The following is a 57,671-nucleotide window of genomic DNA, read 5'->3' as shown; positions in this document are numbered from 1 at the left end:
GTCGTGCAGCTCCCGGTATACACCGGTAATGCGCTGGGCCAGGGGCGAGTCGAGGATGATGGGCAACTGCGACCAGTCGAGCGGGTCGCCATCGGGGGCCGGGCCGGCTTTGTTCAGCAAGGCCTTGCGATGAAGAATGCTTTCGAGTTCGTACAGCAACTCCTGGGTGCGGCCGAGGCTGAACGCCGGAATGAGCAGCGTGCCCTGGTCAGCCAGGGCGCGGTCGATGGCCGCTTCCAGTCGCTCCTGACGGTCACCTGCAGGCGGGTGCAGGCGGTCGCCGTAGGTGCTTTCCAGTACCAGTACATCGGCCCGTTCCGGGGGTTGCACTGGGCGCAGCAAGGGGTTGCCACAGGCGCCGAGGTCGCCGGAGAACACGTAGCGGGTGCTGGCTTGCGCGTACTGCACATCGCATTCGACATAGGCCGAACCCAGCAGATGCCCGGCGCGTTGCAGGCGAATGCGACAGGTGAGCCCTGGTTGCTCGATCAGGGTGTGCCACTGCTCGAAAGGCAGGGGCACGATCAGGTCGCGGATGAACTCCAGGTACCTCGCCACATGGGCGGGCTCACTGCTAATGCTCAGTTTGTAGGCATCTTCCAACACCAGTGGCAGCAGCCGGGCGGACGGCTCGCTGCACAGGATCGGGCCACGATAGCCCGCAGCCAGCAGTGCCGGAATGCGACCTACGTGGTCGAGATGCACATGGGTGATCACCAGGGCCTGGATACCCTGCACGTCGAAGCCCAGCGGTGCCGATGCTGCGCCTGGCGCGGCATCCGCGCCCTGCTCCAGGCCGCAGTCGATCAGCAGGCTGGTGGACGGATCGAGGTGCAGTTGATGGCAGGAGCCAGTGACGCCGCGGGTGCCACCATGATGGGAAAGGACGGGATATTCCATGCTGCGCACACTCGCCTGGGCCGAAAATGAAGTGCGTTATTACTCCATGATGGCCGGCGCAGGCATAGGTGAGACTTTCCCAAACGGATGTAAGAAATGCCCTTAGTTACCGCTCAATGCTGCCTGGCGGGCAGAAGCCTTGATCTTGCGCTTGCTGCGCTGCACGCCGTAGGCACCCAGCAACGGCCCGACTGCCAGGCCAATGACCAGGGCGGCCAGAACCAGCACTGCGACCGGCATGGCCGGGGCAGCCCAACCGAACAGGACCAACGAGACGGTTTGCTGGTTCTCCAGCACGAAGAACAGCACCACAGCCGCCAACAGCAGCACGAACACCGCCGCCAGGGCGCGCTTGAGGTTACGCATCAGATTGCTCCTTGTGGAATCAGGTGTGGGCCTCATGTTCTTCTTCATTGACCCGATCGCGCAACTCTTTGCCGGGCTTGAAGTGCGGCACGAACTTGCCTTCGAGGCTGACCGACTGGCCGGTCTTCGGGTTACGACCTACGCGAGGGGCACGATAGTGCAGCGAGAAGCTGCCAAAACCGCGGATCTCGATGCGATCGCCGGTGGCAAGGCATTGTGACATCTGCTCAAGCATGGTCTTGATGGCCAGCTCCACGTCCTTGGACGAGAGCAGCCCCTGATGGGTGACAATACGTTCGATCAGCTCCGACTTCGTCATATTTTTCCCTTCGTTATCAAGCAGCTAGATCATTGCTTAACCAGTTTGTAGCACGCTGGGAGGGATTTGAACAGGGTGGTTCTTGACTTAATAAAAAAATTCAAGATTGAAGTTTTACAGGAATGGTCTAGCTGGCGGCGCCTGGCAGGCCCGGCCTCATCGCCGGCAAGCCAGCTCCCACAGGGATAGTGCAGGCTTTTGGAAATCGGGCTTGAGTCGCTGGCCCTGCAGAGATGCTGCCTGCTTCGAAGCCAGGTACCAGCCTGTTGAGAGCAGGCTTTTCGCGACACAGGGCTGCTTCACAAGGGGATCGTGCAAGTACTGGGAACATGGGCCAGACCACTACCCCCCCCCCCGCATGGACATCACCTGCCTAGAGGCCAGCACAGCCCATGTGGGAGCGGCCCGCTCTCCAGCAGATGACCCATGGCTGCAGTGGGGTTCTGTAGGAGCAGCCTTGCGCTGCGAAGAGGCCGGTGCTGACAAAGCCTTTCTATCGGTTGTACCTGCCTCTTCGCAGCACAAGGCTGCTCCTACAAGGAACGCGTCAGACGAGCGATAATTGTTCTCTGTGCGACAGCGCAACCCGAAAGGGCTGGGCAATCTCCCACAGGGATAGTGCAGGCTTTTGGAAATCGGGCTTGGGTCACTGGCCCTACTGAGATGCTGCCTGCTTCGAAGCCAGGTACCGGCCTGTTGAGAGCAGACTTTTCGCGACACAGGGCCACTTCACAAGGGGATCGTGCAAGTAATGGGAACATGGGCCAGACCACTGCCCTCCCCGCATGGACATCACCTGCCTAGAGGCCAGCACAGCCCATGTGGGAGCGGCCCGCTCTCCAGCAGATGACCCATGGCTGCAGTGGGGTTCTGTAGGAGCAGCCTTGCGCTGCGAAGAGGCCGGTGCTGACAAAGCCTTTCTATCGGTTGTACCTGCCTCTTCGCAGCACAAGGCTGCTCCTACAAGGAACGCGTCAGACGAGCGATAATTGTTCTCTGCGCGACAGCACAACCCGAAAGGGCTGGGCAATCTCCCACAGGGATAGTGCAGGCTTTTGGAAATCGGGCTTGGGTCGCTGGCCCTGCAGAGATGCTACCTGCTTCGAAGCCAGGTACCGGCCCGTTGAGAGCAGACTTTTCGCGACACAGGGCCGCTTCACAAGGGGATCGTGCAAGTAATGGGAACATGGGCCAGACCACTGCCCTCCCCGCATGGACATCACCTGCCTAGAGGCCAGCACAGCCCATGTGGGAGCGGGCGCGCCCGCGAACACCGGCGTAGCCGGTGCCATCCATCGCGTCGCCTGCTTCGCGGGCCGCTCTCATAGAACAACACATGACTCATTGGTTCGGCGAGGTTCTGTAGGAGCAGCCTTGTGCTGCGAAGAGGCCGGTACTGACAAAGCCTGTCTGTTGCTTGTACCGGCCTCTTCGCAGCACAAGGCTGCTCCTACAAAGGACGCGTCAGACGAGCGATATTTGTTCTCTGCGCGACAGCGCAGCCCAAAAGGGCTGGGTAATCTCCCACAGGGGAATGCGCCCGTTTCTGGAGAGTTGGGCACACCGTTATACCACTGAGGCAGCACATGCATTGAAGGCTACACCACCTTCTGTGGGAGCAGGTGATGCCATGGATGGCACCGGCTACGCCGGTGTTCGCGGGTGAACCCGCTCCCACAGAGGGATCGCGCCGGTTTCCGGAGAATTGGCACAACGTTATCAGACGCCTATGCCAATTGCTGCCGGGAGCCCGCTCGGGAAAAGCGTTTGCGCATCGCCAAGGCAGGCTTCTCTACCAACCCCCACGACATATACCCCGCCAACCAGGACGCCGGCACGGCCGCCAACATCAGCCAGTAAGGCCCGGCCCATGGCATCGCCCACGCCAACACTTGCTGGATCGGAAATGCATACAGGTAGATACCGTACGAGTAATCCTCCACAAACGAAGGAAGCTTCAACTGCGGGCAATAAGCTACGTACAACGTGCCGTACATCGTCAGAACGGCAAACGCAAAAACCTCAAGGCGCCCACCCTTAGCCAACACGAACAACGCAACAAAGGCAAACAACAGCCAGCCGGTATACGGGATCACCGCCCGGTACGAATAGAACACCGCCCCTGCCAGGAAGCACACCACCAGCTTGAACGGGTACTCCGCAAAGGCTGGATGCAGGGCATGCAACCCCAGTGCAACCACCAACGCGGCAAGCGTCAAACCTGTCATCGGCCACCGGCAAACCTTGGCCACCAGCACCAATAGCCACAGCACCACGTACATGCGCATTTCCAATGGGATGGTCCACAGGCTGCCATTGACCGAAGCGCCATAGGGGCGCGGGGTAAAGCTCACCCCAGGCAAGAGGAACTGGGCATCCTTGAAAACCAGCAATGGGCTATAGACGTACCTGTAAACCTGGCGCTGGGAAAGATACTCATCAAGCGGCAGCGAGGTAATGACAGGCCCTAGCACAAAGGCCATGAGCAGCAGGCACACAAGCAAGCCAGGCAAGATCCGCAATGCGCGGGCCAGGTAGAAATCCCGGGTGCTATTTTTTTCACCACTGGCCGCGATCAGGAAACCGCTGACCATGAAGAATACTTCCACGCCCAGGCTATGTACCGGCACCGGCATACCCAGCAGCAGCCCAGGGTCGGTGCAACCCAGGCACTCCAGATAGGAGAGCGCAAAGGAATGCCCCACTACTACGGCAGTTGCCGCCAGCAGCCTGATGATCAGGAAATTGTTATCGCGCCCGCGACCTTCCATGACGTCGCCAAACATCAACATCGCACAATCCCCCGACATGGCCTTCTTTCAGCATAAAAAAAAGGCGACCCGAAGGTCGCCTTTTTTTACCGATCAAACAGAACTCAGTTCTGCTTGGCCATTGCTTCGCGCAGCAGCGCAGCCATGGTGGTGTCGGCAGCCGCTTCCGGAGCGTTTTTCAGGCTCTGGATGGCTTCGCGCTCTTCAGCATCGTCCTTCGACTTGATGGACAGGCTGATAACGCGGGACTTGCGGTCAACGCTGATGATCTTGGCTTCGATCTCTTCGCCTTCCTTCAGGACGTTACGCGCGTCTTCAACGCGGTCACGGCTGATTTCGGAAGCTTTCAGAGTAGCTTCGATGTCGTCGGCCAGGGTGACGATGGCGCCTTTGGCGTCAACTTCTTTCACGATGCCCTTGACGATAGCGCCCTTGTCATTGACAGCAACGAAGTTGGAGAACGGATCGTCTTCCAGCTGCTTGATGCCCAGGGAGATGCGCTCGCGCTCTGGGTCGACCGACAGGATGACGGTTTCCAGCTCGTCGCCCTTCTTGAAACGACGTACAGCTTCTTCGCCGGTTTCGTTCCAGGAGATGTCGGACAGGTGAACCAGACCGTCGATGCCGCCGTCCAGGCCGATGAAGATACCGAAGTCGGTGATCGACTTGATGGTACCGGTGATCTTGTCACCCTTGTTGAACTGGCCGGAGAAGTCTTCCCATGGGTTGGACTTGCACTGCTTGATGCCCAGGGAGATACGACGACGCTCTTCGTCGATGTCCAGAACCATGACTTCCACTTCGTCGCCAACCTGAACGACTTTCGACGGGTGGATGTTCTTGTTGGTCCAGTCCATTTCGGAAACGTGTACCAGACCTTCAACGCCTTCTTCCAGCTCAGCGAAGCAGCCGTAGTCGGTCAGGTTGGTAACGCGAGCCTGTACGCGAGTACCTTCTGGGTAACGGGCAGTGATAGCTACCCACGGATCTTCGCCCATCTGCTTCAGACCCAGCGAAACGCGGTTGCGCTCACGGTCGAACTTCAGAACGCGTACGTCGACTTCGTCGCCAACGTTAACGATTTCCGATGGGTGCTTGATGCGCTTCCAAGCCATGTCGGTGATGTGCAGCAGGCCGTCGATACCGCCCAGGTCCACGAAGGCGCCGTAGTCGGTGAGGTTCTTGACGATACCCTTGACCTGTTGGCCTTCCTGCAGGGTTTCCAGCAGGGCTTCGCGCTCGGCGCTGTTCTCGGCTTCCAGCACGCTGCGACGGGAAACGACAACGTTGTTGCGCTTCTGGTCCAGCTTGATGACCTTGAATTCCAGCTCTTTGCCTTCCAGGTGGGTGGTGTCGCGCACAGGGCGGACATCAACCAGGGAGCCCGGCAGGAACGCACGGATGCCGTTAACGTCGACAGTGAAGCCGCCCTTAACCTTACCGTTGATAACGCCCTTGACCACTTCTTCGGCGGCGAAAGCTGCTTCCAGAACAATCCAGCACTCGGCGCGCTTGGCTTTTTCACGGGACAGTTTGGTTTCGCCAAAGCCGTCTTCGACCGCGTCCAGCGCAACGTGAACTTCGTCACCGACCTTGATGGTCAGCTCGCCAGCTTCGTTGTAGAACTGCTCGAGCGGGATGACGCCCTCGGACTTCAGGCCAGCGTGTACGGTAACCCAGTCGCCGTCGATGTCGACAACGATACCGGTGATGATGGCACCCGGCTGAAGATTGAGGGTTTTCAGGCTTTCTTCAAAGAGTTCTGCAAAGCTTTCGCTCATTTTAATTCCTGTAGATTCGGGCGAAACAGACGCCCATAGCCACATTCCAGACAATGTGGGTTTGTTTTAAGTAAAGGAAAGCCGGCAGGACGTTGACTGGTGCCCCTGCCTGCTTTCCTGGCTATCAGAGAAGGTCGCGCAGTGCGATCTCGCTCCTGATACGTTGCAACACCTGCTCGATGGACAACTCGGTAGAGTCCAACTGAATGGCATCGACCGCTGGCTTCAGCGGGGCCACTGCACGTTGGGTGTCGCGCTCATCACGCGCACGAATCTCATCCAGCAGACTCGACAGACTAACATCTTCACCCTTGCCCTTCAACTGCAGGTAGCGGCGACGCGCCCGCTCCTCCGCGCTGGCGGTGAGGAAGACTTTCAACGGCGCGTCCGGGAACACCACGGTGCCCATGTCGCGGCCGTCGGCGATCAGGCCCGGCGCCTCGCGGAATTCGCGCTGGCGCACCAGCAGCGCATCGCGCACGGCCGGCAGCGAAGCAACCATCGAGGCACCGGCACCGACGGTTTCGGTGCGGATGACGTTGCTGACATCCTCGCCCTCGAGGATGATCTGTTGCAGCTTACCGGGCTCGGCGGCGATGAACTGCACATCCAGATGGGCGGCAAGCTTGGTCAGCAACTCTTCGTTGGTCAGGTCGACGCCGTGGTTGCTGGCGTTGAACGCCAGCAGACGGTACAGCGCGCCAGAGTCCAGCAACCTCCAGCCCAGCTCGCGGGCCAGCAGCCCGGCGACCGTACCCTTGCCCGAACCGCTTGGCCCGTCGATGGTGATGACCGGCGCCAGGGCACTCACGACTTGCCCTCTTCCGCCACGCGGATGCCCACCTCGGCGCACAGCGCCAGGAAGTTGGGGAACGAGGTGGCGACGTTGGCGCAATCGTGGATGCGGATCGGCGCGCTGGCGCGTAGCGAGGCAACGCTGAAGGCCATGGCGATACGGTGGTCACCGTGGCCATGCACTTCGCCGCCACCCAACTGGCCGCCGTCGATGATGATGCCGTCCGGGGTAGGCTCGCACTTGATGCCCAGGGTGATCAGGCCGTCGGCCATGACCTGGATACGGTCGGATTCCTTCACCCGCAGCTCTTCGGCACCACGCAGCACGGTACGCCCTTCGGCACAGGCAGCGGCGACGAACAACACCGGGAACTCGTCGATGGCCAGTGGCACCAGCTCTTCAGGGATGTCGATACCCTTCAGCTTGGCACCACGCACACGCAGGTCGGCCACCGGCTCGCCGCCGACTTCACGCTGGTTTTCCAGGGTGATGTCGCCGCCCATCAGGCGCAGGATGTCGATCACGCCGGTACGGGTCGGGTTGATGCCAACGTGCTCCAGCACCAGTTCGGAGCCTTCGGCGATGGACGCCGCCACCAGGAAGAACGCCGCCGAGGAAATGTCGGCCGGCACTTCGATACGGGTGGCAGTGAGCTTGCCGCCGGACTGCAGCGAGGCCACCGGGCCGTTGCTGTCGACGCTGTAGCCGAAGCCGCGCAGCATGCGCTCGGTGTGGTCACGGGTTGGCGCAGGCTCGGTGACGGTGGTCTTGCCTTCGGCGTACAGGCCGGCCAGCAGCAGGCAGGATTTAACCTGGGCACTGGCCATCGGCAGCGTGTAGGTCAGCGCCTTGAGCTTGTGGCCACCGCGGATGGTCAGCGGCGGGCGGCCCTCAGGGCCGGTCTCGACCACGGCACCCATTTCGCGCAGCGGGTTGGCCACACGGTTCATCGGGCGCTTGGACAGCGAAGCGTCGCCGGTCATGGTCACGTCGAACGGCTGGCCGGCCAGCAGGCCCGACAGCAGGCGCATCGAGGTACCCGAGTTGCCCACGTAAAGCGGCCCGGGTGGCGGCTTGAGGCCGTGCAGGCCGACGCCGTGAATGGTCACGCGACCGTGGTTGGGGCCTTCGATGACCACACCCATGTCACGGAATGCCTGCAGGGTCGCCAGCGCGTCCTCACCCTCGAGGAAGCCTTCGACCTCGGTGGTGCCTTCGGCCAGCGAGCCGAGCATGATCGAGCGGTGGGAAATCGACTTGTCGCCCGGTACGCGGATTCGCCCGGACAGGCGGCCACCCGGTTGGGTCAGGAAAATCAGATCGTTGGCGTTCATAGCGTCCACATAGGCCCGGCGGGCCAGGATTTTACTGAAATGCTCGCGGGCAACGCGTGCGCGGGTGAATACACCCAGCAGCTGGTGCCCGTCCCCTTCAGCGATCGCGTCGCGCAAGGCGTCGAGATCGCTGCGATATGTATCAAGCGTGCGCAGGACAGCGTCGCGGTTGGCGAGAAAGATGTCGTGCCACATGGTCGGGTCGCTGCCGGCGATTCTCGTGAAATCGCGGAAGCCTCCCGCAGCGTACCGGAAGATTTCGAGGTTTTCATTGCGCTTGGCCAGTGAATCGACCAGGCCGAAGGCCAGCAGATGCGGCAGGTGGCTGGTGGCGGCAAGCACTTCGTCGTGGCGTTCGACCGACATGTGCTCCACATCGGCGCCCAGCTCGCGCCACAGGCGGTCGACCAGGGCCAGGGCGGCCGGGTCGGTTTCGGCCAGCGGCGTGAGGATGACCTTGTGCCGACGGAACAGGGTGGCGTTGGAGGCCTCTACCCCGCTCTGCTCGGAGCCGGCGATGGGGTGGCCGGGGACGAAGCGCGGCAGGCGTTCCCCAAAGACGGCCCGCGCCTCACGCACGACATTGCCCTTGGCGCTGCCGACGTCGGTGATGACGGCATCGCCAAGGTCAAGCCTGGCCAAGCGGGCCAGTACCTTTTCCATGGCCAGGATCGGCACGGCCAACTGGATGACATCGGCACCGACACAGGCGGCAGCAAGGTCTTCCTCGCAGCGATCGACCACGCCCAGGGCCACGGCCTGCTTGCGCGAGGGCGCGTCCAGGTCGACACCGACCACTTCGCGGCACAGGCCGCTTTCACGCAGGCCCTTGGCGAACGAGCCACCGATCAGGCCGAGGCCGACCACGACCAGGCGATTGATGATTGGTGCGGGTTTGGTTTTTGCTGCATTTACCACTGGTGCGAACCCTGTTCAGAAATCTAGACAGCCTGTGAGGGCCATTGGGGCTGCCTTGCAGCCCATCGCGACACAAGGCCGCTCCTACAGGGGCCAGTACAGTTTCGAGGCCTGCACAATACCTGTAGGAGCGGCCTTGTGTCGCGACGGGGCGCGAAGCGGCCCCAACCATCTCAAATCAAAGCACCGCCTTCGGATACGAACCCAGCACCTTCAGCGCCACAGCCTCCTGGCTGATCTGCTCGAGCACCGCCTTGATCAGCGGGTCGCGGTGGTGGCCGACGAAGTCGATGAAGAACACGTAGGTCCACTTGCCGCTGCGCGATGGGCGGGTCTCGATGCGGGTCAGGTCGATGCCGTTCTGGTGGAACGGTACCAGCAGCTCGTGCAAGGCACCCGGCTTGTTGCTCATCGAAACGATGATCGAGGTCTTGTCGTCGCCGGTCGGCGGCACTTCCTGGCTGCCGATCATCAGGAAGCGCGTGGAGTTGTCCGGGCGGTCTTCGATCTTTTCGGCCAGGCGAGTCAAACCGTACAGGTTGGCCGCCATGTCGCCGGCGATCGCCGCCGAGTTCCACTCGCCCTTGACCCGCTTGGCCGCCTCGGCATTGCTCGACACGGCCACGCGCTCCACGTTCGGGTAGTGCGCGTCCAGCCACTTGCGGCACTGGGCCAGCGACTGGGCGTGGGAGTAGATGCGGGTGATGCTGTCGGTCTTGGTGTTCTCGCCCACCAGCAGGTGGTGGTGGATGCGCAACTCGACCTCGCCGCAAATCACCATGTCGTGCTCGAGGAAGCTGTCCAGGGTGTGGCTGACCGCGCCTTCGGTGGAGTTTTCCACCGGCACCACGCCGAAGTTGACGGCACCGGCCGCCACTTCGCGGAACACTTCGTCGATGGCCGCCATCGGCCGGCTGATCACCGCGTGGCCGAAGTGCTTCATGGCCGCGGCCTGGGTGAAGGTGCCCTCAGGGCCGAGGTAGGCGATTTTCAGCGGCTCTTCCAGGGCCAGGCACGACGACATGATTTCGCGGAACAGCCGCGCCATCTCTTCGTTGTCCAACGGGCCCTTGTTGCGCTCCATCACGCGTTTGAGCACGGCGGCTTCACGCTCGGGGCGGTAGAACACCGGCTTTTCGCCTTCCGCCAGCGAGGCGGTCTTGACCTTGGCCACTTCCTGGGCGCAACGGGCGCGCTCGCTGATCAGCTCGAGGATCTTCTCGTCGAGGCTGTCGATGCGAACGCGCAGCGCCTTCAGTTCGTGCTCGGACATCAGCCGTGCTCCTTCTCGAATTCGGTCATGTAGGCCACCAGGGCTTCGACTGCTTCAAGGCCCAGGGCGTTGTAGATGGAGGCGCGCATGCCGCCTACCGAACGGTGGCCCTTGAGGTTGAGCAGGCCACGGGCATCGGCGCCGGCGAGGAAGGCCTTGTCCAGGCGCTCGTCAGCCAGACGGAACGGCACGTTCATCCACGAACGGGCGTTGTGGCTGATCGGGTTGGTGTAGAACTCGCTGCTGTCGATGAAACCGTACAAGCGGTCTTTCTTGGCGCGGTTGCGCTGCTCCATGGCATCGACGCCACCCTGCTCTTTCAGCCATTCGAACACCAGGCCCGAGAGGTACCAGGAGTAGGTGGCCGGGGTGTTGTACATCGAGCCGTTGTCGGCCGAGACCTTGTAGTCGAGCATGGTCGGGCAGCTGCTGCGGGCGCGGCCCAGCAGGTCTTCGCGCACGATCACCACTACCAGGCCGCTCGGGCCGATGTTCTTCTGCGCGCCAGCGTAGATCAGGCCGTACTGCGACACGTCGATCGGGCGCGAGAGAATGTCGGACGACATGTCGACCACCAGCGGTACGTCACCGGTTTCCGGCACCCAGTCGAACTGCAGGCCACCAATGGTCTCGTTGGACGCATAGTGCACGTAGGCAGCGTTCTTGGTCAGCTTCCACTCGTTCTGGCCCGGGATGGCCAGGTAGTCGTAAGGCTTGGCGCTGGCGGCGACGTTGACGTTGCCGAAGCGGCGCCCTTCCTCTATGGCCTTTTTCGACCAGATGCCGGTTTCGATGTAGTCGGCGGTGCCGTTTTCCGGCAGCAGGTTCAGCGGGATTTCGGCGAACTGCTGGCTGGCGCCGCCCTGCAGGAACAGCACCTTGTAGTTGGAGGGGACGGACAGCAGGTCACGCAGGTCCTGCTCGGCCTTTTCGGCGATGGCCACGTAATCGTCGCTGCGATGGCTCATTTCCATCACCGACAAGCCCTTGCCACGCCAATCCAGCATCTCGGCCTGGGCGCGCTGCAGAACAGCGTCAGGAAGCGCGGCAGGGCCTGCGCAGAAGTTAAAGGCTCGTTTGCTCACATCCACTCTCGCTCTGCCAAATGGTACAAAATCGTTTCTTGCAGGCCACTCACTGCTCTTTGTAGGAGCGGCCTTGTGTCGCGATAGGGCCGCAAAGCGGCCCCCAGCTTTTTGCAGCGCCGCTGAAATCCTGGGGCTGCTGTGCAGCCCTTTCGCGACACAAGGCCGCTCCTACAAAAAGCTCGCCCCACCAAAGGGAGGTTCAGTATTGCCTGCTGTAATCAGTCAAACGGGGCGACCTTGGTCGCCCCGTTCGGGTTTTACGCTTGCTTACTCCTGCGGGGCCTCTTCGGCACCAGCAGCTTCTTCGTTGTCTGGCGCTTCAGCCTCGACGCCCTCTTCGTCCGTCTCGATCACATCATCGAGTTCGTCCTCGGAAGGCTCCTGAATACGCTCCAGGCCCACCAGCGTCTCGTCGGTAGCCAGCTTGATCAAGGTCACGCCCTGAGTGTTACGGCCCAGGCTGGACACTTCGCCAACGCGGGTACGCACCAGCGTGCCCTGGTCGGAGATCAGCATGATCTCTTCGCCTTCCTGCACCTGGATGGCGCCGATCAGCAGGCCATTGCGCCCCTTGGTACCCATGGCGATCACGCCCTGGCCACCACGGCCGCGACGCGGGAACTTGGACAGCGGTGTGCGCTTGCCGAAGCCACGCTCGGAGGCGGTGAGGATCTGCGCGCCGGATTCCGGGATCAGCATGGAGATGATCTGCTGGCCCTTGCCCAGCTTCATGCCGCGCACGCCACGGGCATTACGGCCCATCTCGCGCACCACGCTTTCAGCGAAGCGGATCACCTTGCCGGCGTCGGAGAACATCATGACTTCCTTGGCACCGTCGGTGATGGCCGCGGCGATCAGGGTGTCACCTTCCTTCAGCTTCAGGGCAATCAGGCCGTTGGAGCGCGGACGGGCGAACTGCACCAGCGGGGTCTTCTTCACGGTACCCGAAGCGGTGGCCATGAAGATGTAGGCGCCGGTCGGCTCGGCTACCCACTCAGGGGTGTCGCCGTCTTCCTCGTCCACTTCCTCGGCCTCGACCACTTCGCCTTCGAGCACGGTGTCTTCCGCGTCCTCCAGCTCTTCGTCGGCGTCAGCGTTCTGCTGCAGGGCCTCGAGGTCGATCTGCAGCATGGCGGTGATGCGCTCACCTTCCTCCAGCGGCAACAGGTTGACCAGCGGGCGGCCGCGGGCGGCGCGGGACGCTTCAGGGATGTCGTAGGTCTTCAGCCAGTACACCTTGCCCTTGCTGGAGAACAGCAGCAGGGTGGCATGGCTGTTGGCAACCAGCAGGTGCTCGACGTAGTCCTCGTCCTTCACCCCGGTAGCCGACTTGCCTTTGCCGCCACGGCGCTGGGCCTGGTAGGCGGACAGCGGCTGGGTCTTGGCGTAGCCGCCGTGGGAGATGGTCACCACGCGCTCTTCTTCCGGGATCATGTCGCCGTAGTTGAGGTCGTGGCGCGCATCGAGGATTTCGGTACGGCGGGCATCGCCATATTCGGCGCGGATCGCTTCCAGCTCTTCGCGGATCACTTCCATCAGGCGCTCGGCGCTGCTGAGGATGCGGATCAGCTCGCCGATCTGCTCGAGGATTTCCTGGTACTCGGCCAGCAGCTTCTCGTGCTCCAGGCCGGTCAGGCGGTGCAGGCGCAGGTCGAGAATGGCCTGGGCCTGTTCCGGCGACAGGTAGTACTTGCCTTCACGCAGGCCGTACTGCTCCGGCAGGTCCTCGGGACGGCAGGAGTCGGCGCCGGCGCGCTCGACCATGACCTGCACGGCACTGGATTCCCAGGCAGTGGAGACCAGGGCCTCCTTGGCTTCGGACGGGGTCGGCGAGGCCTTGATCAGGGCGATGACCGGGTCGATGTTGGACAGCGCGACCGCCTGGCCTTCGAGGATATGGCCGCGTTCGCGGGCCTTGCGCAGCTCGAACACGGTACGGCGGGTCACCACTTCACGGCGGTGACGCACGAACGCTTCGAGCAGGTCCTTGAGGTTGAGCAGGCGCGGACGGCCGTCGACCAGGGCCACCACGTTGATGCCGAATACGCTCTGCAGCTGGGTTTGCTGGTAGAGGTTGTTGAGCACCACCTCCGGCACCTCGCCGCGACGCAGCTCGATGACGATGCGCATGCCGTCCTTGTCGGATTCGTCGCGCAGCTCGGTGATGCCTTCGATCTTCTTCTCTTTGACCAGCTCGGCGATCTTCTCGATCAGGCGAGCCTTGTTCAGCTGGTACGGCAGCTCGGTAACCACGATCTGCTGGCGGCCACCGACCTTGTCGATGTCTTCGATCTCGGAGCGGGCACGCATGTAGATGCGACCACGGCCGGTACGATAGGCCTCGATGATGCCCTGGCGGCCGTTGATCAGGCCGGCAGTCGGGAAGTCCGGGCCAGGGATGTGCTGCATCAGCTCATCGATGGTGACTTCGGGGTTGTCGATGAGTGCCAGGCAGCCATCGATGACCTCGCCGAGGTTGTGCGGCGGGATGTTGGTCGCCATGCCCACGGCAATACCGCTGGAGCCGTTGACCAGCAGGTTGGGAATACGGGTCGGCATGACTGCCGGGATCTGCTCGGTGCCGTCGTAGTTGGGCACCCAGTCGACGGTCTCCTTGTGCAGGTCGGCCAGCAGCTCGTGGGCCAGCTTGGCCATGCGCACTTCGGTGTATCGCATGGCTGCGGCGTTGTCGCCGTCCACCGAACCGAAGTTGCCCTGGCCGTCGACCAGCAGGTAGCGCAGCGAGAACGGCTGGGCCATACGCACGATGGTGTCGTAGACCGCGGTGTCGCCGTGCGGGTGGTACTTACCGATCACGTCACCGACCACACGGGCGGATTTCTTGTACGGCTTGTTCCAGTCGTTGCCCAGTTCGCTCATCGCATAGAGAACGCGACGATGCACGGGCTTCAAGCCGTCACGCGCATCGGGCAGCGCTCGCCCGACAATCACGCTCATCGCGTAGTCGAGGTAAGACTGTCTCAGTTCGTCTTCGATATTGACCGGGAGGATTTCTTTGGCCAGTTCGCCCATGAGAAGCCTGATTCCTTTTTCTGGTGAAACTTCGCAGCTCCATCAAGGGCCGAACGAAGCTCGCCGCCGCAACGCATAAGGGTGCGACGACTTACGACAAATCAATGAGTTGTGCCATGGATCTGCGCAATGAAGGCCGCCGTGGTGGGCGGTCTTGGAAACTGCCGGATGTTATCACAAAGGCAGGGGCGGTGGGGAGATGTGGCAGGTGGCCTCACACGAGGTTGAATCTGGATTTTTTATAGCCTGTGCCGGCCTCTTCGCGGGTAAACCCGCTCCCACAGGTACACCACCGCCCTCAGGCCTTGTGCTATCCCTGTGGGAGCGGGTTTACCCGCGAAGAGGCCGGCACAGGCGCTACGACTATCAGTGCAGGCGCTTGCGACAGATCAACTGTGCCAGCTTGGCGGCATCCGGCCGCTCGACGATGCCGCGCTCGGTCACGATCACGTCGATCAGGTCGGCCGGGGTCACGTCGAAGACCGGGTTGAACACCTCGACATCCGGCGCCACGCGGGTACCGCCAATGTCCAGCAACTCGTCGGCAGCGCGCTCTTCCAGCGGGATGTCCTCGCCCGTGGCCAGGTTCAGGTCGATGCTGGTGCTCGGCGCCACCACCATGAAACGTACGCCGTGGTGCATGGCGCTGACCGCCAGCTGGTAGGTGCCGATCTTGCTGGCCACGTCGCCGTTGGCGGCGATGCAGTCCGCGCCCACCACCACCCAGGTGATGCCCTTGCTTTTCATCAGGTGGGCCAGCGCCGAGTCGGCGCACAGGGTCACCGGGATGCCCTCGTTGGCCAGCTCCCAGGCGGTCAGGCGCGAGCCATGCAGCCAGGGGCGGGTCTCGCCGGCGTATACACGCTCGACCATGCCCTCCAGGTAACCGGCGCGGATCACCCCCAGCGCGGTGCCGAAACCACCGCAGGCCAGGGCGCCGGCGTTGCCGTAGGTGAGCAGGGTCTGGGCGTTGCCCTGGTGGCGGCGGATCAGCTCGATACCGTGCTGGGCCATGGTCAGGTTGGCTTCGCGGTCGCTTTCGTGGATGGCCACCGCTTCGGCCTCCAGCGCCGCCAGCACGCCTTCGTCCGGACGCAGGCGCTGCAGGCGCTCACGCATGCGGTTCAGCGCCCAGAACAGGTTGGCGGCGGTAGGGCGCGCTTCAGCCAGGACAAGGAAGTCTTCCTCCAGGTCCATTTCCCAGTCGCCACCCTCGGCCAGCCGCTCCTCCAGGGCCAGCACCAGGCCATAGGCCGCGGCAATGCCGATGGCCGAGGCGCCGCGCACGGCCATGTCGCGGATCGCCGCTGCCACCTGCGCGACATTGTCGCAGGCCAGCCAGCGCTCTTCCGACGGCAGCAGGCGCTGGTCGAGCAGGTGCAAGACGCCGCCCTGCCAGCGGATCCCGGTCACCTTCTCCGCCGCCAAAAGTCGCTCGCGCATCGCCTCTCCCCGTCGTTCGGATATCAAAAGCCGGCGATTATAGCGACCCTCGGGGCCGAGCGCTCGGGTATACTCCGGCGCAATTTTGCGAAGTTTCAGAGGACTGTTCTAATGAGCAACGTCGACCGCGCCGAAATCGCCAAGTTCGAAGCGCTGGCCCACCGCTGGTGGGACCGCGAAAGCGAGTTCAAGCCGCTGCACGAAATCAACCCGCTGCGCGTCAACTGGATCGACGAGCGCGCCAGCCTCGCCGGCAAGAAAGTGCTGGACGTGGGTTGCGGCGGCGGCATCCTCAGTGAGGCGATGGCCCTGCGCGGCGCCACGGTCACCGGCATCGACATGGGCGAAGCGCCACTGGCCGTGGCCCAGCTGCACCAGCTGGAGTCGGGCGTGCAGGTGGAATACCGGCAGATCACCGCCGAAGCCCTGGCCGAGGAAATGCCTGAACAGTTCGACGTGGTCACCTGCCTGGAAATGCTCGAGCACGTGCCCGACCCGTCTTCGGTCATCCGCGCCTGCTACCGCATGGTCAAGCCTGGCGGCCAGGTGTTTTTCTCCACCATCAACCGCAACCCCAAGGCCTACCTGCTGGCCATCGTCGGCGCCGAGTACATCCTGAAGATGCTGCCGCGCGGCACCCACGACTTCAAGAAGTTCATCCGCCCGTCCGAGCTGGGCGCCTGGAGCCGCGTTGCCGGCCTGCAGGTGAAGGACATCATCGGCCTGACCTACAACCCGCTGACCAAGCATTACAAGCTCAGCAGCGACGTCGACGTCAACTACATGATCCAGACCCTGCGCGAGGAATAAGCATGCGTTTGCAAGCAGTACTCTTCGACATGGACGGCACCTTGCTCGACACGGCGCCGGACTTCATCGCCATCTGCCAGGCCATGCTCGCCGAGCGCGGCCTGCCGGCCGTCGATGACAAGCTGATCCGCGACGTGATCTCCGGCGGCGCACGGGCGATGGTCGCCGCGACCTTCGCCATGAGCCCGGAGGCCGAAGGCTTCGAGGCCCTGCGCCTGGAGTTCCTCGAGCGCTACCAGCGCGACTGCGCGGTGCACAGCAAGCTGTTCGACGGCATGGCCGAGCTGCTGGCCGACATCGAGAAAGGCAACCTGCTGTGGGGCGTGGTCACCAACAAGCCGGTGCGCTTCGCCGAGCCGATCATGCAGCAACTGGGCCTGGCCGAGCGTTCGGCGCTGCTGATCTGCCCGGACCATGTCAAGAACAGCAAGCCCGACCCCGAGCCGCTGATCCTCGCCTGCAAGACCCTCGGCCTGGACCCGGCCAGCGTGCTGTTCGTCGGCGACGACCTGCGCGACATCGAGTCTGGCCGCGACGCCGGCACCCGCACGGCGGCGGTGCGCTACGGCTATATTCATCCAGAGGACAACCCCAACAACTGGGGCGCCGATGTGGTGGTGGACCACCCGCTGGAACTGCGCAAAGTGATCGACAGCGCGCTGTGCGGCTGCTGAACCCCGTCTAGACCGCAGCACAGCCCCTGTGGGAGCGGGTTCACCCGCGAATGCGCCAGGCCAGGCGACACCGGCGTCTGATAGTACGCATTCGCGGGTAAACCCGCTCCCACAGGGGACGGTGCCGCGCCAACGAACTCGAAGGACCTACCATGTTCGACTACACCGCCCGCCCCGACCTGCTGCAAGGCCGGGTCATCCTGGTTACCGGTGCCGGCCGCGGCATCGGCGCCGCTGCCGCCAAGGCCTACGCTGCGCTGGGCGCCACTGTGCTGCTGCTGGGCAAGACCGAGGCCAACCTGAACGAGGTCTACGACCAGATCGAAGCCGCCGGGCACCCGCAACCGGTGGTGATCCCGTTCAACCTGGAAACCGCCCTGCCCCACCAGTACGACGAACTGGCGGTGATGATCGAAGACCAGTTCGGCCGCCTCGACGGCCTGCTGAACAACGCTTCGATCATCGGCCCGCGCACGCCGCTGGAGCAGCTGTCGGGTGACAACTTCATGCGCGTGATGCACATCAACGTCGATGCCACCTTCATGCTCACCAGCACCCTGCTGCCGCTGCTGAAGCTGTCGGAAGACGCTTCGGTGGTGTTCACCAGCAGCAGCGTCGGGCGCAAGGGCCGGGCCTACTGGGGCGCCTATGGCGTGTCCAAGTTCGCCACCGAGGGCCTGATGCAAACCCTGGCCGATGAACTGGAAGGCGTGGCACCGGTGCGCTCCAACAGCATCAACCCGGGTGCCACGCGCACGGCGATGCGGGCGCAGGCCTACCCTAGCGAAAACCCGCAGAACAACCCGCTGCCGGAAGAGATCATGCCGGTGTACCTGTACCTGATGGGGCCGGACAGCAAAGGGGTGAATGGGCAGGCGTTCAACGCCCAGTAAGGCTTGGAATTGCCGGGGCTGCTTTGCAGCCCATCGCGACACAAGGCCGCTCCTACAGGGGATCGCATACCCATGTAGGAGCGGCCTTGTGTCGCGATGGGCCGCATGGCGGCCCCCGGCCCTACCCCGCTGCCAACACCGGGCGCATGCGCCCCTGCTGGCGCCCTTCCAGCTGCATGCACCGCTCCAGGAACAGGTACATGCAGTCATAACTCTTGCAAATCGCCTTGCGCAGTTCATTGCGCAGCCCCTGGGTCGGGTTCTCGCCGGCCAGGGTGCAGATGATCTCCAGCGCCTCCCACGGGTGCGCGTCGTCATACTGGGCATGCATCTTCAGCCACTTCATCGCCCGCTTGCGCTGATCCTCCGGGAAGCCCAGCGCATAGGTGTCGGTGGAGCACACCACCGCCGACCATTCACCGGTCGCACCTTCGATGGCGTAGTTGGTCGCCGCCATGGAAATGGCCAGGTTCTCGGTAGCGCACACGCGCCAGCACCAGTCATTCAGGCCGTTCAGCTCTGGCGGCACATCCTGGGCCTGCAGCTCGTGCAGGTGCACGCCATGCGCCTGGCACCAGTTCACCCAATAGTCGGCGTGGTTGAGCTCGACACGGATGTTGCGCATCAGCCAGCGCCGCGCCATGTCTTCGCCCTGATGACGGCCATAGCGGGTCTTGGTCAGGTTGTGGGCCATGTACAGCGAAAACTGCTCCACCACCGGCCAGCCACCGATCAGGTACTGGCGAATGGTCGATTGCTTCAACTGGCCATCGCGCAGGCGCGCGTAGAACTCATGCTCGACTACCCGGCGCTTGCTCTCGCGGCAGTCTTCAATCAGTTGCTGGGCCCATTGGGGGTAGCTGGCGGGATCCATCAAAGGCCCGATACGAACGAATGCGTCAATCACTTTCAGCTCCTTGATCCTTGTGATTTCTAGCTAGCGAAACGTGCCAGGTGCCCGCTGCAACAGAGGCCGGGCGGCGATCCGTTGGCGCTGCAGACTGTCACAGGTGAACACCTGAGGGCGTTCGATGAGGTAGCCCTGGGCGTAATCCACGCCAATTTCCTGCAAGGCCTGCTCGATCAAGGGTGTTTCGACGAATTCGGCAATGGTGCGCTTGCCCATTACGTGACCGATGTGGTTGATGACCTCGACCATGGCCCGGTTGACCGGGTCGTCGAGCATGTCCTTGACGAAACTCCCGTCGATCTTCAGGTAATCCACGGGCAAATGCTTGAGATAGGCGAACGACGACATGCCGGCGCAGAAATCATCGAGCGAGAAGCGACAACCCAGCCCCTTCAACTCGTTGATGAAGCGGATGGCGCTGCCAAGGTTGGCTATGGCGCTGGTTTCGGTGATTTCGAAACAGATCATCCGCGGCGGAATGGCGTATTCGACGAACAGGCGTTGCAGGTATTCGAGGAACTTGTCATCGCCAATGCTCGACCCCGACAGGTTGATCGCACAGATCGACAGCGGCCCCTCGCGCCCTTCGTCCAGGCACTGGCGGATGACCAGGAACACATTGCGCACCACCCAGCGGTCCAGCGCGGTCATAAGGCCGTAGCGCTCGGCCGCCGGGATGAAGCTGCTGGGCAGGATGGTACGGCCGCTTTCGTCGTGCAGGCGTAGCAGGATCTCGATATGGCCGGGGCCTTCGAAGGTTTTCAGCGGGGCGATTTCCTGGGCGTACAGGCAGAAGCGGTTTTCTTCCAGGGCCACGTGCAAGCGCTGGATCCAGGCCATTTCGCCAAAGCGCATGGACAGCTCGCTGTCGTCGGCATGGTACACCTGCACGCGGTTGCGGCCTTTTTCCTTGGCCATGTAGCAGGCCATGTCGGCGGCACGCAGCGAGGTTTCGAGGGTGCCGGGGGACTGGGCCATGTTCACCAGGCCGACGCTGACGGTGGTGACGAACGGCCGCCCTTTCCACACGAAATGCAGGCTCTGCACCAGCTGGCGCAGCTGCTCGGCAATGCGCTCGGCCTGGTCGGGCGGGCAGTTTTCCAGCAGCACGCCGAATTCGTCACCACCCAGCCGGGCCAGGGTGTCGCCCTCGCGCAGGCCGGACTGCAGCACGGCGCAGATGTGCCGCAGCAGCTCGTCGCCGGCGGCATGCCCGCAGGTATCGTTGACCAGCTTGAACTGGTCGAGGTCGAGGAACATCAGCGAATGCCGCCCGGCCTGGCGCGCCAGGTCATTGAGCGCCTGCTCCAGGCGGTATTCGAACTCGCGGCGGTTGGCCAGGCCAGTCAGGGCATCGTGGGTAGCCTGCCAGGACAGGTTGGCGATGTACTGGCGCTCCTGGGTCATGTCGTGCAGCACCAGCACGATGCCGCTGACCTGGCCGTCATTGACGATCGGCGAGCCGACCAGGTTGACCGACACGGTGCTACCGTCCAGGCGCTGGATCAGCCGGGCATGCTCGGCGCCACCCTTGAGGCTGCCGCTGAGCACCTGTTCGACCAGGCTGCGGCCGTCTTCCTCGGCCTGCTCGTCCACCAGGCTGAACAGCGCCGACAGCGGCAGGCCCTGGGCATGGCCGGCCTGCCAGTGGGTCAGTTGCTCGGCGGCGGGGTTCATGTAGCCGATACTGCCCTCCACGTCAGCGGTAATCACCGCATCACCAATGGCCTGCAGGGTGATCTGCGCCCGCTCCTTTTCTTCCTGCAGGGCGCTGGCAAAGGCCTGGCGCTGGGCCAACAGCTTGCTGGAGCGGCGCCAGGCAATGGCAATCAGGAACATCGCGGTCAGCAGGTTGGTGATCAGCAGCACCCGCAGCAACATGCGCGAGCCCTCGCCCAAGGCATCGCTGAACGCCTTGGCGGCCGGGGTTACCCCTTCGTTGATGGTGACAATGCGCGCCTTCCAGTCGCTGACCGTGCGGGCGCCGACCGGGCCAGCGGCGAAGCTGCCGCGCATTTCCATGGCCAGCATATCCAGCTTGCCCAGGTAGTCGTCGCCGATGTCCCAGTAGTCGATGGCCGTCTGCATGTAGCTGACGTTGCGAAAGTTGCGGTAGAACCAGATGATCCGCTCGACATCGTCGGGGTGGTTGCCGCCTTGCAGCACGGCCTGGCGCGCGGCGTCCAGGTCGGGGCTGGGCTGGTCCATCACTTCGCGCAGCTGGTGGTCGCCCTGGGGCACGGTGATGGCCTGGCGATAGCGATGGTAGGTGCTGTCGTCGCGGGTTTCGGCGTACAGGTTGAGGTAGTAGATGGCGTCTTTCTGCGCCTTGGACCAAAGGCTTTCGCCCGCGACATAGGCACGCACGGCCGAGAGCGTATAAAGGCTGAGGCTGCCCAAGGCTACCTGGAAGACCACAACGGCGATGAAGGGCCAGGTGATGCCGAGCAACTTTGGCGCTTCTAGAGTGCGATGTCCCTTCATGGAGTCCCTGTCACAGAGCAGATAAGGCGCAAATCAACCCAGACAAAGCACAGCGTAGGCCATTTGCCATCCCGGCGGTTGGGTTTTTTATGCCAGGCTCAACGCCATTTTCGATTATGTCGACGCGCTTTTTGTAGGAGCGGCCTTGTGTCGCGATCGGGCCGCAAAGCGGCCCCAAGATATCAGCGGTAAAGCAAAAATCCAGGGGCCGCTTTGCGGCCCGATCGCGACACAAGGCCGCTCCTACACACACAGCGCACTTGCTTGTGGGGATCAGCTCTGCTGCAGGTGCCCATACAACTTGGCATACAACCCACCCTCGGCAATCAGCTGCTGATGGTCGCCATCCTCGGCCACGTGCCCGCCGTCGAACACCAGCACCCGGTCGGCCTGTTTCACCGCCGACAGGCGGTGGGCGATGATCAGTGTGGTGCGGCCGCTGAGGAAGCGCGCCAGGGCCTGGTGCAGGTTGTATTCGGTGGCGGCATCCAGGGCCGAAGTGGCTTCGTCGAGGATCACCACCTTGGGTTCGGCCAGCACCATGCGGGCAATGGCCAGGCGCTGGCGCTGGCCACCGGACAAGCGCACGCCGGAGCGCCCCACCACACTGTCCAGGCCCTGCGGCAACGCGGCGATGGTGGCATCCAGTTGGGCAATGCGCAGCGCCTGCCAGCAGGCCTCGTCACTGCAGTCACGGCCCATGGTCAGGTTGGCGCGCACGGTGTCGTTGAACAACGACGGGTGCTGCAATACCACCGCGACGTTTTCACGCAGGGTTTCCAGGCCGATTTCCTGCAGGCTGGCACCGCCAAAGCGGATGGTGCCGGCCTGGGCACTGTAGAGGCCCAGCAACAGCTGCACCAGGGTGCTCTTGCCACCACCGCTGGCGCCGACGATCGCCACCTTCTCGCCCGCGGCGATGGACAAGTCGAGGTGCTCGAGCACCGGCTCGTCGGCATAGGCAAAGCGCAGGTCGCGCACTTCGATACCCACCGTCTCGCGGCCGGCGAACGGGTCGCTGGCAGCCGGGTACTGCGGCTCTTCGTCGCGTGCCAGCAGTTCGTTGAGGCGGCTGAGCGCACCACCGGCGGCGTAGTAGGCGTATTGCAGGTTGAGCAGCTGCTCCACCGGGCCGATCATGAACCACAGGTAGCTGAACACCGCCAGCATCTGGCCGATCGACAGGTCGGAGAACAGCACGGTGAGCATGGCCGCGGCGCGGAAGATATCGATGCCGAACTGGAACAGCAGGCCACTGGCGCGGCCGCTGGCATCGCTCTTCCACTGCGAGTCCACGGCGTAGTCACGCACTTCGCGGGCGCGCAGGCCAAGGCGACCGAGGAAGTAGCCCTGGCGGTTGCCGGCGCGGATTTCCTGAATGGCGTCGAGGGTTTCCGCCAGCGCCTGGGTAAACCGTGCGGTGCTGTCGTTCTCGAGCTTTTTCAGGTGCTTGACACGCTTGCCCAGCTGCACGGTGAAGTAGATCACCAGCGGGTTGAACAGCAAGATCAGCAAGGCCAGCTGCCAGTGCATCCAGATCAGGATGGCCGCCGTGCCGGTCAGGGTCAGCATGGCCACCAGGAAGCGGCTCAGGGTTTCGCCGACGAACTTGTCGAGGGTGTCCAGGTCGGTGACCAGGTGAGTGGTCACCGTGCCGCTGCCCAGGCTTTCGTATTCCTTCAGCGAGATGCGCTTGAGCCGCTCGATCAGCCGAATGCGCAGGCGGTAGACGATGTCCTTGGCCAGGCCGGCGAACAGCTTGGCCTGGATCACGTTGAACGCCAAGGCGGCCAGGCGCAGGCACAGGGTCAGCAGCAACATCAGGCCGATGTAGCCCGCGGCCACCTGCCAGCTGGACGGCAGCAGGTGGTTCATCCACTTCAACGCGGCATCGCCATGGCCCAGCAGCACTTCGTCCACCAGCAGCGGCAGCAGCAGCGGGATAGGCACGCTGCAGCAGGCCGCCAATACGGCGATGAGGTTGGCGGACCAGAGGTTTTTCTTGTGATGCAGGGCCAGGCGGCGGATTTCCGCCCAGCTCAATCGATCGGCCACAGTGTGAGGTTTGCCCGGTACCGGGTCGGGTGACCCAGGCACATCAAGCACAGGCGGCCTGCTGCAGCCAGCGGCCGAGCAAGGGTTGCAGGCGCTCCAGCGGCTGGTAGCCGTTGGTCAGCAGGGCCAGTTGGCCATTGCGTTCGGCAAGCAAGGTCGGGAAACCGGCGATGCCCAGGTCCTGGGCCCAGCTGAAATCGGCTGCAGTGGCGGCGCGGGTATCGGCACGGGCGAAGGCCTCGGCGAACATGGCACGGTCGAAGCCTGCCTGTTCGGCCAGGTCGACCAGATGCGGTGCAACGGTCACGTCCACGCCTTGCTCGTAGAACGAACGCTGGATCAGCGCCAGCAGCGGCCAGACGCGCTCGGCGTCCAGTTCGCGGGCGGTGACCAGGGCACGGCAGGCCGGCTCGGTGTCGTAGACGAAGCCGTCGGGCATGGCCCCCTCGAAGCGGAACGGTTGGCCGGTGGCATCGGCCACCGCCTGCCAGTGTTCGAGGATGTACTTGCGGGTAGAGCTGTCCAGGGCACTGCCGCCGGTACGCAGCCCGCCCGGCACCAGGCGGGTGGGCACGCCTGCGTCACGCGCCTGGGCGATCAGGGCCGCGGCCACGGGTGCGAAACCCCAGCACCAGGAGCACATCGGGTCCATCACATAGATCAGGCGTGCAGACATGCATCAAGCCTCGGCTTTGTAGTTGTAACCGATCGGGTGCGGCAGGTTGCGCGCCTTGGCCAGCTCGATCTGCTTCTGCCGGTCGATGGCGCTACGCCGGGTCTTCTCGCTCAGGGTGTCCCAGCAATGCGGGCAGCTGACCCCTGGCGAATAGTGCTCGGACGCGCGCTCCTCTGCATTGATCGGGTGGCGGCAGGCGTGGCACTGGTCGTACTCGCCTTCGCTCAGGTCATGGCGCACCGTGACGCGGTTGTCGAAGACGAAGCAGTCGCCGTCCCACAGGCTTTCTTCCTGAGGCACTTCCTCGAAGTATTTCAGGATGCCGCCCTTAAGATGATAGACCGCCTCGAAGCCTTCACCGAGCATGTAGCTGGAGGCTTTTTCGCAACGGATACCGCCGGTGCAGAACATGGCAACCTTCTTGTGCTTGCTGGGGTCGAAGTTGGCCTTGATGTAGTCGGGGAACTCGCGGAAGGTTTCGGTCTTCGGGTCGATGGCGCCCTTGAAGGTACCGATGGCCACTTCGTAGTCGTTGCGGGTGTCGATCAGCAGCACTTCCGGGTCGCTGATCAGCGCGTTCCAGTCCTTGGGCTCGACGTAGGTGCCGACCGCCTGGTTCGGGTCCACGCCCGGTACGCCGAGGGTTACGATCTCTTTCTTGAGCTTGACCTTGGTGCGGTAGAACGGCTGTTCGTCGCAGTACGACTCCTTGTGGTCGACATCGGCAAGGCGTGGGTCGTTGCGCAGCCAGGCCAGCAGGCCGTCGATGCCTTCGCGGGTGGCCGACACGGTGCCGTTGATGCCCTCGTGGGCCAGCAGCAGGGTGCCCTTGACGTTGTTGTCGAGCATGGTCTTGAGCAGCGGCTCGCGCAGCTCGACGTAGTCTTCCAGGGTGACGAACTTGTACAGCGCCGCGACGACGATGGGTTGGGACATGAAGCAGGATCTCCAGTGGTTGCCCTCGTAAGGGGCGGACCGGGTTTGACAGTGTGACAAAAAAGCAGGGGGCGCTTTGCGCCCCATTCGCGGCACAAGGCCGCTCCTACAGGGGAATGCACCAGCCGACGGGCTGCGCTATCCCTGTAGGAGCGGCCTTGTGCCGCGAATGGGCCGCAAAGCGGCCCCCGGAATGTTGCGGATTCTACCAGAACAACAGCAAGGTTTCAGTGCCCGCCGCCCGCGCACACAGGCGAGGCGGGTGCAACGCCGACCTTGGCCCACTCTTCGGCGGTGTAGGTGTGGATGGCCAGGGCATGGATCTCGCCCATCAGCTCACCCATGGTGGCGTACACCTTCTGGTGGCGCTTGACGCTGTTCAACCCGGCAAACTGCTCGCTGACGATCACTGCCTTGTAGTGGGTCTCCTGACCACGACTGTGCATGTGGCTTTCGTTGAGCACTTGCAGGTGTTGCGGCGCCAGGGCGGCCAGCTGCTGTTCGATACGCTGTTGCATGGTCATCGCGGCGTACTCACTTCTTCGCCGGGGCGGCGGCCTTGCCAGCGTTCGGGTCCAGCTCCTTGGTCATGTCGTCCAGCAGCTTGTTCACCACCGGTACCGCTGGCTCCAGGCTCTGCTGGGTCAGCTGGGCCGACTGCTGGGTGACCTTGGGCATTTCGCGCAGCACTTTCTTGCCCAGCGGCGATTCGTAGAACTTGACCAGGTCCTTGAGCTCCTGCTCGGTGAAGGTCTGGGTGTACAGGTCGACCATCTTCGGCTTCAGCTTGTTCCAGCCGATGGCGTTGTCCAGCGCGGCGTTGGCCTTGGCCTGGTAGCTTTCCAGCACCGCCTGCTTGGTGGTCGGGGCCTTGGTCTGGGCGAAACGCTGGGCGAACATCTGCTGGACCTGCATGTACACCGGGGTGCCCAGCTTGTCGGCGTTGGCCAGGGTCAGGAATTTCTCGGCAGCAGCGTTGTGGCTGGCGGTGGCAGCGAGTACCTGGCCGCTGGCGCAAGCCAGGGCAACGGCGGCACAAAGGACACGGAGACGGGTCATTGCATTTCCTTCAGAAGAGAGGGAGGCGGGTACCTCAGAGTAGAGCATTCTGCGCCGTGGTGGCGATGTGCTCAAGTGGCACGACGAGCGACGGAACCGCTCGGTCGAATCAGGGCCTAAACTGCGATTTCGAACTACACAGGAGTGAGTACAGAATGAGCCGTATCGAGACAGACAGCCTGGGCCCGGTCGAAGTTCCTGAGGACGCCTACTGGGGTGCGCAGACCCAGCGTTCGCTGATCAACTTCGCCATTGGCAAGGAACGCATGCCCATCGCGGTGCTGCACGCCCTGGCGCTGATCAAGAAGGCCGCGGCCCGCGTCAACGACCGTAACGGCGACTTGCCGGCCGACATCGCCCGGCTGATCGAACAGGCCGCCGACGAAGTGCTGGGCGGCCAGCATGACGACCAGTTCCCGCTGGTGGTCTGGCAGACCGGCAGCGGCACCCAGAGCAACATGAACGTCAACGAAGTGATCGCCGGGCGGGCCAACGAACTGGCCGGCAAGGGCCGTGGCGGCAAGGCCCCCGTGCACCCCAACGACCACGTCAACCGCTCGCAGAGTTCCAACGACTGCTTCCCCACCGCCATGCACATCGCTGCGGCGCGGGCGGTGCACGAGAAGCTGCTGCCGGCCATCGCAGAGCTGTCCTCGGGGCTGGCCGAGCTGTCGGCACGCCACCACAAGCTGGTGAAGACCGGCCGCACGCACATGATGGACGCCACGCCGATCACCTTCGGCCAGGAGGTGTCGGCCTTCGTCGCCCAGCTCGACTATGCCCAGCGCGCCATCCGCGCCACCCTGCCGGCGGTGTGCGAACTGGCCCAGGGCGGCACTGCCGTGGGTACCGGGCTCAACGCCCCGCATGGTTTTGCCGAAGCCATCGCCGCCGAGCTGGCGGCGTTGTCCGGCCTGCCGTTCGTCACTGCGCCGAACAAGTTCGCTGCCCTCGCCGGCCACGAGCCGCTGACCAGCCTGGCCGGCGCCCTGAAGACCCTGGCCGTGGCCCTGATGAAAATCGCCAACGACCTGCGCCTGCTGGGTTCCGGCCCGCGCGCCGGGCTGGCCGAGGTACGCCTGCCGGCCAACGAGCCGGGCAGCTCGATCATGCCAGGCAAGGTCAACCCGACCCAGTGCGAAGCGCTGTCGATGCTGGCCTGCCAGGTGCTGGGCAACGACGCGGCGATCGGCTTTGCCGCCAGCCAGGGGCATTTGCAGCTGAACGTGTTCAAGCCGGTGATCATCCACAACCTGCTGCAGTCGATCGAATTGCTGGCTGACGGCTGCCGCAACTTCCAGCAGCACTGCGTGGCGGGCATCGAGCCGGATGCCGAGCAGATGGCGGCGCACCTGGAACGGGGGTTGATGCTGGTGACGGCACTGAACCCGCATATTGGCTATGACAAGGCGGCGGAAATTGCCAAGAAGGCCTATGGCGAAGGCAAGACCTTGCGCGAGGCGGCACTGGAGTTGAAGTACCTGACCAATGAGCAGTTCGACCAGTGGGTGAGGCCGGAGAACATGCTGGCTCCGGGGGGCAAGGGCTGACAGCTCAGAGACCGCGCTCCCCTGTAGGAGCGGCCTTGTGTCGCGATGGGCTGCGCAGCAGCCCCCAAAAATCTATGTCGCTGCCGAGATTTCTGGGGCTGCTGCGCAGCCCATCGCGACACAAGGCCGCTCCTACACAGAGCGCGCAACCCTCTTGAACTTGCGGGCGCGCCACCCGGCCACCAGCGAAGGCCCCAGCGCCACCAGCGCCGAACCCAGCACCACCGTCACTGCCCCCACATAGCCCAGGGCATTGATGTCCTCAGCGTGCACATACTCAGGCCACACCAACGCCGCCAGCGCCACCGCGACAAAGGTCACCAGCGGGGTCAGCGCCAGCGTGGCACTCACCCGCGACGCCTCCCAGTGCGCCAGCGCCTCGGCGAACGCGCCATAGGCCACCAGGGTATTCAGGCAACAGGCCAGCAACAGCCAGCCTTGCACCGGGGTCAGCTGCAACGCCTCCAACGGGTGGACCCAGGGCGTCAGCAGCGCGGCGCAGCTGAGGTAGATCACCATCATTACCTGCTGCGAATGCCACACAGTCAGCAACTGCTTCTGGCTAAGCGCATAGAACACCCAGATGCTGGTGGCCAGCAGGATGGTCAGCACGCCGGTGGTATAGGTGCCGAGCGAGGTCAGCAACTCTTCCAGGCGTTGGTTGAAAAACAGCCCGAACCCCGCCAGCAGGATCAGCAGGCCCACGCCCTGCCCCAGGCTGAAACGCTCGTGGAACACGAACACGCTGGCCACCAGCAACAGCACCGGGCCGATCTGCACGACCAGTTGCGCGGTGCCCGGGCTGAGCAGGTTGAGGCCGATCAGGTACAGCACGTAGTTGCCCATCAGGCCAAGCACGGCCACTACCACCAGGCCTTTGCCCTTGGGCGCCAGTTTGCGCAAGGAAGGCAACCTGCGCTTGGCGGCCAGCCAGGCGAACAGCAGGCCACCGGAAACCAGCAGGCGGTACCAGGTGACGGTGACCGGGTCGACCACTTGCAGCACCTGCTTGAGCTTGATCGGCAGGATGCCCCAGAGCAATGCGGTCAGAAGTGCCAGGAACAGGCCATAGCCCCAGCGGCCGGTAATGGTGTGCATAAAATCCTCGATCAAGCCCGTGGTGGGGGTAGTTGAATTCTACGGGCTTGAAGGGCGGGGACGGTGGCGGATGCCGGGAAAAGAATTCATCAGGTCATTCTTCTGTGGCATGGCTTGACAGGTATGCTGCCTGTTCTGGCCTCTTCGCGGGTAAACCCGCTCCCACAAGGATCACACAAGATTCAGCCCTGTGGTATTCCTGTGGGAGCGGGTTCACCCGCGAAGAGGCCGGCACAGGCAAACAGGAACTTCGATTATTTCTTGTCCCTGGCAAACGCCGCCTCAAGCGCCTGGTTGATGGTGCGCAACACCTTCACCCGCGCCCAGCGCTTGTCGTTGGCCTCCACCAGCGTCCAGGGTGCAATCTCGGTGCTGGTGCGGTCGACCATGTCACCCACCGCCTGAACATAGTCGTCCCACTTGTCGCGATTGCGCCAGTCGTCCTCGGTGATCTTGTAGCGCTTGAACGGGATCTGCTCGCGCTCTTCGAAGCGCTCCAGCTGGGTCTGCTGGTCGATCGCCAGCCAGAACTTGACCACCACCGTGCCGGCATTCACCAGCTGTTCCTCGAAATCGTTGATCTCGCTGTAGGCACGCATCCAGTCGGCCGGGCTGCAGAAGCCTTCCACCCGCTCCACCAGCACCCGGCCATACCAGGAACGGTCGAAGATGGTGAACTTGCCACGCGCCGGAATGTGCCGCCAGAACCGCCACAGGTAAGGCTGCGCGCGTTCTTCTTCAGTGGGCGCGGCAATCGGCACGATGCGGTACTGGCGCGGGTCCAGCGCGGCGGCCACGCGGCGGATGGCGCCGCCCTTGCCGGCAGCGTCGTTGCCTTCGAACACCGCCACCAAGGCATGCCGGCGCATGTGCTTGTGGCGCAGCAGGCCGGCCAGGCGTGCCTGCTCGGTGACCAGTTGCTCCTGGTAGTCGGACTTGTCCAGGCGCAGGGTCATGTCCAGCGCGCCGAGCAGGCTGCGCTGGTCGATGCTGCGGCCCAGCGGAGCAACGTTGCCCCGGTGCTTGCCTTTGGGGTTGTTGTCCAGTGCCGCCTGCAGGCTTTCCAGCAGGATGCGACCTACCGCCAGGCTGCGGTAGTTCGGGTCGACGCCCTCGATGACATGCCACGGCGCGTAATCGCGGCTGGTGCGGCGCAGCACGCGCTCACCAAAGCGCACGAAACGGTCGTAGGTCTCCGACTGCTGCCAGTCCAGCGGGCTGATCTTCCAGCTGTGCAGCGGGTCGTCCTTGAGCGATTTCAGCCGCGCCTTCATCTGCTTCTTGGACAGGTGGAACCAGAACTTGATGATCAGCGCACCTTCGTCGCACAGCATCTCCTCCAGCCGCTCGGCGCCGGTGATGGCCTGGTCGAGCACGGCGTCCTTGAACACCCCGTGTACCCGCCCCTGCAGCATCTGGCTGTACCAGTTGCCGAAGAACACGCCCATCCGCCCCTTCGGTGGCAGGGCCCGCCAGTAGCGCCATGCCGGCGGGCGCGCCAGCTCTTCGTCGGTCTGCTGGTCGAAGGTGAGCACATCGATCATGCGCGGGTCCATCCACTCGTTGAGCAGCTTGACCGTCTCGCCCTTGCCGGCGCCTTCGATACCGTTGATCAGCACGATCACCGGGAAACGCGCCTGCTGCTTGAGTTCGTACTGGGCTTCGAGCAGGGCCTCGCGCAAAGCGGGTACCTCGGCGTCGTAAGCCTCCTTGTCGATGCTGTGGCCGATTTCGGCGGATTCGAACATGCACTGGCTCCTTCAATGGATAAGCAAGACTAGCGGATTTGAAGGCTCGTGCAGTACCTGCGGGAGCGGGCGTGCCCGCGAAGAGGCCGGCACAGCCTGCGCAAACCTCCCGGATGGCATAAAATCCGCCCATCCGCTGCAACCGAGCCAACCATGTCCACCCTCCTCCAGCACGCCCAGATCGACTGGGACGACCAGGGCCGCCCCCATTCGCGGCAATACGACGACGTCTATTTCGCAGTCAACGAAGGCATCGAAGAAACCAAGCACGTGTTTCTTGGGCAAACCCGCCTGGCCGAGCGCTTTGCCGACCTCGCCCCGCACGCCTGCCTGGTGATCGGCGAAACCGGGTTCGGCACCGGCATGAACTTCTACTGCGCCTGGCAACTGTTCGAGCAACACGCCCACACCGAGGCTCGCCTGCATTTCGTCAGCGTCGAAAAGTACCCCCTCGATCGCGACGACATGGCCCGCGCCATATGCCTGTGGCCTGAACTTGCCGCCTATGCCGAGCCCCTGCTGGAGCAGTACGTGGCAGTGCACCCTGGCTTCCAACAGTTCACCTTCGACAACGGCCGGGTCACCCTCACCCTGTTGATAGGCGACGTACTGGAACAGCTGCCGCAACTCGATGCGCAGATCGACGTGTGGTTCCTCGACGGCTTCGCCCCGGCCAAGAACCCCGACATGTGGACCCCGGAGCTGTTCGCGCAGCTGGCACGGCTGTCACACCCGGGCACGGTGCTAGGCACCTTCACCACCACCGGTTGGGTACGCCGCAGCCTGGTCGAGGCCGGCTTCGCCATGAAGAAGGTGCCGGGCATCGGCAAGAAATGGGAAGTGATGAGCGGCGCCTATGTCGGCCCTGTGCCCAGCCCCGGCGCGCCATGGTACGCGCGCCCGGCTGCCGTAGCGGGGCCGCGTGAAGCGCTGGTGATAGGCGCCGGGCTCGCCGGTAGCACGACCGCCGCCAGCCTGGCACGGCGTGGCTGGCAAGTTACCGTGCTGGAACGCCACGACACCCCGGCACAGGAAGCTTCGGGTAACCCGCAAGGGGTGCTGTACCTGAAGCTGTCCGCCCACGGCACGGCGTTGTCGCAGATGATCCTGGCCGGTTTCGGTTACACCCGGCGCCAGCTGCAGCGCCTGCAACGTGGCCACGACTGGGATGCCTGCGGCGTGCTGCAACTGGCCTTCGACAGCAAGGAAGCCGAACGCCAGGGCAAACTGGCTGGCGCCTTCGAACCTGGCCTGTTGCACTCGCTGGAACGTGCAGAGGCCGAAGCCATCGCCGGGGTGGCCTTGCCGGCTGGTGGGCTGTTCTATCCCGAAGGTGGCTGGGTACACCCGCCGGCGCTGTGCCAGCAGCAGTTGCAGCACCCGGGTATTCGCCTGCTGACGCATCAGGAGGTGCTCGAACTGCGCAAGGTCGACGGGCAGTGGCAAGCCTGGGCTGGCGAACGTTTGCTGGCCAGCGCGCCGGTGGTGGTCCTGGCCGGTGCCGCCGACGTACTGCGCTTCGAGCCATGCGCGCACCTTCCGCTCAAGCGCATCCGCGGGCAGATCACCCGCCTGCCGGCCACGGCCAGCAGCCGCGCGCTGCGCACCGTGGTGTGTGCGGAAGGCTATGTAGCGCCGCCGCGCGGGGGTGAACACACCTTGGGCGCGAGCTTCGACTTCCACAGCACAGACCTGGCACCGACGGTGGCCGAGCACCAGGGCAACCTGGCATTGCTGGACGAGATTTCGGTCGACCTGGCCCAGCGCCTGGGTACCGCCGAGCTGGACCCTGGGCAATTGCAGGGGCGTGCGGCGTTCCGTTGCACCAGCCCGGATTACCTGCCGATCGTCGGGCCGGTGGCGGATGCGCAGGCGTTCGCCCAGGCCTATGCAGTGCTGGGCCGGGATGCACGGCAGGTGCCGGATGTGGCCTGCCCCTGGCTGGATGGGTTGTATGTGAACAGCGGGCATGGCTCGCGCGGATTGATCACGGCGCCGTTGAGCGGCGAACTGGTGGCGGCGTGGGTATGCGGGGAACCGCTGCCGTTGCCACGGGCGGTGGCGGAGGCGTGCCACCCGAACCGGTTTGCCTTGCGCAGGTTGATTCGCGGGAAATAGGGGAATGGGGCTGCTGCGCAGCCCATCGCGACACAAGGCCGCTCCTACAGGAGATCGTATTCTCTTGTAGGAGCGGCCTTGTGTCGCGAAAGGGGCGCAACGCGCCCCCATAGCTTTGCGCCATATAACAGATCGATCTAAAACTCTCACAAACCACATGGGTCAGTTCCTTAAGGTGCCCTAATCCGGGGCACCCCCTCCCCAACGGAAAAACCGGTAAGGACCTATGTGCGGATTAGCAGGAGAGTTGCGTTTCACCCCCATCGACCAAGCCCCTCGCCCAGCCGACCTGGCTGCGGTAGAGCGCATAACCCACCACCTGGCGCCCCGCGGCCCGGATGCCTGGGGCTTCCATAGCCAAGGCCCGATCGCCCTCGGCCACCGGCGCCTGAAAATCATGGACCTGTCCGACGGCTCTGCCCAGCCGATGGTCGACAACACCCTGGGCCTGTCGCTGGCTTTCAACGGCGCCATCTACAACTTCCCCGAACTGCGCCAGGAGCTGCAGGCCCTGGGCTACAGCTTCTGGTCCGACGGCGACACCGAGGTGCTGCTCAAGGGCTACCACGCCTGGGGCGCGGCCTTGCTGCCCAAGCTCAATGGCATGTTCGCCCTGGCCATCTGGGAGCGCGACAACCAGCGCCTGTTCCTCGCCCGCGACCGCCTGGGCGTCAAACCCTTGTACCTGTCGCGCAACGGCGAGCGCCTGCGCTTCGCCTCGACCCTGCCGGCGCTGCTCAAGGGTGGTGACATCGACCCGATGCTCGACCCGGTGGCACTCAACCACTACCTGAATTTCCACGCCGTGGTGCCGGCGCCACGCACCCTGCTGGCCAACGTGCAAAAGCTGGAACCCGGTACCTGGATGCGCATCGACCGCCATGGCGAAGTGGAACGCCAGACCTGGTGGCAGCTGCACTACGGCGCCAACCCCGACGAACGTGAGCTGGACCTGGAAGGCTGGACCACCCGCGTACTCGATGCCACCCGCGACGCCGTGGCCATTCGCCAACGGGCAGCGGTGGACGTGGGTGTGCTGCTGTCTGGCGGGGTCGATTCCAGCCTGCTGGTCGGCCTGCTGCGCGAAGTGGGCGTGGACGACCTGTCGACCTTCTCCATCGGTTTCGAGGATGCCGGCGGCGAACGCGGCGACGAGTTCCAGTATTCCGACCTGATCGCCAATCACTACGGCACCCGTCACCACCAGCTGCGCATCGCCGAGCACGAGATCATCGAGCAATTGCCGGCCGCCTTCCGCGCCATGAGCGAGCCGATGGTCAGCCACGACTGCATCGCCTTTTACCTGCTGTCGCGGGAAGTGGCCCGGCACTGCAAGGGCGTGCAAAGCGGCCAGGGCGCCGACGAGCTGTTCGCCGGCTACCACTGGTACCCGCAGGTGGACGGCGCCGAAGATGCCTTTGCCGCCTACCGCGAGGCCTTCTTCGATCGCAGCCACGCCGAGTACCGCGACACCGTGCAGGCACCCTGGCTGCTGGAAACCGACGCGGCCGGCGACTTCGTCCGTGAACACTTCGCCCGCCCCGGCGCCCCCGATGCGGTAGACAAGGCGCTGCGCCTGGACAGCACGGTGATGCTGGTCGACGACCCGGTCAAACGGGTCGACAACATGACCATGGCCTGGGGCCTGGAGGCGCGCACGCCGTTCCTCGACTACCGCCTGGTGGAGCTGTCGGCGCGCATTCCGGCACGCTTCAAGCTGCCCGACGGCGGCAAGCAGGTGCTCAAGCAGGCGGCGCGGCGGGTAATCCCGCACGAGGTGATCGACCGCAAGAAGGGCTACTTCCCGGTACCTGGCCTGAAGCACTTGGAAGGCGCCACCCTCGGCTGGGTACGTGAATTGCTGACCGACCCCAGCCAGGACCGCGGGCTGTTCAACCCGGCCATGCTCGACCGCCTGCTGAGCAACCCGCACGGCCAACTGACGCCGCTACGTGGCTCCAAGCTGTGGCAGCTGGCGGCGCTGAACCTGTGGCTGAGCGAACAAGGAATCTGACCGATGAAAGCCCACGAAATCGCTTACGGTCAGCGCCTGCTGCGCGGCCAGGCGCCGTCCTACGAGCGCCTGCAGGCGCGCCTGGCCGGCGATGGCAGCCAGCCACACGACCAGCCGCGCGCCGTGCATTGCGGCTGGGGCCGGCTGCTGATCGGACACACCTACCCCAACCCGGCCGACCTCGCCGCCGACCTGCTGGAAGAACGCCCCGGCGAGCGCGACATCGCCTTGTACGTGGCCGCGCCCCAGCAGCTACTGGCCCAGGCCCCGCAGCAACTGTTCCTCGACCCGTCCGACACCCTGCGCCTGTGGTTCACCGACTACCGCCCAGCGCAGCGAGTGTTCCGCGGCTTCCGCGTGCGCCGGGCGCAGAACCCGGGCGACTGGCAAGCAATCAACACCCTGTATCAGGCGCGCGGCATGTTGCCGGTCGACGCCGAGCTGCTCACCCCTCTGCACCTGGGCGGCCCGGTGTACTGGCTGGCCGAGGACGAAGACAGCGGCGCGGTGATCGGCAGCGTCATGGGCCTGAACCACGCCAAGGCGTTCGACGACCCCGAGCACGGCAGCAGCCTGTGGTGCCTGGCGGTAGACCCGCACTGCACCCGCCCCGGCGTGGGTGAAGTGCTGGTGCGCCACCTGATCGAACACTTCATGAGCCGTGGGCTGGCCTACCTGGACCTGTCGGTGCTGCACGACAATCGCCAGGCCAAGCGCCTGTATCAGAAGCTGGGTTTTCGCAACCTGCCGACCTTCGCGGTCAAGCGCAAGAACGGCATCAACGAGCAGCTGTTTCTGGGGCCGGGGCCTCAAGCCGACCTCAACCCGTACGCACGCATCATCGTCGACGAGGCACTGCGCCGGGGCATCGAGGTACAAGTGGACGATGCCGCTGGCGGCCTGTTCACCCTCAGCCTGGGCGGGCGCCGCATTCGCTGCCGTGAATCGCTCAGCGACCTGACCAGCGCCGTGACCATGACCCTGTGCCAGGACAAGCGCCTGACCCAGCATGCCCTGCACAATGCCGGGCTGCAGGTGCCGGCGCAGCAACTGGCCGGCAATGCCGATGACAACCTGGCGTTTCTCGACGAGCATGGCGCGGTGGTGGTCAAGCCGGTCGATGGCGAGCAAGGCCAGGGCGTGGCGGTGAACCTCACCTGCATCGACGACATCACCCACGCCGTGGCGCAGGCCCGCCAGTTCGACAGCCGCGTGTTGCTGGAAAGCTTCCATGCCGGGCATGACCTGCGCATCGTGGTGATCGGCTATGAAGTGGTGGCGGCAGCCATCCGTCACCCGGCGCAGGTGCTGGGCGATGGCAAGCACAGCATCCGCCAGCTGATCGATGCCCAGAGCCGTCGGCGCCAGGCCGCAACCGGTGGCGAAAGCCGCATTCCGCTGGACGACGAAACCGAGCGCACCCTGCGCGCGGCGGGCTTTGGCTACGACGACGTGTTGCCCGCCGGCCAGCGCCTGGCCGTACGACGCACCGCCAACCTGCACACCGGCGGCACCCTGGAAGACGTTACCGAACGCCTGCACCCGGTGCTGGCCGACGCCGCCGTGCGCGCTGCACGGGCGCTGGAGATCCCGGTGGTGGGGCTGGACTTCATGGTGCGTGATGCCGGGCAACCGGAATACGTGATCATCGAGGCCAACGAGCGTGCCGGGTTGGCCAACCATGAACCGCAACCGACCGCCGAGCGTTTTATCGACCTGCTGTTTCCGCATAGCCGGCCTTTGGCGTAACCGCTGCTGGCCTCTTCGCGGGTAAACCCGCTCCCACAGGGACCCCACAAGTATCGAGGGCTGTGGTGGACCTGTGGGAGCGGGTTTACCCGCGAAGAGGCCGGCACAGGAGTAAAGGAGTTCCCAACCATGTCCGACCGACATCCCGAACCCGATCTCGACTACCTCAAGCGCGTGCTGCTGGAAATGCTCGCCATCCCCAGTCCCACCGGTTTCACCGACACCATCGTGCGCTACGTGGCCGAACGCCTGGACGAGCTGGGCATCCCCTTCGAGCTGACCCGCCGCGGCACCATCCGCGCCACCCTCAAGGGCCGCCAGACCTCACCTGACCGCGCCGTGTCCGCTCACCTGGACACCATCGGCGCCAGCGTGCGCCAGTTGCAGGACAACGGCCGCCTGGCCCTGGCGCCGGTCGGTTGCTGGTCCAGCCGCTTCGCCGAAGGCAGCCGGGTCAGCGTGTTCACCGATACCGGCGTATACCGGGGCAGCGTGCTGCCACTGATGGCCAGCGGGCATGCCTTCAACACCGCCATCGACCAGATGCCGATCAGCTGGGAGCACGTTGAGGTACGCCTGGACGCCTACTGCGCCACCCGCGCCGACTGCGAGGCGCTGGGTGTAAGCATCGGTGATTTCGTTGCCTTCGACCCGCTGCCCGAATTCACCGAAAGCGGCCACATCAGCGCCCGCCACCTGGACGACAAGGCCGGCGTGGCAGCACTACTGGCGGCGCTGAAAGCCGTGGTGGAAAGCGGCCGCCAACCGTTGATCGACTGCCACCCGCTGTTCACCATCACCGAAGAGACCGGCTCGGGAGCGGCTGGCGCCCTGCCCTGGGATGTCAGCGAGTTCGTCGGCATCGACATTGCCCCGGTGGCGCCCGGGCAGGCCTCCAGCGAGCATGCGGTGAGCGTGGCCATGCAGGACTCGTCGGGGCCTTACGATTACCACCTGTCCCGGCACCTGCTGAAACTGGCCGGCGACCACGACCTGCCGGTGCGGCGCGATCTGTTCCGCTATTACTTCAGCGATGCCCATTCGGCAGTGACGGCGGGGCACGATATTCGTACCGCGCTGGTGGCCTTTGGCTGCGATGCCACCCATGGCTACGAGCGAACACACATCGACAGCCTGGCGGCGTTGAGCCGCTTGTTGTCGGCGTACCTGCTGAGCCCGCCGGTGTTTGCCAGTGATTCGCAGCCGGCCAATGCGTCGTTGGAGCGCTTCAGCCATCAGTTGGAACATGATGCGCAGATGGAAAGCGATACGCGGGTGCCGGCGGTGGATAGCCTGGTTGGCAACAAGGGCTGAGGGCCCTGGGGGCTGCTTTGCAGCCCATCGCGAAACAAGGCCGCTCCTACAGACGATACGCGTTCCCCTGTAGGAGCGGCCTTGTGTCGCGATGGGCCGCAACGCGGCCCCAAAATCCCGAATGTTTCGCGTAGCATGCCCCCACCAACACCTAGGCAACGCCCACCATGCTGATCCCCTACGACCAACTGCAAGCCGAAACCCTGACCCGCCTGATTGAGGACTTCGTCACCCGTGACGGTACCGACAACGGCGACGACACCCCGCTGGAAACCCGCGTGCTGCGGGTGCGCCAGGCATTGGCCAAGGGCCAGGCGTTCATCCTGTTCGACCTGGAAAGCCAGCAGTGCCAGTTGCTAGCCAAGCATGATGTGCCCAGCGAGCTGCTCGACTAGCAGGTCAGGCCTCTTCGCGGGCTCGCCCGCTCCCACAGGAATTTCACAAGTCTTGAGAGCGGTGCAGTACCTGTGGGAGCGGGCGAGCCCGCGAAGAGGCCGGCACAGGCAACATCAGATTCCACGGGCTTTATCTTTCTGCCCTTCCTTGATGCGCTTGTACACCTCGGACCGATGCACCGGCACCTGCCGCGGTGCATCCACACCCAAGCGGACCATACCGTCCCGCGTTTCCACGACCATGATCCGAATGTCATCACCAATCACGATGATCTCTCCCACTTCGCGCCCTATTACCAGCATGCTCCGATCCTCCAGCGAAAGGGAAAACCGGAGCCTGCCTTGACGGCATAGAGCTACTCAATAGTTCTGCCGTGATTCAGAAGCGCCCTACATTTCCGGGTAATTTTCCTTACAGACGAATCATCGCGACTGAGCCTTGGCCCGCATTTTCACCGCCATTTCGGCCATCTCGTCGTACAGCCGCTCAGGGGCCTGGCGCTTCAGTTGCCAGGCCTGGCGCCCGGCCTCATGGGGCAGGATCAGGAACTCGCCAGCGGCAACCTGCCGGTGGATGTACTCGGCGATGTCCGCCGCATTGATCGGCGAGCCTTCCAGCAGCTTGCCAACCTGGGCTTTCATCGCCGGGTTCGGCCCGCGGAACGAGTCCAGCAGGTTGGTCTGGAAGAACGACGGGCACACCACGTGCACCGCCACCTCCAATTGGCGTAGCTCGACCAGCAGGCTTTCCGACAAGGCCAGCACGCCGGCCTTGGCCACGTTGTAGTTGCTCATGCCCGGGCCCTGCATCAGCGCGGCCATCGAGGCGATGTTGATGATTCGCCCCTTGCTGCGCTCCAGCAGCGGCAGGAAGGCCTTGCAGCCCTTGACCACGCCCATCAGGTTGACCGCGATCTGCCAGTCCCAATCCTCCAGCGACAGTTCGGCGAAGAACCCGCCCGAAGCGACGCCGGCATTGTTGACGATCACGTCGATACCACCGAACTGTTCGGAGCAAGCCTGGGCCAGGGCGGTGAGCTGGCTGTAGTCGCGCACATCGCAACGCTGGACAAAGCCTTCGCCGCCAGCTGCGCGGGCCAGCTCCAGGGTTTCGCGCAGGCCGGCTTCGTTGACATCGGCCAGCGCCAGGCGCCAGCCCTCACGCGCCCAGCGCAGGGCGATCTCGCGACCGAGGCCGGATCCGGCGCCGGTGATCATGATGCGGTTTTGCATGGTGGCTGGCCTTGTTCTGATGGGTTGTGCAACCAGTCTAATCAAGGCCTGGGGGGCAGGCAGGGTTCATCAAGGTAGTGAATGGAGGGGCATGACTGTGTGGTCAGCCTGCACCGGCCTCTTCGCAGCACAAGGCTGCTCCTACAGGGACCGCACACAGCTGTAGGAGCAGCCTTGTGCTGCGAAGAGGCCGGTACAGGCACCACACAAATGGAATCTTTGACACTTACCACCAGTCCTTACTTACAAGAGGCCAGCAGTCCGAGGCCCTTGACCCTCAACCACGCAAGGACTCCGTCATGACCACGATTCTCATCATCATCCTGATCCTTCTGCTGATTGGTGGCTTACCGGTCTTCCCGCACTCGCGCAGCTGGGGCTATGGCCCGTCCGGCATCATCGGCGTGGTGCTGGTAGTTCTGCTGGTTTTGTTGCTACTAGGCATGATCTAGCAACGAAAACACAAAAAACCGCGCCGAAGCGCGGTTTTTTCATTGCCGGAAGGATCAGTGCGAAACAGCACCCGAAGCGCCCAGGCCAGTCTGCGAACGCACGAACTGCGGGAAGAACAGCGCACGTTCGTCTTCGGCAGCCTTGGACTTGTCGGTGACCGAGAAGAACCAGATACCGACGAAGGCGATCAGCATCGAGAACAGTGCCGGGTACTCGTACGGGTAGATCGGCTTCTCGTGGCCGAGGATCTGCACCCAGATGGTCGGGCCGAGGATCATCAGCGTCACCGCACTCACCAGGCCCAGCCAGCCGCCGATCATGGCACCGCGGGTGGTCAGCTTCTTCCAGTACATCGAGAGCAGCAGTACCGGGAAGTTGCAGCTGGCCGCGATGGAGAACGCCAGGCCGACCATGAAGGCGATGTTCTGCTTCTCGAACAGGATGCCCAGGCCGATCGCCAGTACGCCCAGGGCGACGGTGGTGATCTTCGACACGCGGATCTCGTCCTTGTCGTTGGCCTTGCCCTTGCGCCATACACTGGCGTACAGGTCGTGGGACACCGCCGAGGCACCGGCCAGGGTCAGGCCGGCAACCACTGCCAGGATGGTGGCGAAGGCAACAGCCGAGATGAAGCCGAGGAACACGCTGCCACCCACAGCGTTGGCCAGGTGCACCGCTGCCATGTTGTTGCCACCCAGCAGGGCGCCAGCGGCGTCCTTGAAGTCCGGGTTGGTGCTGACCAGCAGGATGGCGCCAAAGCCGATGATGAAGGTGAGGATGTAGAAGTAGCCGATGAAGCCGGTGGCGTACAGCACGCTTTTGCGCGCCTCCTTGGCGTCACTGACGGTGAAGAAGCGCATCAGGATGTGCGGCAAGCCGGCGGTACCGAACATCAGCGCCAGGCCCAGCGAGAACGCCGAGATCGGGTCCTTGACCAGGCCGCCCGGGCTCATGATCGCCTCGCCCTTGGCGTGCACCTTAATCGCTTCGGAGAACAGGGTGTTGAAGTCGAAGCCCACGTGCTTCATCACCATCAGCGCCATGAAGCTGGCACCGGACAGCAGCAGCACGGCCTTGATGATCTGTACCCAGGTGGTGGCCAGCATGCCGCCGAACAGTACGTACAGGCACATCAGGATACCCACCAGGATCACCGCCACGTGGTAGTCCAGCCCGAACAGCAGCTCGATCAGCTTGCCGGCACCGACCATCTGCGCGATCAGGTAGAACGCCACCACCACCAGCGAACCGGAGGCCGACAGGGTGCGGATCTCCTTCTGCCCGAGGCGGTACGAGGCCACGTCGGCGAAGGTGTACTTGCCCAGGTTGCGCAGGCGTTCGGCGATCAGGAAGAGGATGATCGGCCAGCCGACCAGGAAGCCGATCGAGTAGATCAGGCCATCGTAGCCAGAGGTGAACACGAGTGCGGAAATACCCAGGAACGAGGCGGCCGACATGTAGTCACCGGCAATCGCCAGGCCGTTCTGGAAGCCGGTGATCTTGCCACCGGCGGCGTAGTAGTCCGACGCTGACTTGTTGCGCTTGGAGGCCCAGTAGGTGATGCCGAGGGTGAAGGCGACGAAGGCCACGAACATGGCGATCGCGGAGACGTTCAGCGGTTGCTTCTGCACCTCGCCGGTCAGGGCATCGGCGGCCCACACGGCGGGTGCGAAGGCTCCGCAGGCCAGTACGGCCAGGGCTTTGGCGTGGCGAATCATTGTTGCGCCTCCTTCAGGATGGCCTTGTTCAGCTCATCGAATTCGCCGTTGGCGCGGCGTACGTAGATGGCGGTCAGGACGAATGCCGAGACGATCAGGCCGACGCCCAGGGGAATACCCCAGGTAATCGACGACTCAGGGCTGAGCTTGGTGCCCAGAATCTGAGGACCGTAGGCGATCAGGAGGATGAAGGCGCAGTACAGGCCGAGCATGATCGCCGAGAGAATCCAGGCGAACCGTTCGCGTTTGGTGACCAGCTCCTTGAAGCGGGGGCTGTTTTGTATCGAGAGGTAAATGCTGTCGTTCATTGTTTTTGTCCTAGCAGCACAGATAGGGGTGGAACCCACGACCCTTACTTTATGCGGCTATCGGACGCCAACCAGACGACCTTAGTCTTAGATGCAACGGTGTTTTACAGATCACGCAACAAAACAGCTTGCACATATCCCTGTAGGAGCAGCCTTGTGCTGCGAAGACGCCGGTACAGGCTGCCCGAATCTTCGCAGCTTGCACCAGCCTCTTCGCAGCACAAGGCTGCTCCTACAACGGAACGGGTTGTTACTTGCCAGTCCACTCCTTCACACGCTCAGGGTGCTTGGCCACCCAGTCCTTGGCCGCCGCTTCAGGCTTGGCGCCTTCCTGGATAGCCAGCATCACTTCGCCAATCTCGTCCTTCGACTGCCAGTTGAACTTCTTCAGGAACTCCGCCACTTCCGGGGCCTTGGTGGCCAGTTCCTTGCTGCCGATGCTGTTCACGGTTTCCGCGGCGCCATACACGCCTTTCGGGTCTTCGAGGAACTTCAGTTTCCACTTGGCGAACATCCAGTGCGGTACCCAGCCGGTCACCGCAATCGACTGCTGCTTGGCATAGGCACGGCCCAGTTCCGCAGTCATCGCCGCGCCAGAGCTGGCCTGCAGCTTGTAACCGGTCAGGTCGTAGTCCTTGATGGCCTGGTCGGTCTTGAGCATTACGCCGGAGCCGGCGTCGATGCCGACGATCTTCTGCTTGAAGGTGTCGTCGGTCTTGAGGTCGGCGATGCTCACCGCCTTGACGTACTCAGGGACGATCAGGCCGATCTTGGCGTCCTTGAAGTTCGGGCCGTAGTCGACCACGTTGTCCTTGTTCTTGGCCCAGTACTCGCCATGGGTCACCGGCAACCAGGCCGACAACATGGCATCGAGCTTGCCGGTTGCCACGCCCTGCCACATGATCCCGGTGGCCACGGCCTGCAACTTCACGTCGTAGCCGAGTTTCTGCTTGATCACTTCGGCGGCCACGTTGGTGGTCGCCACGCTGTCAGCCCAACCATCCACGTAACCAATGCTGACTTCTTTGGCCATTGCCTGTGCCGCACTCATGGCCAGTACCATGGCGGTGCCCACACCCAGGAAACGTCGCATTCTTGTAATAGCAGCCATCAAAGCATCCCCTCGTCAGGTCTCGGAATTTGCATCATCGTCCTGCAACAATAGTCGACCTGCTCCAGCTACGACCTGTAGCCGCCCCATATGCGACAGCACTATGCCATTAGCGCCATCGGCCTGCGCCGACCTGCGCGATCCTTGCATGCCAAAGGTTTGGCGCCGGGCTACTATCTACCCTTTTGCGCCTGACGATGGACCGCCCGATGCCCAGTTCTACCCGCCTGCTGCTGCCGTTGTACCTGCTTGCCTGCCTGCTCGCCCTGCTCGGGCTCGGAGGGCTCTGGTACGGGCTTGGCAAGCCGGTGCAACTGCCCGACGCGGCCAGCCCGACGCACAAGCTGCAATGCGCCTCGTACACCCCGTTCGACAAGGACCAGTCGCCCTACGACCAGCCGTTTCGCCTGCGCCCGGCGCGCATGGATGCCGACCTGGCGTTGCTGGCCGAGCGTTTTCAGTGCATCCGCACCTATTCCCAGACCGGTCTTGAGGCAATCCCGGCGCTGGCACGCAAGCATGGCCTGAAGGTGATGCTAGGTGCCTGGGTCAACGCCCACCCGGCCGACACCGAGAAAGAAATCGAGCTGCTGATCGCCGCCGCCAATGCCAACCCCGACGTAGTCAGCGCGGTGATCGTCGGCAACGAGACGCTGCTGCGCAAGGAAGTGACCGGTGCGCACCTGGCCACGCTGATCGCCCGGGTGAAAAGCCAGGTCAAGGTGCCGGTGACCTACGCCGATGTGTGGGAGTTCTGGTTGCAGCACCCGCAGGTGGCGCCTGCGGTGGACTTCCTGACTATCCACCTGCTGCCTTACTGGGAAGACGACCCACGTGGCATCGACGAAGCCCTGGCCCATGTCGCCGATGTACGCCGGGTGTTCGGCACGCGCTTCGCGCCGAAGGACGTCCTGATCGGCGAAACCGGCTGGCCCAGCGAAGGCCGCCAGCGCGAAACCGCGGAGCCCAGCAGGGTCAACGAGGCGCGTTTCATTCGCGGGTTCGTGGCCATGGCCGAAAGCAACGGCTGGCACTACAACCTGATCGAGGCGTTCGACCAGCCATGGAAGCGCGCCAATGAAGGGGCGGTCGGCGGTTACTGGGGGCTTTACGATGCCGACCGGCAGGACAAGGGCGTACTCGAAGGGCCAGTGAGCAACCTGCCTTACTGGCCGCAGTGGTTGCTGGCCAGTGCCCTGCTGATGGTGCTGATGCTGATGCTTGCCGGGCGCCCGGCCACTCCGGTGGCGGCCATGCTGCTGCCGTTGCTGGCGGCGTTTGGGGCAGGCTGCCTGGGGCTTTGGGGCGAGCTGATGCGCACCCATGCGCGCTTTGCCGGGGAGTGGCTGTGGGCGGTGCTGCTGGCGGGGCTGAACCTGCTGGTGCTGGCCCATGCCGTGCTGGCCCTGGCGCGGCGCACGGGCTGGCGCGAGCGCCTGTACGCCTGGCTGCAGGCGCGGGCCGGCTGGCTGTTGCTGGCAGCGGGTTTTGCCGCGGCGGTGAGCATGCTGGCGATGGTGTTCGACCCACGCTATCGCAGCTTCCCCAGCGCAGCGTTGGCGTTGCCGGCGCTGGTATTTGCACTGTGGCCGGTGCCGGCGCGGCGGGCGGAGGTGGCGTTGCTGGCGTTCATCGTCGGTGCCGGGGTGGCGCCGCAGTTGTTTGTGGAAGGGTTGGAGAACCAACAGGCCTGGGGGTGGGCCGGGGTGAGTGTGCTGATGACCGCAGCCTTGTGGCGGAGCTTGCGCCTTGCTCGCACGGCCTGAAAATACACATCCCTGTAGGAGCGGCCTTGTGTCGCGATGGGCCGCAAAGCGGCCCCAGGATTAGCGCAATGGCATAGATTGCCGGGGCCGCTCTGCGGCCCATCGCGACACAAGGCCGCTCCTACAAAGTCCGCGTAGCACCAGCGTCCCGCACCAGCCGCAACCCCGCCAGCACCAGCGCGAACACGGCAATGCTGGCGGTATACAGCACCAGTGCCGGCACCGCGAACACCAACGCCACCACTGCCAGCCACCAGCCGCCACGCCCGGCAACCAACTGCGCCAGCAGCGCCAGCCCCAGCCCGCCCCAGGCCATCACCTGATGATGAATGCCCAGCCCCAGCAACGACCGTACCTCACACTGCCAGTACGCCGCCGGCGCCGTGCACAGCCCCACCCACTGCCCGTCCTCCATCAGCCCGTAGCGCACGCCATAACTGGCAGCAAGCCAAAGCCCCAGAAACAGCACAAGCAGCGCAGCCGGCAGCGAACGAGACATCCAGTTCTCCAATAGCGGAAATCGAAAGCATCCATGATCGCTTATGCCCAGTTGTAAGGCAAAATCACTTCCCTGCAGCTATGTTGCAGATAACAAGCACACCAAAGACCACCGCGCCTGGCAACTTTGCCCGCCCCGTTGTGGTCCTAGCCTGCACACTGCTCGACCTTGCGTTCTTTTGGGGGATTACATGCTTCGATCTTTGCGCCTCGCTGCCTTGCTCGGCGGCCTGCTCATGGCTGTGGCCGCTTCGGCGCGGGATATCGACGCCGCAAGCTATGGCTACCCCTTGACCAACCCGTTCGAGGCAACCATCGCCACCACGCCGCCGGACCAGCGCCCCACCCTGCCCGGCGACGACGAAATCAGCCAGTCCGATTACAGCCTCAACCTGCGCCCGGACCGTGAGTTCACCCTGCCCGACAACTTCTGGGCAGTGAAGAAGCTCAAGTACCGCCTGGCCCGCCAGGACCACGAGGCGCCGCTGATCTTCATCATCGCCGGCACCGGTGCACCCTACACCAGCAGCATCAACGAATACCTGAAAAAGCTGTTCTACCAGGCCGGCTTCCACGTGGTGCAGCTGTCCTCGCCCACCAGCTACGACTTCATGAGCGCAGCCTCGCGCTTCGCCACCCCAGGCGTCAGCCAGGATGATGCCGAAGACATGTACCGGGTGATGCAGGCCGTGCGCGCCCAGCACCCGCGCCTGCCAATCAGCGAGTTCTACCTCACCGGCTACAGCCTGGGCGCACTCGACGCTGCCTTTGTCAGCCACCTGGACGAAACCCGCCGCAGCTTCAACTTCAAGCGCGTGCTGCTGCTGAACCCGCCGGTCAACCTGTACACCTCGATCAACAACCTGGACAAGCTGGTGCAGACCCAGGTCAAGGGCATCGACCGCAGCACCACCTTCTACGAGCTGATGCTGGCCAAGCTGACCCGCTACTTCCAGGAAAAGGGCTACATCGACCTCAATGAAGCCTTGCTGTACGACTTCCAGCAGTCGCGCCAGCACCTGTCCAACGAGCAGATGGCCATGCTGATCGGCACCTCGTTCCGCTTCTCGGCGGCCGACATTGCCTTCACCTCCGACCTGATCAACCGCCGCGGCCTGATCATTCCGCCGAAATTCCCGATCACCGAGGGCAGCAGCCTCACGCCGTTCTTCAAGCGTGCCCTGCAGTGCGACTTCGACTGCTACATGACCGAGCAGGTCATCCCCATGTGGCGCGCCCGCACCGACGGCAACAGCATCCTGCAACTGGTCAACCAGGTCAGCCTGTATGCGCTGGAAGACTACCTGAGCAGCAGCGACAAGATCGCCGTGATGCACAACGCCGACGACGTCATCCTCGGCCCTGGCGACATCGGCTTCCTGCGCAAGGTGTTCGGTGAGCGCCTGACCCTTTACCCCCATGGCGGCCATTGCGGCAACCTAAATTACCGCGTCAACAGTGACGCCATGCTGGAGTTCTTCCGTGGTTAACAAACTCCTCTTCGCCACTGCCCTGTTCGCCGCCGGCCAGGCCCTGGCAGCCGAAACCGCCCCCCGGGCCAGCGTGATCGAGGCCGACCCGCAAGTCACCGAGGCACCACTGGCGCCCGAGGCCGATGGTTTCGTCGACCCGCTGCGCGAGCTGAAATTCAACCCGGGGCTGGACCAGCGCGAGTTCGAGCGCTCCACCCTGCAAGCGCTGAACGTGTACGACCCGCTGGAGTCGATCAACCGGCGCGTCTATCACTTCAACTACCGCCTGGACCAATGGGTGCTGCTGCCGATGGTGAGCGGCTACCAGTACGTCACCCCACGCTTCGTGCGCACCGGGGTGACCAACTTCTTCAACAACCTGGGCGACGTGCCGAACCTGTTCAACAGCGTATTGCAGTTGAAGGCCAAGCGCTCGGCGGAGATCACCGCGCGGCTGATGTTCAACACCATCATCGGCGTGGGTGGGCTGTGGGACCCGGCGACCAAGATGGGCCTGCCGCGGCAAAGTGAAGACTTTGGCCAGACCTTGGGCTTCTATGGCGTACCGGACGGGCCGTACCTGATGCTGCCGGTGCTGGGGCCGTCGAACCTGCGCGATACCACTGGGCTGGTGGTGGACTATGCAGGCGAACAGGCGATCAACTACCTGAACGTGGCCGAAGCCAGCAGCGACCACCCGGAAATCTCCGTGCTGCGCGTGGTGGACAAGCGCTACAGCACCAAATTCCGCTATGGCCAGCTCAACTCGCCGTTCGAGTACGAGAAGGTGCGGTATGTGTATACCCAGGCGCGCAAGTTGCAGATAGCCGAGTAGGCAGGCCAGGCCTCTTCGCAGCACAAGGCTGCTCCTACAAGGCGACGCGCTACCCTGTAGGAGCAGCCTTGTGCTGCGAAAAGGCCGGCACAAGCAACATCAAATCCCCAGGAACTGGCAAAGCTCCCGCTTCTTGGCCAAGGCATCCTTTCGCCCCAGCTCTATCAGCTCGCTGCAGTAACTGGCCTCGAACAGCAAATAGCTCAACACCCCCGCCCCGCTGGTACGTGTCGCCCCCGGCCCGCGCAGGAACATGCGCAAGGCCGCCGGCAACTCGCGCCGATGCCGCGCGGCAATTTCGTCCAGCGGCTGGCTGGGCGCCACCACCAGCACGTCGATTGGCGCCAGGCCCAGGCGCCGGGCGTCCAGGTGCGCCGGCAACAGGTGGCTCAGGTGGTTGAGGCGCTGCAGCAGCTCGATGTCGTCTTCCAGGCTGTCAATGAACGTGCTGTTGAGCATGTGCCCGCCGATCTGCGCCAGGCTCGGCTGCTGGCCGCTGAACACCCGCTGGGTCGGTAATGGTGGCGCCGGCCGCTGCGGGTTGCCACTGACCCCGACTACCAGTACCCGGCTGGCGCCCAGGTGCAGGGCCGGGCTGATCGGTGCCGACTGGCGTACCGCGCCATCACCGAAATATTCGTCGCCCAGCCGCACCGGGGCGAACAGTAGCGGGATGGCCGCGCTGGCCAGCAGGTGGTCGATGGTCAACGGCGTGGGCATGCCGATGCGGCGGTGGCGCAACCAGGCTTCGATGGTGCCGCGCCCCTGGTAGAAGGTCACCGCCTGGCCGGACTCGTAGCCAAAGGCGGTCACCGCGACGGCGCGCAGTTGCTCGGCGGCCAGGGAGTGGGCGATACCGTCCAGGTTCAGGTGCGCCTGCAGCAAGCCGCGCAATGGGCTGCTGTCCAGTAGCGCCACTGGCGCCGGGCCGCCCACGCCCAGCAGGTTGTGGGCGACGAAGCGGCTGGCCTGGCGGACCACACCGGGCCAGTCGCTGCGGATGACCAGGTGGCTGCGGAAGTTCTGCCAGAAGGCGGTGAGCCGTTGTACGGCGTCGCTGAAATGGGTGGCGCCGCTGGCCAGGGTGACGGCGTTGATGGCGCCGGCGGAGGTGCCGACGATGACCGGGAACGGGTTGTGCGCGCCAGCGGGCAGCAGTTCGGCGATGCCGGCCAGCACGCCGACCTGGTAGGCAGCGCGGGCGCCGCCGCCAGAAAGGATAAGACCGGTTACCGGGGGTGGGGCCATAGGAGTCCTTCCTGGGGTTGGTGTGCTGTCAGTGCCGGCCCTTTCGCAGGTAAACCCGCTCCCACAGGTATTGCACAGCCTTCAAGGCCTGTGGAGAACCTGTGGGAGCGGGTTCACCCGCGAATAGGCCGGCACAGGCAAAAGAAAATTCAGCGCTTCTTCTTGTCATACAGCCGCGGCTCCCCTTCGGGCCGCGACTTGAACCGGCGGTGCGCCCACAGGTACTGCTCGGGGCATTCGCGCAACACGCTTTCCACCCACTGGTTGATGCGCAGGCAGTCAGCCTCTTCGCTCTCCCCGGGGAAATCCGCCAGCGGCGGGTGGATCACCAGGCGATAGCCGCTGCCATCCTCCAGGCGCTTCTGGGTGAACGGAATCACCTGCGCCTTGCCCAACCGGGCAAACTTGGTGGTGGCAGTCACCGTCGCCGCCGGGATGCCGAACAGCGGCACGAACAGGCTCTGCTTGGCGCCGTAGTCCTGGTCGGGTGCGTACCAGATCGCCCGGCCCGAACGCAGCAGCTTGAGCATGCCGCGCACGTCCTCGCGCTCCACCGCCAGCGAGTCGAGGTTATGCCGCTCGCGGCCGCTGCGCTGGATGAAGTCGAACAGCGGGTTGCCGTGCTCGCGGTACATACCGTCGATGGTGTGCTGCTGGCCCAGCAGCGCGGCGCCGATTTCCAGGGTGGTGAAGTGCACCGCCATCAGGATGGCCCCCTGCCCCGCCTGCTGGGCGGCCTGCAGGTGTTCCAGCCCCTCGACATGGGCCAGGCGCGCCAGCCGGGCCTTGGGCCACCACCAGCTCATGGCCATTTCGAAGAAGGCGATACCGGTGGAGGCGAAGTTGGCCTTGAGCAGGCGCTGCCGTTCGTCGACCGACAGCTCCGGGAAGCACAGCTCCAGGTTGCGCGCGGCAATGCGCCGCCGCTCACCGGCAAAGCGGTACATCACCGCTCCCAGCGCGGTACCGACTTTCAACAGGACCCGGTACGGCAACTGGACCACCAGCCACAGCAGGCCCAGGCCCAGCCACAGGCCCCAGAAACGTGGGTGAAGGAAATAGGGACGAAAACGCGGGCGTTCCATTGAAGCTTCCGGAAAGACAAAGGCCGCGCATTCTACAACGGATCAGCGCATGTTGCGGGCAACCGGTCTTATCGTTATAAGTCAGGGCACTTTTTTCGCAACAAGCCGTCTATGCAGACCATGAGCCCAAACCACACACCCGACACCGCCTCCGTGTTCCAGCTCAAGGGCAGCATGCTCGCCATTACAGTGCTGGAACTGGCGCGCAATGACCTTGAAGCCCTCGACCGCCAACTGGCGGCGAAAGTCGCCCAGGCACCGAACTTCTTCAGCAACACGCCGCTGGTGCTGGCGCTGGACAAGCTGCCGGCCGACGAGGGGGCAATCGACCTGCCCGGCTTGATGCGGATCTGCCGCCACCACGGCCTGCGTACCCTGGCCATCCGCGCCAACCGCATCGAGGACATCGCCGCCGCCATTGCCATCGACCTGCCGGTGCTGCCGCCATCCGGCGCCCGCGAACGGCCGCTGGAGCCCGAACCCGAGGTGAAGAAGCCAGAGCCGGCCCCTGTCCCGCCGCCAATCCTCGAACCCGAGGTGCGCCCGACCCGCATCATCACTTCGCCAGTACGTGGCGGCCAGCAGATCTACGCCCAGGGCGGCGACCTGGTGGTGACCGGTTCGGTCAGCCCGGGGGCGGAACTTCTGGCCGATGGCAACATCCATGTGTACGGCGCCATGCGCGGCCGCGCCCTGGCCGGCATCAAAGGCAATACCAAGGCACGTATCTTCTGCCAGCAGATGACCGCCGAAATGGTTTCCATCGCCGGCCAGTACAAGGTATGCGAAGACCTGCGCCGCGACCCGCTGTGGGGCACTGGCGTGCAAGTCAGCCTGTCTGGCGACGTGTTGAACATCACCCGTCTTTAACGGATACTTGCCAGCATTTTTAGTGCAACTTTTCTTACCGTTGCCGTTTATTTGTATTTTTGCAGGGACTTGTGTCCCGATTATTTTAGGGGTGAAACACCTTGGCCAAGATTATCGTGGTTACTTCCGGCAAGGGGGGTGTGGGCAAGACCACCACCAGCGCCGCCATTGGTACCGGCCTCGCACTGCGTGGCCACAAGACCGTCATCGTCGACTTCGACGTGGGCCTGCGTAACCTCGACCTGATCATGGGCTGCGAACGCCGCGTGGTGTACGACTTCGTCAACGTGGTCAACGGCGAAGCCAACCTGCAACAGGCCCTGATCAAGGACAAGCGCCTCGAGAACCTGTACGTGCTGGCCGCCAGCCAGACCCGTGACAAGGACGCGCTGACCCAGGAAGGCGTGGAAAAGGTCCTGATGGAGCTGAAGAAAGACTTCGACTTCGTCATCTGCGACTCGCCGGCCGGTATCGAGAAAGGCGCACACCTGGCCATGTACTTTGCCGACGAAGCCGTCGTGGTCACCAACCCCGAGGTGTCCTCGGTACGTGACTCCGACCGCATGCTGGGCATCCTGTCGAGCAAGTCGCGCCGCTCCGAGAACGGCGAAGAGCCGATCAAGGAACACCTGCTGATCACCCGCTACCACCCGGAGCGCGTGGAAAAGGGCGAAATGCTGAGCATCGCCGACGTCGAAGAGATCCTGGCGATCAAGCTCAAGGGTGTGATCCCCGAGAGCCAGGCAGTGCTCAAGGCTTCCAACCAGGGTATCCCGGTCATCCTCGACGACCAGAGCGATGCCGGCCAGGCCTATAGCGATACCGTCGACCGTCTGCTGGGCAAAGAAAAGCCCCTGCGGTTCATCGAAGTGCCGAAGCAAGGATTCTTCGCGCGCCTGTTTGGAGGCAAGTAAACCATGAACCTTTTTGACTTCTTTCGTGGCAGACAGAAAACTACCAGCGCGTCGGTAGCGAAAGAGCGTCTACAGATCATCGTGGCGCACGAGCGCGGCCAACGCAGCGAACCGGACTACCTGCCAGCGCTGCAGAAAGAACTGCTGGAAGTGATCCGCAAATATGTGAACATCGGCAACGATGATGTGCATATCGAGCTGGAAAACCAGGGTAGCTGCTCGATTCTGGAACTGAACATCACATTGCCGGATCGCTGATCCGCGCAATTGGCCATCGGGGCTGCCTTGCAGCCCATTCGCGGCACAAGGCCGCTCCTACAGGGATACGCATTTCCTTGTAGGAGCGGCCTTGTGCCGCGAATGGGCCGCAAGGCGGCCCCGATGGTTTCCCCGATATCACAGAGATACTGCAATGCCGCTGTCCAACATCCAGATCCTGCACGAAGACGCCGCCATCCTGGTGATCAACAAACCGACCCTGCTGCTGTCGGTACCCGGCCGCGCCGAGGACAACAAGGACTGCCTGATCACTCGCCTGCAGGAAAACGGCTACCCCGACGCGCTGATCGTGCACCGCCTGGACTGGGAAACTTCCGGCATCATTCTGCTGGCCCGGGATGCCGACAGCCACCGCGAGCTGTCGCGCCAGTTCCACGACCGCGAAACCGAAAAGGCCTACACCGCGCTGTGCTGGGGCCAGCCGGCGCTGGACAGCGGCAGCATCGACCTGCCGCTGCGCTACGACCCGCCGACCAAGCCACGGCATGTGGTGGACCACGAACAGGGCAAGCATGCGCTGACCTTCTGGCGCATCGTCGAACGCTGCGGTGATTACTGCCGGGTAGAGCTGACACCGATTACCGGGCGTTCGCACCAGTTGCGCGTGCACATGCTGTCGATCGGGCACCCGTTGCTGGGCGACCGGCTGTATGCCAACCCCGAGGCACTGGCTGCCCATGAACGGCTGTGCCTGCATGCCTCGATGCTGAGCTTTACCCACCCGGTGTCCGGGGTGCGGTTGAAGTTCGAGTGCCCTGCGCCCTTCTGATTGTGTACAGCCTGTACTGGCCTCTTCGCGGCTAAAGCCGCTCCCACAGGGATCGCACCGCTTTCGACGGTTGTGCAGTACCTGTGGGAGCGGCTTCAGCCGCGAAGAGGCAGACACAATTTGTCGACCTAATACGCTAAACTCGCGCCACTGCTGTCTGGAGTGAGCTATGCGCGACGTACTGAATTCTGGCCTTATCGACTTCCTCAAGGCCTCCCCCACGCCCTTCCACGCCACCGCCAGCCTGGCCCAGCGCCTGGAAGCTGCCGGCTACCAGCGCCTGGACGAGCGCGACAGCTGGGCCACAGTGCCTGGCGGCCGCTACTACGTCACCCGCAACGACTCGTCGATCATCGCCATCAAGCTGGGCAAGCAGGCACCGTTGCTGAACGGTATCCGCATGGTCGGCGCCCACACCGACAGCCCGTGCCTGCGGGTCAAGCCGCAGCCCGAGCTGCAGCGCCAGGGCTTCCTGCAGCTGGGCGTCGAAGTGTATGGCGGCGCCCTGCTGGCGCCATGGTTCGACCGCGACCTGTCGCTGGCCGGCCGGGTCACCTACCGCCGTGACGGCAAGGTCGAAAGCCAGTTGATCGACTTCAAGCTGCCGATCGCGGTCATCCCCAACCTGGCGATCCATCTCAACCGCACCGCCAACGAAGGCTGGGCGATCAACCCGCAGAACGAGCTGCCGCCGATCCTGGCCCAGGTGGCGGGTGACGAACGCATCGACTTCCGCGCCCTGCTCACCGAGCAACTGGCCCGCGAGCACGAACTGATCGCCGATGTGGTGCTGGATTACGAGCTGAGCTTCTACGACACCCAGGACGCCGCGCTGGTCGGCCTGAACGGCGACTTCATCGCCGGTGCGCGCCTGGACAACCTGTTGTCGTGCTACGCCGGCCTGCAGGCCCTGCTGGCCGCCGACAGCGACGAAACCTGCGTACTGGTGTGCAACGACCATGAAGAAGTCGGCAGCTGCTCGGCCTGTGGCGCCGACGGGCCGATGCTGGAGCAAACCCTGCAACGCCTGCTGCCGGATGGCGACGCCTACGTGCGCACCATCCAGCGCTCGCTGATGGTGTCGGCCGACAACGCCCACGGCGTGCACCCCAACTACGCCGACAAGCACGACGGCAACCACGGGCCCAAGCTCAACGCCGGGCCGGTAATCAAGGTGAACAACAACCAGCGCTACGCTACCAACAGCGAGACCGCCGGGTTCTTCCGCCACCTGTGCATGGCTGAGGAAGTGCCGGTGCAGAGCTTCGTGGTACGCAGCGACATGGGCTGTGGCTCGACCATCGGGCCGATTGCGGCCAGCCACCTGGGCGTGCGTACGGTGGATATCGGCTTGCCGACCTTTGCCATGCATTCGATTCGCGAGCTGTGCGGCAGCCATGACCTGGCGCACCTGGTGAAGGTGCTGAGTGCCTTCTACCGTTGCCGCGAGTTGCCTTGAGATCCTGAAGACCACCCCGCCCTTTGTAGGAGCAGCCTTGCGCTGCGAAGAGGCCGGTACAACCAGCAGAGATGCTTGGGGTGTACTGGCCTCTTCGCAGCGCAAGGCTGCTCCTACAGAGAGCGTCGTTGCCTGGTTCAGTGCTCAAGGTCAATCCCGCTTCGTCTGCCACCCGCTATGCTTGTTACATGGCCCCACTGCAAAAGGATTGCTGTCCATGTCCCCGTTCCTGTCCCTGTTCGTGCCGGTGTTTCTGTTCCTGATGCTGCTGACCATCGGTTTCAGCCTGCGCGAGCGCAACATCGGCGTACTGATGATGTGGATCGGTACCTTGGGCATCTTCGGCCTCACCTGCTGGAAGATCCTCGAGAAACTGCCGTCATAAACCTCTACACTCGGCCAATCGTTTGACCTGAGGTAGTTTTGCCAGTGCCTGCCCTCCTGCGTTGCCTGTTCCTGCTGCTGTTCCTGTTTGTCACCCCGCTACAGGCTGCGGGCCTGCCAGGCCTGCTGGGTGGCAGCGCGCCCGCGCAGCCAGAGGCCAGCGAACCGCTGGGCAAGTCGCTGGACGAGGTGATCAAGAACCTGGAAAACGACCAGCAGCGGGCCAAGCTGCTGGCCGACCTGAAAAAGCTGCGCGACGCCACCAGGCAATCGCAACCCACCGTCGAACAGGGCGTGCTCGGCCTGATCGGCGGCGCCCTGCATGACTTCGAAAAGCAGTTCAGCGGCGATGCCAGCCCGTTCCATCGCTGGGCCGCGGAAATCGAGCAGGCCCAGGCCGAACTGACCGAGTTGATGGTGCCGGTGCACCAGTGGCCGGCCATCCTGTTCGGCTTTGCCGCCGTCATTGCCGTCTGGAGCGTGCTGGCCTACGCCTTCAACTGGGTCGGGCATCGGGTACGCCTGCGTTTTGGCCTGAGCGAGGAACTGCCACAGCACCCGCGCACCTGGGACCTGGTGCGCTTCGCCCTGCGCAAGCTGGGCCCGTGGCTGGTTGCGCTATTGTTCACCGTGTACCTGAGCTTCGTGCTGCCGCCGTCGCTGGGCAAGTCGCTGGCCATGGTGCTGGCATACGCACTGGTGGTCGGCACCTGCTTCTCGGCCATCTGCGTGATCGCCTTCTCGCTGCTCGACGGCCCCCACCGCCACCGCGCCCTGCACATCCTGCGCCACCAGGCGTTCCGCCCGCTGTGGCTGATCGGCAGCTTCGCCGCGTTTGGCGAAGCGATGAGCGACCCGCGCCTGATGGTCGCCCTCGGTACCCACCTGGCCCACGCCCTGGCCACCCTGGCCAACGTGATTGCGGCGCTGTGCACCGGGCTGTTCATCCTGCGCTTCCGCCGCCCGATCGCCCACCTGATCCGCAACCAGCCACTGTCACGGCGCCTGACCCGGCGCACCCTCAGCGACACCATCGAGATCCTCGGCAGCTTCTGGTTCGTGCCGGCACTGATCCTGGTGGCGATTTCGCTGTTCGCTACCTTCATCTCGGCCGGCGACACCAGCACCGCCCTGCGCCAATCGCTGATGTGCACGGTGCTGGTGGTGGTGTGCATGGTGCTCAACGGCCTGGTGCGCCGCCAGGCCGCCAACCCCAAGCGCGCCAACAAGCGCCAGGCGGTGTACGCCGAGCGCCTGCGCAACTTCGGCTACCTGCTGGTGCACCTGTTCATCTGGCTGGTGTTTATCGAGTTGGGGCTGCGCGTGTGGGGCCTGTCGATGATCAGCTTCGCCGAGGGCGAGGGCCACGACATAAGCGTGCGCCTGCTGGGCCTGGCCGGCACGCTGATCGTCGCCTGGCTGGTGTGGATCCTTGCCGACACCGCCGTGCACCACGCCCTGGTGCGCTCGCGCCGAGGCCTGGCCAACGCCCGCGCGCAAACCATGATGCCGTTGATCCGCAACGTGATGTTCGTGGTCATCTTCATCATCGCGGTGATCGTCGCCCTGGCCAACATGGGCATGAACGTCACCCCGCTGCTGGCCGGTGCCGGTGTGATCGGCCTGGCCATCGGCTTTGGTGCGCAGTCGCTGGTGGCCGACCTGATCACCGGGCTGTTCATCATCATCGAGGATTCGCTGGCCATCGACGACTACGTCGATGTGGGCGGGCACCTGGGCACGGTGGAGGGGCTGACCATCCGTACCGTGCGCCTGCGTGACATCGACGGCATCGTGCATACCATCCCGTTCAGCGAGATCAAGAGCATCAAGAACTACTCCCGCGAGTTCGGTTACGCGATCTTCCGCGTGGCGATCCCGCACAGCATGAACATCGACCAGGCGATCACGCTGATTCGCGAAGTGGGGCAGAAGCTGCGCAACGACCCGCTGATGCGCCGCAACATCTGGTCGCCGCTGGAGTTGCAGGGGGTGGAGAGCTTCGAGTCAGGGTCGGCGATCTTGCGGGCGCGGTTCAAGACTGCGCCTATCAAGCAGTGGGAGGTTTCGCGAGCGTTCAACCTGGCGTTGAAGCGGCAGCTGGATGAGGCGGGGCTGGATTTGGCTACGCCGCGGTTGTCGGTGCAGGTGGTGACGGCTGCTGGTGGCACGATGGCAGATGGCAACGCCGTATCGAACTAGGGCCGCTTCGCGCCCCATCGCGACACAAGGCCGCTCCTACAGGAGTACGCGCTCCCCTGTAGGAGCGGCCTTGTGTCGCGATGGGCTGCAAAGCAGCCCCAAAAACCATGGTCAACCCGCCTGGGCGCGGATGCGGATGGCATCATGCCGCCAATACTCCAGGTCACAGTCGATCAGGTGCCCATGCTGGTCACTGTTGACCCGGGTGATATGCAGCCCAGGGCTTCCCGCCGACACCTTCAAGGCACTGGCCGCCTCCACCGGCAACGCCGTCGGCAAGATCTCGAAGCACACCTGCCCATACTGGATGCCATACACCCGCCCATAAATCTCGGTCAGCGACTGGGCCAGGTCCTGTTCGAGAATCTCCGGGAAGTACCGGGGGTTGAGGTAGTGCTCGGCATACAGCACCGCCCGCCCATCGATCCGCCGTAACCGGCAGATACGTACCACGCTGGACAACGCCGGCAGCTGCAAGCGCGCACAGATGGCCGCCGAGGCCGGCTGCAGCCGCGCCGACAAGAGTTCGGTACTGGGCACCCGCCCCTGGTCGCGGACCATG

49 protein-coding genes (2 of these 49 only partly in view) are annotated in these 57,671 nt (G+C 63.9%); 20 read left to right on the top strand and 29 right to left on the bottom strand.

From position 1 onward, the window contains the following. The 11 genes from ABIB24_RS13575 to mtnA all read right to left on the bottom strand — a co-directional run. Positions 1-900 carry the 5' portion of an MBL fold metallo-hydrolase RNA specificity domain-containing protein gene (locus tag ABIB24_RS13575; protein WP_354316622.1) on the bottom strand. The gene continues 531 nt to the left of window position 1, outside the view, so only the first 900 of its 1,431 coding nucleotides appear in the window; it begins with the start codon at positions 898-900; the stop codon falls past the left edge of the window. A gap of 102 nt (positions 901-1,002) precedes the next feature. Then, complete coding sequence (locus ABIB24_RS13570) at positions 1,003-1,266, bottom strand: lipopolysaccharide assembly protein LapA domain-containing protein (RefSeq protein WP_046615541.1); 264 nt, start codon at positions 1,264-1,266, stop codon at positions 1,003-1,005. A 19-nt stretch (positions 1,267-1,285) separates the two neighbouring features. Further along, positions 1,286-1,585, bottom strand: a complete 300-nt coding sequence (gene ihfB / locus ABIB24_RS13565; RefSeq protein WP_013971456.1) for an integration host factor subunit beta — start codon at positions 1,583-1,585, stop codon at positions 1,286-1,288. Positions 1,586-3,312: 1,727 nt separating this feature from the next. Then, positions 3,313-4,377: an acyltransferase family protein gene (locus ABIB24_RS13560; protein WP_354316619.1), complete on the bottom strand. Its 1,065-nt coding sequence runs from the start codon at positions 4,375-4,377 to the stop codon at positions 3,313-3,315. Positions 4,378-4,460: 83 nt separating this feature from the next. Further along, positions 4,461-6,137 carry a 30S ribosomal protein S1 gene (gene rpsA, locus ABIB24_RS13555; protein WP_003252673.1) on the bottom strand — a complete coding sequence of 559 codons (1,677 nt, stop codon included), beginning with the start codon at positions 6,135-6,137 and terminating at the stop codon, positions 4,461-4,463. 124 nt (positions 6,138-6,261) lie between these two features. Continuing rightward, entirely contained in the window at positions 6,262-6,948 is a 687-nt protein-coding gene (gene cmk, locus ABIB24_RS13550; protein ID WP_003260862.1) for a (d)CMP kinase, read from the bottom strand. Beyond that, entirely contained in the window at positions 6,945-9,152 is a 2,208-nt protein-coding gene (locus ABIB24_RS13545; protein WP_354316690.1) for a bifunctional prephenate dehydrogenase/3-phosphoshikimate 1-carboxyvinyltransferase, read from the bottom strand. The genes cmk and ABIB24_RS13545 overlap by 4 nt, the downstream gene beginning before the upstream one ends. A gap of 211 nt (positions 9,153-9,363) precedes the next feature. Further along, complete coding sequence (pheA, locus tag ABIB24_RS13540) at positions 9,364-10,458, bottom strand: prephenate dehydratase (RefSeq protein WP_025338102.1); 1,095 nt, start codon at positions 10,456-10,458, stop codon at positions 9,364-9,366. Then, positions 10,458-11,543 (bottom strand): 3-phosphoserine/phosphohydroxythreonine transaminase, encoded by a 1,086-nt coding sequence (gene serC, locus ABIB24_RS13535; RefSeq protein ID WP_025338101.1) that lies wholly within the window; start codon positions 11,541-11,543, stop codon positions 10,458-10,460. Before serC ends, pheA begins: the two co-directional genes overlap by 1 nt. Before the next feature lie 270 nt (positions 11,544-11,813). Further along, positions 11,814-14,579: a DNA gyrase subunit A gene (gene gyrA / locus ABIB24_RS13530; RefSeq protein WP_274079245.1), complete on the bottom strand. Its 2,766-nt coding sequence runs from the start codon at positions 14,577-14,579 to the stop codon at positions 11,814-11,816. 366 nt (positions 14,580-14,945) lie between these two features. Next, positions 14,946-16,022, bottom strand: a complete 1,077-nt coding sequence (mtnA, locus tag ABIB24_RS13525) for an S-methyl-5-thioribose-1-phosphate isomerase (protein ID WP_025338099.1) — start codon at positions 16,020-16,022, stop codon at positions 14,946-14,948. 111 nt (positions 16,023-16,133) lie between these two features. Between mtnA and ubiG the strand changes: the two genes are divergently transcribed. The 3 genes from ubiG (at position 16,134) to ABIB24_RS13510 (ending at position 18,399) form a co-directional block, all read left to right on the top strand. After that, on the top strand, positions 16,134-16,832 hold the full coding sequence (ubiG, locus tag ABIB24_RS13520; RefSeq protein ID WP_025338098.1) for a bifunctional 2-polyprenyl-6-hydroxyphenol methylase/3-demethylubiquinol 3-O-methyltransferase UbiG: 699 nt from the start codon (positions 16,134-16,136) through the stop codon (positions 16,830-16,832). Positions 16,833-16,834: 2 nt separating this feature from the next. After that, entirely contained in the window at positions 16,835-17,506 is a 672-nt protein-coding gene (mupP, locus tag ABIB24_RS13515) for an N-acetylmuramic acid 6-phosphate phosphatase MupP (protein ID WP_046615545.1), read from the top strand. 152 nt (positions 17,507-17,658) lie between these two features. Further along, the gene (locus tag ABIB24_RS13510) at positions 17,659-18,399 is read left to right on the top strand and encodes a YciK family oxidoreductase (protein WP_025338096.1); all 741 of its coding nucleotides are present in this window, start codon (positions 17,659-17,661) and stop codon (positions 18,397-18,399) included. Between the two features lie 121 nt (positions 18,400-18,520). Here ABIB24_RS13510 and ABIB24_RS13505 read toward each other — a convergent pair whose 3' ends face one another. The 7 genes from ABIB24_RS13505 to ABIB24_RS13475 all read right to left on the bottom strand — a co-directional run bounded on the left by ABIB24_RS13505 (position 18,521) and on the right by ABIB24_RS13475 (position 26,519). Further along, complete coding sequence (locus ABIB24_RS13505; RefSeq protein ID WP_075044056.1) at positions 18,521-19,306, bottom strand: iron-containing redox enzyme family protein; 786 nt, start codon at positions 19,304-19,306, stop codon at positions 18,521-18,523. Positions 19,307-19,336: 30 nt separating this feature from the next. Continuing rightward, entirely contained in the window at positions 19,337-21,793 is a 2,457-nt protein-coding gene (locus ABIB24_RS13500; RefSeq protein WP_354316611.1) for an EAL domain-containing protein, read from the bottom strand. Positions 21,794-22,066: 273 nt separating this feature from the next. Next, entirely contained in the window at positions 22,067-23,899 is a 1,833-nt protein-coding gene (locus ABIB24_RS13495; protein WP_354316609.1) for an ABC transporter ATP-binding protein, read from the bottom strand. Continuing rightward, complete coding sequence (locus ABIB24_RS13490) at positions 23,892-24,524, bottom strand: DsbA family protein (RefSeq protein WP_354316607.1); 633 nt, start codon at positions 24,522-24,524, stop codon at positions 23,892-23,894. Before ABIB24_RS13490 ends, ABIB24_RS13495 begins: the two co-directional genes overlap by 8 nt. Before the next feature lie 3 nt (positions 24,525-24,527). Beyond that, a complete protein-coding gene (trhO, locus tag ABIB24_RS13485) occupies positions 24,528-25,460 on the bottom strand; it encodes an oxygen-dependent tRNA uridine(34) hydroxylase TrhO (RefSeq protein WP_075044053.1) in 933 nt (310 codons plus the stop codon). A 227-nt stretch (positions 25,461-25,687) separates the two neighbouring features. After that, positions 25,688-25,984 carry a BolA family protein gene (locus tag ABIB24_RS13480; RefSeq protein WP_003252644.1) on the bottom strand — a complete coding sequence of 99 codons (297 nt, stop codon included), beginning with the start codon at positions 25,982-25,984 and terminating at the stop codon, positions 25,688-25,690. 10 nt (positions 25,985-25,994) lie between these two features. Next, the gene (locus ABIB24_RS13475; RefSeq protein WP_025338091.1) at positions 25,995-26,519 is read right to left on the bottom strand and encodes a DUF2059 domain-containing protein; all 525 of its coding nucleotides are present in this window, start codon (positions 26,517-26,519) and stop codon (positions 25,995-25,997) included. Between the two features lie 155 nt (positions 26,520-26,674). Here ABIB24_RS13475 and ABIB24_RS13470 point away from each other — a divergent pair, with 155 nt between their 5' ends. After that, positions 26,675-28,069 carry a class II fumarate hydratase gene (locus ABIB24_RS13470; RefSeq protein WP_137163221.1) on the top strand — a complete coding sequence of 465 codons (1,395 nt, stop codon included), beginning with the start codon at positions 26,675-26,677 and terminating at the stop codon, positions 28,067-28,069. A 132-nt stretch (positions 28,070-28,201) separates the two neighbouring features. Here the strand turns inward: ABIB24_RS13470 and ABIB24_RS13465 are convergent, their stop codons facing one another. Continuing rightward, the gene (locus ABIB24_RS13465) at positions 28,202-29,167 is read right to left on the bottom strand and encodes a DMT family transporter (RefSeq protein ID WP_354316603.1); all 966 of its coding nucleotides are present in this window, start codon (positions 29,165-29,167) and stop codon (positions 28,202-28,204) included. A 254-nt stretch (positions 29,168-29,421) separates the two neighbouring features. Continuing rightward, positions 29,422-30,915: a polyphosphate:AMP phosphotransferase gene (pap, locus tag ABIB24_RS13460; protein ID WP_025338088.1), complete on the bottom strand. Its 1,494-nt coding sequence runs from the start codon at positions 30,913-30,915 to the stop codon at positions 29,422-29,424. A 153-nt stretch (positions 30,916-31,068) separates the two neighbouring features. Here pap and mnmC point away from each other — a divergent pair, with 153 nt between their 5' ends. The 5 genes from mnmC to ABIB24_RS13435 all read left to right on the top strand — a co-directional run bounded on the left by mnmC (position 31,069) and on the right by ABIB24_RS13435 (position 38,505). Further along, the gene (gene mnmC / locus ABIB24_RS13455) at positions 31,069-33,033 is read left to right on the top strand and encodes a bifunctional tRNA (5-methylaminomethyl-2-thiouridine)(34)-methyltransferase MnmC2/FAD-dependent 5-carboxymethylaminomethyl-2-thiouridine(34) oxidoreductase MnmC1 (protein WP_137163219.1); all 1,965 of its coding nucleotides are present in this window, start codon (positions 31,069-31,071) and stop codon (positions 33,031-33,033) included. A 226-nt stretch (positions 33,034-33,259) separates the two neighbouring features. After that, a complete protein-coding gene (locus ABIB24_RS13450; protein ID WP_137163218.1) occupies positions 33,260-35,047 on the top strand; it encodes an N-acetylglutaminylglutamine amidotransferase in 1,788 nt (595 codons plus the stop codon). A 3-nt stretch (positions 35,048-35,050) separates the two neighbouring features. After that, positions 35,051-36,796 (top strand): N-acetylglutaminylglutamine synthetase, encoded by a 1,746-nt coding sequence (ngg, locus tag ABIB24_RS13445; protein WP_025338085.1) that lies wholly within the window; start codon positions 35,051-35,053, stop codon positions 36,794-36,796. A 129-nt stretch (positions 36,797-36,925) separates the two neighbouring features. Further along, a complete protein-coding gene (locus ABIB24_RS13440) occupies positions 36,926-38,110 on the top strand; it encodes an osmoprotectant NAGGN system M42 family peptidase (protein WP_025338084.1) in 1,185 nt (394 codons plus the stop codon). Between the two features lie 167 nt (positions 38,111-38,277). Further along, complete coding sequence (locus ABIB24_RS13435; protein ID WP_137163217.1) at positions 38,278-38,505, top strand: YheU family protein; 228 nt, start codon at positions 38,278-38,280, stop codon at positions 38,503-38,505. A gap of 114 nt (positions 38,506-38,619) precedes the next feature. Here ABIB24_RS13435 and csrA read toward each other — a convergent pair whose 3' ends face one another. After that, positions 38,620-38,808 (bottom strand): carbon storage regulator CsrA, encoded by a 189-nt coding sequence (gene csrA, locus ABIB24_RS13430; RefSeq protein ID WP_137163216.1) that lies wholly within the window; start codon positions 38,806-38,808, stop codon positions 38,620-38,622. A 120-nt stretch (positions 38,809-38,928) separates the two neighbouring features. Continuing rightward, positions 38,929-39,738 carry an SDR family oxidoreductase gene (locus ABIB24_RS13425; RefSeq protein ID WP_075044048.1) on the bottom strand — a complete coding sequence of 270 codons (810 nt, stop codon included), beginning with the start codon at positions 39,736-39,738 and terminating at the stop codon, positions 38,929-38,931. A gap of 299 nt (positions 39,739-40,037) precedes the next feature. Between ABIB24_RS13425 and ABIB24_RS13420 the strand changes: the two genes are divergently transcribed. Further along, entirely contained in the window at positions 40,038-40,190 is a 153-nt protein-coding gene (locus ABIB24_RS13420) for a DUF3309 family protein (protein WP_013971433.1), read from the top strand. A gap of 54 nt (positions 40,191-40,244) precedes the next feature. On the opposite strand, the gene ABIB24_RS13415 is transcribed toward ABIB24_RS13420, so the two are convergent. From ABIB24_RS13415 to ABIB24_RS13405, 3 genes are all read right to left on the bottom strand, one after another. Then, positions 40,245-41,909 (bottom strand): cation acetate symporter, encoded by a 1,665-nt coding sequence (locus ABIB24_RS13415; RefSeq protein ID WP_013971432.1) that lies wholly within the window; start codon positions 41,907-41,909, stop codon positions 40,245-40,247. Further along, a complete protein-coding gene (locus ABIB24_RS13410) occupies positions 41,906-42,217 on the bottom strand; it encodes a DUF485 domain-containing protein (RefSeq protein ID WP_003260090.1) in 312 nt (103 codons plus the stop codon). The genes ABIB24_RS13415 and ABIB24_RS13410 overlap by 4 nt, the downstream gene beginning before the upstream one ends. Before the next feature lie 250 nt (positions 42,218-42,467). Next, entirely contained in the window at positions 42,468-43,328 is an 861-nt protein-coding gene (locus ABIB24_RS13405) for a glycine betaine ABC transporter substrate-binding protein (RefSeq protein WP_025338075.1), read from the bottom strand. A 197-nt stretch (positions 43,329-43,525) separates the two neighbouring features. Here ABIB24_RS13405 and ABIB24_RS13400 point away from each other — a divergent pair, with 197 nt between their 5' ends. Further along, on the top strand, positions 43,526-45,094 hold the full coding sequence (locus ABIB24_RS13400) for a glycoside hydrolase family 17 protein (RefSeq protein WP_354316596.1): 1,569 nt from the start codon (positions 43,526-43,528) through the stop codon (positions 45,092-45,094). A 121-nt stretch (positions 45,095-45,215) separates the two neighbouring features. On the opposite strand, the gene ABIB24_RS13395 is transcribed toward ABIB24_RS13400, so the two are convergent. Continuing rightward, positions 45,216-45,593, bottom strand: coding sequence for a hypothetical protein (locus ABIB24_RS13395; RefSeq protein ID WP_025338073.1), 378 nt, complete (start codon positions 45,591-45,593; stop codon positions 45,216-45,218). A gap of 190 nt (positions 45,594-45,783) precedes the next feature. On the opposite strand from ABIB24_RS13395, the gene mlaY reads away from it, so the two are divergent. Next, complete coding sequence (mlaY, locus tag ABIB24_RS13390; RefSeq protein ID WP_025338072.1) at positions 45,784-47,082, top strand: lipid asymmetry maintenance lipase MlaY; 1,299 nt, start codon at positions 45,784-45,786, stop codon at positions 47,080-47,082. Next, positions 47,075-47,899, top strand: coding sequence for an MlaA family lipoprotein (locus tag ABIB24_RS13385; RefSeq protein ID WP_080958529.1), 825 nt, complete (start codon positions 47,075-47,077; stop codon positions 47,897-47,899). The genes mlaY and ABIB24_RS13385 overlap by 8 nt, the downstream gene beginning before the upstream one ends. A gap of 99 nt (positions 47,900-47,998) precedes the next feature. On the opposite strand, the gene ABIB24_RS13380 is transcribed toward ABIB24_RS13385, so the two are convergent. Both ABIB24_RS13380 and ABIB24_RS13375 read right to left on the bottom strand, forming a co-directional pair. Further along, complete coding sequence (locus ABIB24_RS13380) at positions 47,999-49,147, bottom strand: patatin-like phospholipase family protein (RefSeq protein WP_013971426.1); 1,149 nt, start codon at positions 49,145-49,147, stop codon at positions 47,999-48,001. Positions 49,148-49,296: 149 nt separating this feature from the next. Continuing rightward, positions 49,297-50,232 (bottom strand): lipid A biosynthesis lauroyl acyltransferase, encoded by a 936-nt coding sequence (locus tag ABIB24_RS13375; RefSeq protein WP_137163211.1) that lies wholly within the window; start codon positions 50,230-50,232, stop codon positions 49,297-49,299. Between the two features lie 111 nt (positions 50,233-50,343). On the opposite strand from ABIB24_RS13375, the gene minC reads away from it, so the two are divergent. The 7 genes from minC (at position 50,344) to ABIB24_RS13340 (ending at position 57,109) form a co-directional block, all read left to right on the top strand. Continuing rightward, positions 50,344-51,102 (top strand): septum site-determining protein MinC, encoded by a 759-nt coding sequence (gene minC / locus ABIB24_RS13370; protein WP_025338069.1) that lies wholly within the window; start codon positions 50,344-50,346, stop codon positions 51,100-51,102. Between the two features lie 101 nt (positions 51,103-51,203). Then, positions 51,204-52,016 (top strand): septum site-determining protein MinD, encoded by an 813-nt coding sequence (gene minD / locus ABIB24_RS13365; protein ID WP_013971423.1) that lies wholly within the window; start codon positions 51,204-51,206, stop codon positions 52,014-52,016. A gap of 3 nt (positions 52,017-52,019) precedes the next feature. Further along, positions 52,020-52,274, top strand: a complete 255-nt coding sequence (gene minE / locus ABIB24_RS13360) for a cell division topological specificity factor MinE (protein ID WP_025338068.1) — start codon at positions 52,020-52,022, stop codon at positions 52,272-52,274. Between the two features lie 154 nt (positions 52,275-52,428). Continuing rightward, on the top strand, positions 52,429-53,064 hold the full coding sequence (locus tag ABIB24_RS13355; RefSeq protein ID WP_025338067.1) for an RluA family pseudouridine synthase: 636 nt from the start codon (positions 52,429-52,431) through the stop codon (positions 53,062-53,064). A gap of 169 nt (positions 53,065-53,233) precedes the next feature. After that, on the top strand, positions 53,234-54,523 hold the full coding sequence (locus ABIB24_RS13350; protein WP_025338066.1) for a M18 family aminopeptidase: 1,290 nt from the start codon (positions 53,234-53,236) through the stop codon (positions 54,521-54,523). Positions 54,524-54,740: 217 nt separating this feature from the next. After that, positions 54,741-54,908 carry a hypothetical protein gene (locus ABIB24_RS13345; protein WP_170929313.1) on the top strand — a complete coding sequence of 56 codons (168 nt, stop codon included), beginning with the start codon at positions 54,741-54,743 and terminating at the stop codon, positions 54,906-54,908. Positions 54,909-54,952: 44 nt separating this feature from the next. Beyond that, positions 54,953-57,109, top strand: a complete 2,157-nt coding sequence (locus tag ABIB24_RS13340) for a mechanosensitive ion channel family protein (protein WP_354316590.1) — start codon at positions 54,953-54,955, stop codon at positions 57,107-57,109. Positions 57,110-57,220: 111 nt separating this feature from the next. Here the strand turns inward: ABIB24_RS13340 and phnR are convergent, their stop codons facing one another. Continuing rightward, positions 57,221-57,671: the 3' portion of a phosphonate utilization transcriptional regulator PhnR gene (gene phnR, locus ABIB24_RS13335; protein ID WP_025338064.1), read on the bottom strand. Its footprint extends 263 nt past the window's final position; the window shows 451 of its 714 coding nt (coding positions 264-714); its start codon lies off the right edge, out of view — the gene reads right to left on this strand; the stop codon is at positions 57,221-57,223.

The sequence above is a fragment of the Pseudomonas sp. UYEF17 genome (assembly GCF_040546125.1).
GTDB classification, from domain to species: domain Bacteria; phylum Pseudomonadota; class Gammaproteobacteria; order Pseudomonadales; family Pseudomonadaceae; genus Aquipseudomonas; species Aquipseudomonas putida_Z.
The sequence above is the reverse complement of the archived record's forward strand: the minus strand, read 5'-3'. Positions and strand labels throughout refer to the sequence as shown.

What these genes read in the sequence shown, in the direction of transcription:
- ABIB24_RS13570 (WP_046615541.1), bottom strand. Translation starts at nt 1,266, where the DNA reads ATGCGTAACCTCAAGCGCGCCCTGGCGGCGGTGTTCGTGCTGCTGTTG.
- ihfB (WP_013971456.1), bottom strand. Translation starts at nt 1,585, where the DNA reads ATGACGAAGTCGGAGCTGATCGAACGTATTGTCACCCATCAGGGGCTG.
- ABIB24_RS13560 (WP_354316619.1), bottom strand. Translation starts at nt 4,377, where the DNA reads ATGTTGATGTTTGGCGACGTCATGGAAGGTCGCGGGCGCGATAACAAT.
- rpsA (WP_003252673.1), bottom strand. Translation starts at nt 6,137, where the DNA reads ATGAGCGAAAGCTTTGCAGAACTCTTTGAAGAAAGCCTGAAAACCCTC.
- pheA (WP_025338102.1), bottom strand. Translation starts at nt 10,458, where the DNA reads ATGTCCGAGCACGAACTGAAGGCGCTGCGCGTTCGCATCGACAGCCTC.
- gyrA (WP_274079245.1), bottom strand. Translation starts at nt 14,579, where the DNA reads ATGGGCGAACTGGCCAAAGAAATCCTCCCGGTCAATATCGAAGACGAA.
- mtnA (WP_025338099.1), bottom strand. Translation starts at nt 16,022, where the DNA reads ATGCGCGAGCGACTTTTGGCGGCGGAGAAGGTGACCGGGATCCGCTGG.
- ubiG (WP_025338098.1), top strand. Translation starts at nt 16,134, where the DNA reads ATGAGCAACGTCGACCGCGCCGAAATCGCCAAGTTCGAAGCGCTGGCC.
- mupP (WP_046615545.1), top strand. Translation starts at nt 16,835, where the DNA reads ATGCGTTTGCAAGCAGTACTCTTCGACATGGACGGCACCTTGCTCGAC.
- ABIB24_RS13510 (WP_025338096.1), top strand. Translation starts at nt 17,659, where the DNA reads ATGTTCGACTACACCGCCCGCCCCGACCTGCTGCAAGGCCGGGTCATC.
- ABIB24_RS13500 (WP_354316611.1), bottom strand. Translation starts at nt 21,793, where the DNA reads ATGAAGGGACATCGCACTCTAGAAGCGCCAAAGTTGCTCGGCATCACC.
- ABIB24_RS13490 (WP_354316607.1), bottom strand. Translation starts at nt 24,524, where the DNA reads ATGTCTGCACGCCTGATCTATGTGATGGACCCGATGTGCTCCTGGTGC.
- trhO (WP_075044053.1), bottom strand. Translation starts at nt 25,460, where the DNA reads ATGTCCCAACCCATCGTCGTCGCGGCGCTGTACAAGTTCGTCACCCTG.
- ABIB24_RS13480 (WP_003252644.1), bottom strand. Translation starts at nt 25,984, where the DNA reads ATGACCATGCAACAGCGTATCGAACAGCAGCTGGCCGCCCTGGCGCCG.
- ABIB24_RS13475 (WP_025338091.1), bottom strand. Translation starts at nt 26,519, where the DNA reads ATGACCCGTCTCCGTGTCCTTTGTGCCGCCGTTGCCCTGGCTTGCGCC.
- ABIB24_RS13470 (WP_137163221.1), top strand. Translation starts at nt 26,675, where the DNA reads ATGAGCCGTATCGAGACAGACAGCCTGGGCCCGGTCGAAGTTCCTGAG.
- ABIB24_RS13465 (WP_354316603.1), bottom strand. Translation starts at nt 29,167, where the DNA reads ATGCACACCATTACCGGCCGCTGGGGCTATGGCCTGTTCCTGGCACTT.
- pap (WP_025338088.1), bottom strand. Translation starts at nt 30,915, where the DNA reads ATGTTCGAATCCGCCGAAATCGGCCACAGCATCGACAAGGAGGCTTAC.
- mnmC (WP_137163219.1), top strand. Translation starts at nt 31,069, where the DNA reads ATGTCCACCCTCCTCCAGCACGCCCAGATCGACTGGGACGACCAGGGC.
- ABIB24_RS13450 (WP_137163218.1), top strand. Translation starts at nt 33,260, where the DNA reads ATGTGCGGATTAGCAGGAGAGTTGCGTTTCACCCCCATCGACCAAGCC.
- ngg (WP_025338085.1), top strand. Translation starts at nt 35,051, where the DNA reads ATGAAAGCCCACGAAATCGCTTACGGTCAGCGCCTGCTGCGCGGCCAG.
- ABIB24_RS13440 (WP_025338084.1), top strand. Translation starts at nt 36,926, where the DNA reads ATGTCCGACCGACATCCCGAACCCGATCTCGACTACCTCAAGCGCGTG.
- ABIB24_RS13435 (WP_137163217.1), top strand. Translation starts at nt 38,278, where the DNA reads ATGCTGATCCCCTACGACCAACTGCAAGCCGAAACCCTGACCCGCCTG.
- csrA (WP_137163216.1), bottom strand. Translation starts at nt 38,808, where the DNA reads ATGCTGGTAATAGGGCGCGAAGTGGGAGAGATCATCGTGATTGGTGAT.
- ABIB24_RS13425 (WP_075044048.1), bottom strand. Translation starts at nt 39,738, where the DNA reads ATGCAAAACCGCATCATGATCACCGGCGCCGGATCCGGCCTCGGTCGC.
- ABIB24_RS13420 (WP_013971433.1), top strand. Translation starts at nt 40,038, where the DNA reads ATGACCACGATTCTCATCATCATCCTGATCCTTCTGCTGATTGGTGGC.
- ABIB24_RS13415 (WP_013971432.1), bottom strand. Translation starts at nt 41,909, where the DNA reads ATGATTCGCCACGCCAAAGCCCTGGCCGTACTGGCCTGCGGAGCCTTC.
- ABIB24_RS13410 (WP_003260090.1), bottom strand. Translation starts at nt 42,217, where the DNA reads ATGAACGACAGCATTTACCTCTCGATACAAAACAGCCCCCGCTTCAAG.
- ABIB24_RS13405 (WP_025338075.1), bottom strand. Translation starts at nt 43,328, where the DNA reads ATGGCTGCTATTACAAGAATGCGACGTTTCCTGGGTGTGGGCACCGCC.
- ABIB24_RS13400 (WP_354316596.1), top strand. Translation starts at nt 43,526, where the DNA reads ATGGACCGCCCGATGCCCAGTTCTACCCGCCTGCTGCTGCCGTTGTAC.
- ABIB24_RS13395 (WP_025338073.1), bottom strand. Translation starts at nt 45,593, where the DNA reads ATGTCTCGTTCGCTGCCGGCTGCGCTGCTTGTGCTGTTTCTGGGGCTT.
- mlaY (WP_025338072.1), top strand. Translation starts at nt 45,784, where the DNA reads ATGCTTCGATCTTTGCGCCTCGCTGCCTTGCTCGGCGGCCTGCTCATG.
- ABIB24_RS13380 (WP_013971426.1), bottom strand. Translation starts at nt 49,147, where the DNA reads ATGGCCCCACCCCCGGTAACCGGTCTTATCCTTTCTGGCGGCGGCGCC.
- ABIB24_RS13375 (WP_137163211.1), bottom strand. Translation starts at nt 50,232, where the DNA reads ATGGAACGCCCGCGTTTTCGTCCCTATTTCCTTCACCCACGTTTCTGG.
- minC (WP_025338069.1), top strand. Translation starts at nt 50,344, where the DNA reads ATGCAGACCATGAGCCCAAACCACACACCCGACACCGCCTCCGTGTTC.
- minE (WP_025338068.1), top strand. Translation starts at nt 52,020, where the DNA reads ATGAACCTTTTTGACTTCTTTCGTGGCAGACAGAAAACTACCAGCGCG.
- ABIB24_RS13355 (WP_025338067.1), top strand. Translation starts at nt 52,429, where the DNA reads ATGCCGCTGTCCAACATCCAGATCCTGCACGAAGACGCCGCCATCCTG.
- ABIB24_RS13350 (WP_025338066.1), top strand. Translation starts at nt 53,234, where the DNA reads ATGCGCGACGTACTGAATTCTGGCCTTATCGACTTCCTCAAGGCCTCC.
- ABIB24_RS13345 (WP_170929313.1), top strand. Translation starts at nt 54,741, where the DNA reads ATGTCCCCGTTCCTGTCCCTGTTCGTGCCGGTGTTTCTGTTCCTGATG.